Source organism: uncultured Treponema sp. (assembly GCF_934725225.1).
In the GTDB taxonomy this organism is placed as follows: domain Bacteria; phylum Spirochaetota; class Spirochaetia; order Treponematales; family Treponemataceae; genus Treponema_D.
Genome location: NZ_CAKVAM010000002.1, coordinates 230,687 through 288,357 on the forward strand (window position 1 = coordinate 230,687; position 57,671 = coordinate 288,357).

Here is a 57,671-nt window from a genome sequence, read left to right on the forward strand (position 1 = left end):
TTGAGCCGCCAGAACAAAGAAAAGCCAGCGGAAAAGACGAGACTGGAACTTTGACTTTGCGCGCTGCAAACGAAGGCAACATGATTGTCATTGATATAATTGATGACGGAACTGGAATTGAAGTTGATAAAGTCAGAGAAAAGGCGATTAAAAAAGGTCTTATAAGTCCTAATAAAATTCTTTCAAATCAAGATGCTTATAATCTTATTTTCCTTCCGGGATTTTCTACAAGCGACAAAATCAGCAGTGTTTCTGGACGCGGCGTAGGTCTTGATGTTGTAAAGACAATGGTTGAAAAACTAAAGGGAACAATTAATGTTACAAGTGAAAGGGGAAAAGGCTCAAAATTCTCGATAAGACTTCCGCTTACGCTTGCAATTATTCAGGGACTTTTGGTTCGCGTTGGAAAAGAAGTTTACTCTATTCCAGTTGCCAATGTTATTGAAAGCCAGCGTGTAAAACTTGACACAATAAATACAATTGACAACTATGAAGTTTTGAATGTCCGCAACGAAGTTATTTCGATTCTGCGGCTTGGACGACTCTTTAATATCCGCAAGACAGACAATGATGAATATTGTTTTATTGTCATTGTTGGTTCTCAGGAAAAGAAAATCGGCGTTATGGTTGACGCTCTTATTGGCGAAGAAGATGTTGTAATAAAACCTCTTCAGGATCAGTTTACTTCTTCTCCTGGAATTGCTGGCGCGACAGTTCTTGGAGACGGTTCAGTTTCTCTTATTATTGATGTGAATCAGCTTCTTGAACTTGGAGTAAAGCAGGAACTTGATGCACAGCAAGTACGTGAAGCGGAAGCTATAAAATCAGCTGCGGCAAGAGGTTAGTGTATGGCGACAATTCAAGAAAAACTTAGTGTGCTTGCAAATACAATGGACAGGGCTGAAGGCTTGTCTTCGGAACAGCTTGCAGAAGAAAAAAACAAGATTACAGTTGTAGATTTCAAAATGGTTACTTTTTCTTTGTCTGGAAAAGATTACGCCATTGACATTATGAAGGTAAAGGAAATTGCAAAAGCCGGACATTTTACTTATGTTCCGAATGCTCTTCCTTTTGTCCGCGGTGTCTACAATTTGCGCGGCGATATTATTCCGATTATTGATTTGCGCCTTTTCTTCAACAGTGAAGTTCAGGAGCATGATGACGATTACCTTGAAAATTTGCTGATTGTTTCAGTTGGCGAGCAGACATTTGGAATTGTTGTTGACGAAATTGACAAGGTTGTTGGAATTCAGAAAAGTTCCATTCAGCCGCCGCATCCTTTGTTTGGCGACATAAACATAAAGTACATTTACGGCGTTGTTGAGTCCGAAAACAATCTTTATGTTCTTTTGGACATTGACAGAATTTTTGGCCACAGAACTCCAGAAGAAGAAAAAGAGCTTGCGGAAACTGCCCAGAATCAGGCAAAATTACGGCAGGAAGCTGAACTTGCGGAAGCTGCTTCGTCTGCTGAAAAATCTGCTCCTGAAGTTGAAAAGCCTGCTGCAAAAGAAAAGAATTCTGCTCAGGATTTGAATTTCATAGCTGATTCACTTAAAAATTTCAAGAAATTCTATGTAAGCGAAATTACAAAAGACTGGACTGAAAAAAGATATGCAGAGTGGAGCAAGGAGCGCGGCGAAGAAAAAACTCAGCTTCAAAATGAAACAGATGCGGATTTGTTCTTGAATTCTTTCTATTCAAAATGCAATGGAAACTGGTGGACAGAAGAATACGCGGATGCTGTGGAAAAAGTGCTTCCTGACAACAGCGCAAAAAATATTGTTGTTTGGAATCCGGGCTGCGGAAAAGGCTACGAGTCTTATTCTTTGGCGTGCATATTAAGAAAAAAATATCCGTCTGCAAAAATCCGAATTTACGGCCATGATATTGATTTGCTTAGCGTTTCAAATGCTCCTCTTATGACGCTTTCTGATGAAGCTAGCAACAGCTGGTATCAGCCTTATACTGTTCGGACTGTAAGCGGTGAGTATGCGTTCAACAAGGACATAAAAGATTCTATAATGTTTGAATACCATGACTGCGTAAACACAAATAATCTTCCTCCTATAGATATTGTGTTTGCGAGGGATTTGCTTGCGTTCTTGCCTGATGCTTCAAGAAATACACTTTTGTCTGAATTTAGTGAAAAAACTAAAGGCAATGGCGTTATAATTGTTGGAGATAATGAAAATATTCAGATTCCAGGCTGGAACAAAGTAAATGCGCCAGAAAATATTTCAGTATATAAGAAATAGACTATAAAATATGTTTTTTTCAGGGGGTTATTAATGAGAGTAGAGTATATTAATCCATTTGTTGAAACTTCTTACCGTGTGTTAAAAGAAGTTTTGGGCGGGGCAGAAGTAAAAAGAGGCGACTTGTATTTAAAGTCAACTGCTATGCCTGTAATGGGTGTTGCGGCTCTTGTTGGTCTTGCAGGAGATGTTGAAGGCCGTGTTCTTTTTGACATGACTTTTGAAACTGCATTGAACATTGCTTCCAAGATGAATGAGGAAAAATTGCCGGCTTTTGATGACTTGGCAAAGGCTACTATCAGCGAGCTTGCAAATTTGATTACGGCGCAGTCTGTTACAAAATTGCACGACCTTGGTTTTAAATTTGACCTTACACCTCCTGCCTTGTTTGCAGGTGAAAAAATGGAAATAGCGGCATTGGGCGGAACAACAGACAATGTAGAGGCTCTTATTGTTCCTCTTATTACTGACTATGGCAAAATTGAAGTTAACGTCGCAATTCGCGAGCGCACATAATATAAGGAGTTTAGAATGAAAACAAAACAGGATTTTCCATCTATTAATGAGCGTCCGCCTGAAGGTGAAAAACTTGACGGCACAAAGTACCGCGTGCTAGTTGTAGACGATTCTATGTTTGTTGCAAAACAGCTCACTCAGATTCTTTCTAGTGATGGTTATGAAATCGTTGCTACAGCTCAGGACGGAAAAGAGGGCGTTGACAAATATAAAGAGCTTTGTCCGAATGTTGACTTGGTGACAATGGATATAACAATGCCTCGCATGGACGGAATTACAGCTCTTGAGCAGATTATTGCCTTTGACAAAAATGCTAAGGTTGTAATGGTCAGTGCGCTTGGAAAAGAAGAACTTGTAAAAAAATCTCTTCTTAGCGGCGCAAAAAACTATATCGTCAAGCCTTTGGACCGCAAAAAAGTTTTGGAACGCATAAGCGCGGCTTTAAAATAGAACTTTTAAATTTTTAGATAGAAAAGGCTTCTTTAATTTTAAAGAAGCCTTTTTGTGTTGTATTTTTTTATAAAAATGCTTTTGTTACGTTTTGGCTTCTTCTGTTTCTAGGTTCAGGCTCATTTTTTCCAGAAGATTTAAAAGCGTTTCTTTTTCTTCCGCGGAAAAATTTTTATAGCAAATTGAAAGCAGTTTGTTCGAAATTTCGCTTGTAAAGTTGTTGTATTTTTTTCCTTCAGCGGTTAGTGAAATTATTTTTTTCCGGCTGTCCTTGCTGCTTTGTTCGCATTTTACAAGTTTTTCGTCTATTAATTTTCTGATTAAAAATGTTGTGGTGCTTTTGTCTCTGTTTATTTTTTTTGCAATTTCGCCCATGGACATTTCCGCGTTTTCAGACAAAAGAAAAAGTATAAATCCGTGGGAAGAAACAAAATTATGGCTTGAAAGTATTTTGTTTGTAAATTCTGCGGTCTGCGTGTGGATTCTTGAGATAAGCGAAATTACAGAATTGACGTTGTATTCCATATTTTTTTAATTTTATCATCAGCGTTGCAAATTGTCAGCAATTATATTACTATTTTTTCCATGTTTGGATTTTTCTTTAAAAAGAATTTATGCGATGTCTGGGACAACCTTTTTTATGTTGTTGTCTGCAATTTTTTTTCACTAATTGCGCTTTTTGTTTCCTACTTGATTTTTATGTTTGCCTATAGCTCGCCTTTTTCTGGTGAAATCAGGGCTGTTTTAATTTTTGCTTCGGTTATGATTGACAGCATTTTGATTTGTTCCGTGGGATTTGCCGCTGGAAAAAATGCCGCTAAAATTGCAAATTTTGATGCTCCAAGATACAGCGAATTTTTCAAGGAATTTTTGGCTTCATTTAAAAGCGGCGCGTTGTTCGGACTTTTTGCCGGCGCATTGATTTGCATTGCGGCTGTGAGTTTGCCGTTCTATTTTAAAATGTGGAAATCAAGCGGAAGCTATGTTTGGTTTGTTTTTATGGTTTTGATATTTTGGTTTTTAGTCACAACTTTCTTTGCGCTCCAGTGGTTTTTGCCTGTAAGAAGCCTTATGAACAACGGATTTAAAAAGTGCCTCAAAAAATCATACATAATTTTCTTTGACAATATCGGATTTACATTTGCGCTTTCTTTTGTCAACTTTCTGAATCTTTTGCTCACTGTTTTTACTTTTGGGCTTTATCCGGGAATGACTGGGATCGTAATCACAAATACAAATGCGCTCAGACTTCTTCTTTATAAATACGACTGGATTGAAGTAAATCCGGGACTTTCTGCAAAGGAACGCAAGACTGTGCCTTGGAACGATTTGCTTGCTAAAGACAGGAAGCTTTTGGGACCAAGAACATTAAAAGGTTTCTTTTTTCCATGGAAAGAAAATAAAGCCTAAATTTTTACATTGTTGTTTTGCTTCTGCGAATATTGACAAAAAAGCGTAAAGATTGCAAAATAGCGAAATATATACAATGTTGAAATTTAATAAAAATAAGAGGCCATAATCTATGGAAGATGATATTCTTACAATTGAAGAAGTTGCAAAATATCTTCGTGTAAGCGAGCGTACTGTATATGACTGGGCTCAAAAAGGCGAAATTCCAAGCGGAAAAATTGGAACTGTCTGGAGATTTAAAAAATCCGAAATTGAAAAATGGGTAAACGAGCGGCTTTCTTCTGGCGGAAAGTCAAATGATTCTGAAATTGTTGTTCAGGTAAAAAATATACTTTCTCCAGAGCGGATTGTTTTTATGAATCATCAGACAAAGCATGATTCACTTGTCCGCCTTGCGCAGAATCTTGCCACAGCTCCTCAGGTAAAAGATGCAAAGGAACTTGAATCTGAAATTTTAAAGCGTGAGGAACTTATGTCAACTTCTATTGGCAGAGGTCTTGCGATTCCTCATGTGCGGCTTTCAAGTGTTACTGACCTTGTTATGTCCGTAGGAATTTCAAAATGCGATATAATTGGTTTTCAGCCTGTTGACGAAATTCCTGTAAGAATTCTTTTTATGATTGCGGCGGCGTACAATCAGCACAGCTATTATTTAAAGACACTTTCATTCTTTAGCGCAAAACTAAAGGACGCATCTTTGAGAGAGGCTCTTCTTAATTCTGAATCTCCGATGGATGCTTACAATCTTCTCATAAAATAAAACCGCATTGCTTCCTTGCGCTTAAAATGCTCATGGAAGCATTACGGGAATCCATTTTGAAAAATCGCTTTGGTTTTTGTCAATAATTCCCCAAGTTAATCCCGGTACTGTTGTTTCGCCTGTGAGATAAGTTTTGCCTTCAACTGTAAAACCGAATCCCGGGTGGGACGAAACAAGTCCTGCAACCGCGTGATGAAATTCGCTGCTTACAAAAATTATCGAGTCTATGTTCATGCTTTGAAGAATCACGGCAATCAGCATGGCTCTTGAATCGCAGTCGCTTCCACCGCCGGAAATTATAGACGGAAGTGAAGCAAAGTCGCTTGCAGTTTTTTCCCTTTCATATTTGAATCCTTGAGTCCATGATAAAATTTTTTGTGCAAAATCAGTTTCGTCCTTGCAGTCAGGCGCAAGAGTTCCGTAGATGTCAAAAGAAACTTTTTGAAGCCGCTTGCACGAATCTTTAAAAATCATTCTGTAGTAACGTTGCCATGCTTCTTTCCAAAGCGGACTGTTCATGTACATTTGAAGTACTTTGTATTCGCGCTCAATAAGATATTCTGAATTTTTGCAGTCAAGTGAATCGATTTGCGTTGAAATTTCTTTTTTGTCTATAAGAAGATTTAGCGTTTGCTCTTTGCCGGAAGTCGGATGATATAGCGATGTAAAAAGTCCCGGAGAAAAACAGCTTTCTGAGTCAATGCAAAGCGAGTCGATAAAACTTTCAATAAGAAAATTTACATTGTTGAAATTTTCCGCGCCGCACCAAGAAATTAGAACGGCAATGCTTTTGTTTTCTGGAATTACGGAAGCCGCCGCGTAGCCTTGAGATTCTGCGCCAGAAATTTTTCCTTTGAATGCCGCGATGCAAGCTTCATTGTTTCTCCATTGCGCATTTTTTGTTTCAAGAGTTTTAAGGTTGAGTTTTTGGATTGTGCTTTCCAATGCTTCTTTTGCGGAAACGAATTTTTCTTTTTTGTAAATTTTAACTATGGAATTTATCGGCGCAATTTTGCTTTGCAGAAGAAATGAATCTTCGCCTTGAGACTGAACGAGCGCAAATTCTTCCGGCAAGTCAATAAAAACTGAATTTGAAAATCCTTCAAACGAAACTCTGTGCGCAAAAATTTCTATTGAAATAAAAAAAAGAAATGCAACGGCGAAAGTTTTTTTTGCGATGCTTGTCATTTTTATAAACCTCAATTAATATGGAACTCAAAATGTTGAGCTGGTTTCAAAAGTTTTTGTTTTGAAACTCTTTGTATTTTATTTTCGGCAAATGAAAACTTTTTCTATAATTTTTGAAAATGAAGAAATTCTTCTTGTGAATAAGGAAGCTGGCGTTTCGGTTCAGGGAGGTTCTGGCATTGCGCATCCTCTTGACGCGGAACTTTCCCTTCAGCTTGGCTACAAAATTTTTCTTGTTCACCGTTTGGATAAAGAAACTTCCGGCATTCTTGCTGTTGCAAAAAATGCGCAGGCTGCTGCAAACTGGACGAACTTGATTTCAGGCGGAAAAGTAAAAAAAGAATACGTCGCGGTTTGCTTTGGAATTCCAATTGTCAACGGAAAAAAATGTTATTCTGGCGTTTTGGAAGGAACAGTTGAAGCCCACGGAAGAACTCAGACGGCAAAAACTTTTTTTAAAGTTGAATCAGTTTGGAATGTAAAAATTCCAGAAACGGACGAAGTTCTGGAACTTAGTTTTTTGAAACTCACCTTGGGAACTGGCCGTATGCATCAGATAAGAATTCAGCTTGCGAAAGCTTCTTGTCCGATTGCAGGAGACGACAAGCATGGAGATTTTAAAAAAAATAAACTTGCAAGAAAAATCGGAATAAAAAAGCTTCATCTTGCGTCTGTAAAACTTTCCTTGCCTGTTGATGGAAAAATTCAGACTTTTGAAATTCCGCTCCCAGAGCATATAAAAAATACGTTGAACTGCCAATGACAGGTTTCGTTATTGACGTATTTATTTGTTTTATGGTATTATATTATACTTATTCGTTATTATTTATAGGAGTTCCGTATGTCAGGACACAGTAAATGGTCAACCATTAAACACGCAAAAGGTATTGCTGATGCAAAACGTGGAGCGCTTTTCACAAAATTCATAAAGGAAATTTCTATCGCAGCAAAAATGGGTGGAGGAGATCCTGATTCTAACCCTCGCCTTAGAACTGCTATGCTCAAGGCAAAAGCTGCTTCTATGCCAAAAGACAATATTGAGCGCGCTATAAAGAAAGGAACTGGTGAACTTGGCGCAGTTTCTTATGAAGAGCTTGTTTACGAAGGATATGCTCCGGGCGGAGTTGCAGTTCTCGTAGATGTTCTTACAGACAACAAGAATCGTGCCGCTGCTGATGTTCGCAATATTTTCAATAAAAACGGCGGAAATCTTGGAACAACAGGTTCTACAAGCCGTATGTTTGAGCGCAAAGGCGTTATCGAATACGATGCAGAAAAAGTAAGCGAAGATGATGTTATGAGCGTTGCTGTTGAAGCTGGCGCAGAAGATGTTGTAAATGAAGATGGAGTTATCACTGTAACAACAGATCCTGCTTCATTTGACGCAGTTCTTGAAGCTCTTCAGGCTAAAGAATGGGAAACACTTTCTGCCGCTGTTTCTATGGTTCCGTTTAACTATACAGCGGTTGACGCGGAAACTGCAAAGAAAGTTCAGAAACTTTTGGACAAACTTGAAGAAAATGATGATGTTCAGAACGTTTATTCAACTGTTGAATATCCAGAAGACTTCGATCCAGAAGCTTAAGTTTTGACTTTTTAGTTTTTGTGCAGGCATTTGGCGCGGAATTTTGTTTCGTCCAAGTGTCTTGTTTTTTTTTCAGCATAATGAAAAAACGCCGGATTATAGGCATAGATCCCGGGCTTGCGCATACTGGCTTCGGGATTGTTGACTGTGAAAATTCCAGAATTTCTCTTGTGAGCTACGGAGTTATAGAAACTTCAAGCAGTGATTCGCATGAAGTCCGCTTGCTTTGCATTTACAATAAACTTCTGGCGATTTTGAATGAATTTCGTCCTACAGAAGCTGAAATGGAAACTTTGTTTTTTGCCCGCAATACGACTAGTGCGCTTGCAGTGGCGGAAGCAAAAGGCGTTGTGAGCTTGTGCCTTGTTCAGCAGGCGATTCCAATTTTTATGTATGCTCCGAATCAGATAAAATGCGCGGTAACAGGAACAAAAAGCGCGGATAAAGATACTGTTGCCCGGTATGTTCAACTTTTGTTGAATTTGAAACAGCCGCCTCGTCCAGACCATGCCGCGGACGCTCTTGCTGGAGCTATAACGCATTTTCACAGCACTTTGTCTGCATAGAATAAATTTTTGCGTTTCCTTTTTTTCCGACTGTATTTATAATTTCTATTTTTGAAAGAACCCAAAGCATAAGGTTTGCGTCGCTTCTTTTTACAAGCGGAACATTTTTCTTTAAAAGCTCAAAAAATTCTTTTGAAGTAAATGTGTCCGGAAGATTTTTTGGAAGCAGTTTTTTGTAAGATGATTTTCCGTGGAGAGTAAAAATTTTTCCTGTCTGCTCAAGTCGCTTTCCAGTTTTTTGCCAGTCTTTTTTGAACCTTCGCCTTTTGTTTTTTGACTGAGCCGGCTCTTCTGTTTTTGCGCGCTCTTCAGTTATTTCAGCTTCGATTATTTCCAGCGTGAAATTTTTTTCGAGTAGAACGGGAACGAGAGATGTTATTTCCTTGAAAACTGAATATATGTTCTTTTTTAAAGGGCTTTTTCGCCTTGTGATTTTTCCTGTGGCGGCGTCTTTTGTTTCTATGTATTTTACGGTTGCAAGCGGATAGACGATTTTTATTTTTCGCTTTTCGGATAAAAAGAATTCTGTTTTTTTGAGCAGTTTTCCAAGCGTTCCTGTCTGAATTTCTATGATTCCGCCGTCAGGACAAAGAATGTCTGCAATGTACGCGCCGACTTTTACTTCCGATTTTCCGTCGCACTGGATTCTGTAAATGGCTTTTAGCGACTTGTGAAGGCTTGTTTCGTTCAGTGTGTTTATCATTTTCTTGCAGCCTGCGGATTTTTAGCAGATATGAAAAAGATTCTCAACTATACAGTTTTAAAGTCCGTCTGAATTTTCAGCTGTAAAAATCAGTCTATCGGAGAGTTTTTGCATTGACATTACGTTTTTTTTTGATAAAATATTTAATAAGTGGGAAATAGTGGGGTAAAGTGGTGGATAGTGGCATGGAAATGCTTTTTGGCGAGTACAACAACACGCTGGATGACAAAGGAAGGATTCAGTTTCCGGCGAAGTTGCGCTCTGTTTTGCAGCAGGAAAGTCTTGTTGTAACTCAGGGGCTCGACCGCTGTCTTATGATTTTCTCCATTGATGAATGGACTTCTCTTAATAAAAAAATTGTGGACTCGGCGTCTTTGTTCAATGACCAGAAACGCCTTGTTATGCGACGTTTTATTGCGCCTGCACAAAAATTGGACTTTGATAAATCCGGCCGTCTTTCTATTCCCCAGACGCTTAGAGATTACGCGGGACTTAAAGGTGAATGTACAATTCTTGGAATCAACAAGTATATGGAGCTTTGGGATTCTGAAAAGTACAGAGCTTATCTTGAGGAAACTGAAGCTTCGTTCCTTAAGGCTGCGGAAACTATGGGCGATATTTTGATGTGAGTTTTGCCTCTCAAAAAATCAGGCTGGAAAAAAGTGGAAATTGTTCATACTCCTGTATTGCTAAATGAATGTCTCAAATTTCTTTCTCCAATGGGCGAGCCGTTTGAAAATGACGCTTTTATGATTGATTCTACTTTGGGGGAAGGCGGACATTCGTTTAATTTTTTAAAGAAATTTCCAACTTTAAAAATTCTTGGACTTGATGCTGACAGCGTTATTCAGGCTAGGGCGAAAGAACGTCTTGCAGAATTCGGGGAGCGGATGAGGTTTTATAACGGCTGGTTCAATGATTTTTACTGCAATTATTCTGAAGAAAGAAAGCCCGACTTGATTTTGTTTGATTTGGGAATCAGCGTTTTTCATTATGAAAAAAGCGGAAGAGGATTTTCGTTTCGGCATGATGAAGAGCTTGACATGAGACTGAATCCGAACACAAAAGAAAGCGCCGCCGACATCGTCAATGAAATGCCGGAAGACGAGCTTGCAAATATGATTTATCTTTATTCAGATGAAAAATATTCAAGGCGAATTGCAAGCGCGATTGTTTCCGCAAGAAAGTCTCAGAAAATTGTTTCAACAAAAGCTTTGGCTGATATAATTTTCAATGCCGTTCCTTCAAAATATAAATACGGAAATATTCATCCTGCGACAAGAACTTTTCAGGCTTTGAGAATTCTTGTCAACAGTGAGCTTAAAAGGCTGCCGCAAGCAATCCACGCTGCGTTCAATGTTCTTGCTCCGGGCGGAAAAATGGGCGTTATAACATTTCATTCGCTTGAAGACAGAATTGTAAAAAATTATTTTCGCAATCTTGGAAAGCAATGTGTTTGTCCTCCTGAATTTCCTGAATGCGTTTGCGGCGGAACTCCATGCGCGGAAATTTTAACAAGAAAACCGGTCGAGCCTTCCGAAGAAGAAATCAAAACAAATTCGCCTTCCAGAAGCGCAAAACTTCGTGTTGTTCGAAAACTTCGGGACGCAGACAAGCTTCGGCTTTATGGAGTGGAGGCTTTGTGATGAAAATAAAAAGTTTGCTGAAAAATTTTTGCCTTGTTATATTCGCTTTGGGAATTCCTGGACTTTTGATTTTAAATGGAATTCAGTCAAGTAAATACCGCGAGCTAAAAAAAGAAGTTTCGGAGCTTGAAAAAAAACAGGAAAAACTTATAGAGGAAAATAAAAAACTTATAACGGATATAAGCGTGCTTTCAAGTTCAGACAGAATTGAAACTATTGCAGAAAATGATTTGGGCATGAGAAAAGCTGAAACTGAAGAAATTGTGCGTGTGGAGATGAGAAAAAATGAACGAAAATGATTCGCTTTTGTCGCTGGAAGAAATACTTGAAGCCGTTAATGGCGTGCATGTTCTTGGAAACGGTTCGCTTTGCATAAAGTCCGTTCAGACAGACAGCCGCTTGGTTGAAAAAAATACTCTTTTTGTTCCGCTCATTGGTGAAAATCAGGACGGACATTCTTACATTCCGCAGGCGATTAAAAAAGGTGCAAGCGCAGTTTTTATCCGCATGAAAAATTTTGAAGACAACGGAAATTATTTTGTTGAGCTTCATGAAAAAAATCCTTCTGTAATTTTTATCGCTGTGGAAAATACTCTTGAAGCTTTGCAGAAAGCCGCTGCCCGTTATGTTGAAAAATTTCCGCATCTTATAAAAATCGGCGTTACAGGCTCAAGCGGAAAAACCACAACAAAAGAAATTTTAGTTTCAATACTTTCGCAAAAATACAAAGTCATTTCAAACAAAGGAAATTTAAATAGCGAGACCGGACTTCCGCTTTCCGTGTTCAACATAAGAGCCGAGCATGAGTGCGGCGTTTTTGAAATGGGCATGAACCGTGAAAATGAAATCGGAGAAATTGCTTCTGTGTTGAAGCCGCGTTTTGCTGTTGTAACAAATATTGGCACAGCGCACATTGGAATTCTTGGAAGCCGTGAAAATATTGCAAAGGAGAAGGCAAAAATTTTCAGTTACTTCGGCGGATTTGGAACTGGCGTAATTCCGGCTGACGATGATTTTTCAGATTTTCTAAAAAATGAAATTGATGGAAAAGTTGTGTTCTACGGAAACGACACTGATTCTGTAAAATACATTTGCGACTTGGGATTGAAAGGAACAAAATTCAGCATAGACGGAATTGAAACGATTTTGCCGCTTCCCGGAAAATACAACTACAAAAATGCGTTGGGTGCGATTGCTCTTGCTCAAGTGATTGGTCTTTCTTCACGGCAAATTTCAGATGGAATTTCCAGCTTAAAGCCATTGTCCGGCCGCTCTGAAATTCTTGACGGAAAAAATTTTTTTATTATGCAGGACTGCTACAATGCGAATCCTGATTCAATGGAAAAAGCGATTGAATTTGTCAGCTCTGTAAAAAAAGAAGCGAACGCAAAAAAAATTTTTGTTCTTGGCGATATGCTTGAGCTTGGCTCTGATTCAAAATCTGCGCATGAAAAAACTGGGCTTCTTGCTGCAAACTCTGACGCCGACCTTGTGATTTTTATTGGAACAGAAATGAAATCCGCTTTTGAAAAGGCAAAAAATTCTTCTGAAAAAAATATTATTTTCATTGCAGGAAATTCTCAAGATTCAATGAAGAAGGCTACTTCGGAAATTAAAAAAGTTTTGCACGGAAGTTTAAATTCAATTATATTTATAAAAGGTTCCAGAGGAATGGGACTTGAGCGGATTTCAAAAATTTTGCTTGGCGGAGACGAGTGATTATGGGAGAATACAGATTTTTTCCTGACCGTCCTGTGTCGAACTATAGAAAAAGCGATTCTGTTTTTATTGTCTGCACTTTGCTTTTGTGGGGACTTGGAATTTTTACGCTTTACGTTTGTTCTCCCGGAGTTGGCGAGCGGTTCTTCGGAAATAAAAATTATTTTTTAAATAGGCAAATTGTTTCTTCTGTTGTAGGTTTTGCCGGATTGATTTTTTTTGCAGTTGTTCCAGTAAAGAAAATCCGGAAATTTGTTTTTATGTTTGCCGTTGTCTCTTTTGTTCTTTGCATTCTTGCGTTTCTTCCTGGAATTGGAAGCGAAAGAAAAGGCGCTTCAAGATGGATTGTGATTCCGCATTTATTTTCTTTTCAGCCGTCGGAACTTGTGAAGTTCGCAATTGTGATGTATTTGGCGCACATGTTTGATGCGCATTCTTCTGAATACGAGGAAAGCTCCAAGGAATTTATTTATCCGGTTGCGGCTCTTTTACTTTTTGTTGTTGTGATTTTTTGCCAGAGAAATTTGTCCACTGGAATTTTTGTTTTTGCACTTGGCGTGGCAATGTTTATTTTGTCCGGCGCATCTTTAAAGTGGCTTATTCCGTTTTCTATTCTTGCGATTCCAGCCGCAGTGATTTTGGTTTCCATGGAAGAATACCGTTTGATGAGAATTCTTGCGTATCTTTTTCCTGAAAAATTCAGGCTTACGGCGGGCTATCAAACTTCTGCATCTGAGAGGGCGATTGGCGCAGGAGGAATTTGGGGAACTGGAATCGGCGACGGACTTGAAAAAATTTCTGCGATTCCAGAAATTCAGACTGACTATATTTTTGCAGGCTGGGCTACAATGATGGGACTTTTTGGCGTAACATCTTATTTTATTTTGCTTATAGTTTTTGCCTGCCGCGGATTTAAAATCGCTCTTAACTGCCCGGATCGTTTTGCGGCTTACGGCTCATTCGGTTGCACGCTTTGCATTTTTTGCCAGTCGGTTTTTAACTGCGCCGTTGTCTGCGGAGCTTCTCCTACAACTGGAATTCCTTTGCCGTTTTTTTCTTCAGGTGGCTCGTCCCTTATAATAACGCTTTGCATGTGCGGATTTATTATAAACGCTTCCCACTGCGATGCCGATAAAGAATCAGGGCAAACTTTGAAAAATAAATTTGATAACATTGAAACAATCGGGGGAGTTGTAGTTGAATATGAGTGATGCGGCGATTTCTGATTTTGACGAATTTTTTGGTTCTTTTGAAGCTGTAAAAACTTCTGAAAAGGCAGACCAGAAAGCAAGTGAAAAAAAATATATTGTTCTCAAAATTGTTGTTTTTGTGCTTGGATTTTTTCTTTTTGTTGAAGGAATTATCTATGCTTTTGTTCTTCCGTGTTTTGGACATCCGGCTATAATTTATTCAGGCTTGGATTCTTTTGCGCGGAAAGATATTGCTGAACGGCTTGCGCCTCTTTCAAATTCATCTTGGACAGGATTCGACACAGACCGCGCGGCTTCAATTTTGAGCAATGTTTCTTATATTGAAAGAGTTTCCGTTGACAAACGTTTTCCAGATAAAATTTTTATTTCAGTAAAAGAAAGAGTTCCTGTTGCAAAAACTATTCTTTCTGTAAATGGCGTGTCAAAGTCTGTTCAAATTGACGAAAATTGTGTACTATTCAGCATACAGTCAGATTCCATTTTGCAGGACAGTTCTGTTCCTCTTATTTCAGGACTTCCTATTGAAAATCTTCAGGAAGGAATGAGACTTCCGGCAAAGTACCGTGTGCTTATGGAGCAGATTTCAGCGATAAGAAGTTTGCCTCAGAAATATTTTGCCGCGATTTCAGAAATTCAGGTTGTGCCTAAAGAGTATGGAAACTACGAGCTTGTTCTTTATCCTACGCAGGCAAAGGTTAGAGTTCTTACCGACCGCTCTTTGACTGAAGACGCGCTGAAGTACATGATGGTTGTTCTTGACGTTGTAAATTCTATAGAACCGGATGTTGTGGAAGTCGATTTGCGATACGATTCACTTTCATACAGATGCCGTTGAGTGAGGAATATTTTGGCTCGGACGATTGTTGGTCTTGACATTGGCACTTGCTGGATCAGGACAGTTATTGCAGAAATAAATGCAAATGACGAAATTGAAATAATAGGAATTTCAAAAAGGCCGACTCAGGGAGTTAGAAACGGAATAATCGTCAATATTGATGCAACAAAAAATGTAATAAAAGAAACAATTGAAGCTGCCGAAATCAGCGCGGGAACAACAGTTGTCGAAGTTTATACTTCAATCGGCGGTTCGCAGGTTACAAGCCTTCCTTCTACTGGCGTTGTCGGCGCAGATCCTAAAGGCGGAAACCGTGAAGTTGAAATCAAAATGGAAGCAAAAAACCGTGCGTTGGATTGCGCCCAGGCTGTTTCAATTCCGCTGAATGAAATTCTTCTTCACATTCTTCCGCAGGAATATCTTGTTGACGGACGCGAATATGCGAATCCGATTGGAATAAAAGGCGTGCGTCTTGAAGTGAAAACTTTGCTTTTAAAAGTTTCAACTTCGGCCTATGCGAATATAAATGAATGTATTATGCGCGCCGAATATCAGCTTAGAAGAATCACGCTTAAAACTTTGGCGGCTGCCTATGCGACTTTGCGTGAAGACGAGCGCGACCTTGGCTCTATTCTGATTGACTTGGGCGGCGGCTCTACGGATGTAATTGTTTTGAACAAAGATGCGCCGGTTTTTACAACTTCAATTCCGGCTGGCGGAAACCGTGTTACAAATGATATTTCTGAAGTAATGGGCGTTCCTTTTTCTGTTGCTGAAGAATTGAAGATAAAGTACGGAACTTGCTGGCTTAACGAAGGTGAAGAAAATGAGGAAGTTATAATTCCTGGCGTTGGAGGACTTCCGCCTGAGCTTACAAATAAAGCTGCTTTAAGTGAAATCATAACGGCGCGTGTTGAAGAAATTCTTGTTTCTGCAAAAAAAGAAGTTGTCAGACGTTCTGGACTTACGGAACTTCGTGGAACAATTGTTCTTACTGGCGGCGGCGCTCTTATGCCTGGCATTGAAACTCTTGCGCAGGAAGTTTGGAAGACTACGGCTGTTAGAATCGGTTGTTGCGCGGATTTTGGCGGAACTGATGATTCTTACAGAAATGCAGATTTTGCAACTGCTGTGGGACTTGTTCTTGCAAATAAAAATGATGATTCTTCTGCGGCGGTTTCCCGCAAAGTTTCAAAAAAACAAAAGCCGGATTCAAAGTCCAGCTGGTTTAAAAACTTGTTAAAAAAGATAAACTGATAAACAAAATATTTTTGGATGCGCTCTGTTTTTAATGGGGATTAAGAAGCAGAATGCGCGGGTCGGGAGGAAAATATGGAATTTACAAATGTTGAAGATACGTCTTCTCAAAAAATGAATGCGCCGCTGAATGGTTCAGTTTTGCAGCCGGTTGCAAATGACGAGCCGTTGAATTTTGATGACGAGCTTGGCGATATAAATCCTACTGTTATAAAAATTATTGGCTGCGGCGGCGGTGGCTCCAGTGCGGTTCAACGCATGATTGAAGACGGAGTTTCCGGCGTTCAGTTTATTGTTTTAAATACAGACAAACAGGCTTTGCACAAATCAACTGCGCAGCTAAGAGTTCCGATTGGTCAGAAAATAACTGGCGGACTTGGCGCGGGCGGAAATCCTGCTGTTGGCGAAAATGCCGCAAAAGAAGATGCCGAGCGTATTTCAAGAATTATTTCCGGCGCAAACATGGTTATCATAACTGCCGGAATGGGCGGAGGAACTGGAACTGGTTCTGCGCCTGTTGTTGCGGAGCTTTCCCACAACGCTGGAATTCTTACGATTGCCGTTGTTACAACTCCTTTCGAATTTGAAGGAAAAGTCCGCATGGACAATGCTTTGGAAGGACTTGAAAAACTCCGGCAGAATGTAGACAGCCTGATTGTTCTTCCAAATGATTTGATTTTTAAAGCCGTTGAAAATGTTGACCACCGCATGACTTTTAGAGAGCAGTTCAAATTTGCGGACGGACTTTTGTGCGCCGGCGTAAAGGGAATTACAGAATTAATTACTCAGCCTGGCGACATAAATCTTGATTTTGCCGATGTAAGAAAAATAATGTACGGTTCAGGAGACTCAATTCTTGGCGTTGGAAAAGGCAAAGGCGAAAACAGAGTCAACGAAGCTGTTGAAGGCGCGATTGCAAATCCGCTTCTTGAAAACCGCCAGATTGACGGCGCAAGAAAAATTCTCATTAACATAACAAGCAATGGAAATTTGGATTTGGAAGAAACGCAGGATATTGTGAATTTAATCAAGCATTCGGCAAGCAAAGAGGCGGAAATAATTTTTGGACTTTCGGAAAATTCCGCAATGGAAGACGACGAAGTTTCCGTTACTGTAATTGCAACCGATTTTAGCGGCAATGACGACTTTGCGACTTCTGTTCCTTTGGAAGAAGATGAAAAGGACGATTCTGTTGCCGACTATGGCGAGTTCATCCGTGCCTTGGGCGGAAAAACTGAATCCGACTCAAAGCCAGCAAAGCCTTCAGAGCATTTTAGTTCCATAGATTTTAAGAATTCTTCAGTTGAAAATTCTGCGCCAAAAGAAAATGACGAAACTTCATTTGCTCCGGCGGAATCTCTTGGCGAGCGTGAAACTGTTTCGCTTGTTGAAAATCAGCTTGAAGAAAAAAATTCTACAGAAGAAAAAAGACCGTTTTCCGGGCACAAACTTCCGGCGGGAATAAAAATTGATCCGAATGACATAAATCAGCCGGCAATTTATAGAAAACGCCTGAACGGACTTTCGCGCTCCATAGATTTGACGCAGCTTTAATTTATGGAAAAAAAATCTCTGCTTCAGGAATTTTACAGTGAGCTTCTTTTTGTGGAAAATCACGGAAAACTGACGGCGGAAACTTATTTGATTTGCGTTCAGGAATTTCTTGATTATCTGGAAAAAAATGAAACGCCGCTTGAAAAAGTTACGGTTCAGACTTTGCTTTATTATGCGGCTTTTAGAAAAACTTCCGGAAGAAAAGAAATTACGCTTGCAAAAGATTTGTCCGCGCTTAGGATTTTTGGTTCGTTTTTAGTCCGAAAAAAAATTTGGATTGAAAATTTTGCGCATGAAATTGGAAAGCCAAAAGTTTCAAGAGCCTTGCCAAAAGTTTTGGAAGTTGAGCAGGTTGACAGTCTTTTGGCTTCAATTGACGTGAAAAAGCCGCTTGGAATAAGAGACCGCGCGTTGTACGAAGTAATTTACAGCTGCGGACTTCGGATAAGCGAGGCTTGTTCACTTTTGATTGCAAATGTCCATTTTGACGAAAATCTGATTCTTGTCCGCGGAAAAGGCAGCAAGGAGCGTCTTGTTCCGTTTGGCGAGGATGCGTCGTTTTGGCTAAAAAAATGGATTTTTGAAATTCGCCCCGGATTTGTTGGAAGTAGAATTATTCCTGAAGTTTTTGTAAATTCTAAAGGAAATCCTATTTCAAGAAAAGGAATTTGGAAAAATTTCAAGGCAATGGGAAAGAAAACTGGAATTGAAGCGAAGGTTCACACTTTGCGCCATTCCTTTGCAACTCATTTGCTTTCTGGCGGAGCGGATTTAAGATCTGTGCAGGAACTTTTGGGACATTCGGATTTGTCCACAACGCAGATTTATACGCACATAGACGATTCAAGGCTTGAAGAAAGCCACAGGGATTTTTTTCCCGGTCATAAAACTGAATAAAACAACGGAGGATTTGTATGAAAAAAATTATCAAAGTTTCGTTTGCTCTTTTGATTTCTTTTGCGGCGATTTCTTGTTCTCCTTCTTATAATTCTGTAAAACGGATGCAGCGAATTGAGGAAGGCGTTTCAAATCCTACGACAAAAGAAGAACTTGAGGAAGCTATAAAAAAATACGATGCACGCGCAATGGATTTGGCTTTAACAGAAGGTCAGATTGGAATTTGGTATAAAATTCTTGGAACGCGTTATATCGACCAGCAGATGTACGGAAAGGCCTTGGAATGTTTCCAGAAGGCTTTATCTTATTATCCGGACAATGCGAATCTTTATTATTACGTAGGAAGCTGCGCGGGCCACATGGCGAATGCGAGCCTTGATTTTGACGCGAAAGGAACTTCTTCAGATGAAGCGATAAAAAAAATGAATTATCTTCGGCTTGCGGAAAGTTCATATCTTCAGGCACTGAAAATCGATCCGAATTATTACCGTGTTTTGTATGGTCTTGGAATTCTTTACGTTTTTGAATTCGGACAGGGCGACAAGGCGATTCCTTATCTTGAAAAATTTCTTTCTGTTCAAACCAGAGATACAAATGCAATGTTTGCTCTTGCAGGCGCGTATTATTTAACGTATCAGTTTGACAAGGCGATTGAACTTTACGACAAAATTATCGAGCTTAAGCCAAATGCTGAAAAAGTTCAGGCTGCGCAGGAAAACAAAAAGAAGTGCCTTGAGCTTCAGTATAAATAAAATTTGCATTTTATAACAAATTTTTATATCTTTTTCTTGTGAATATTTTAGACATTGCAATTTCATCAATAACATTCCTTTCTGCCAAAGAAAAAATTCTTTTAAAGAAAAATATTGACAGCATGGATAATCTTGCGTTACTGTCTATAGAAGAGCTTTCTACTATTATAGGCAGAAGTTTGGGAAGAGCGGTTTGGAATGGAAAAGCGTGCAGGGCTTTAGCTGAAAAAAGTTTTAGCCTTGCAGAATCAAAAGGAATAAATTCCGTTTTTTATTATGAAGCGGAATTTCCTGCCATGCTTAGGACTATTCCAGATCCTCCTTACGCATTTTTTTACCGCGGAACTTTAGAAGCTTTAAAAAAGCCTTGTGTTTCTGTTGTGGGAACACGACGCATTTGTGAAAAAAGTGCGCGTGCGGCTTTTAGCTTTGCAAAGGAAGCTGCTTTTTGTGGGCAGACTGTTATTTCCGGGCTTGCAAATGGAATTGACAGTTTTGCTCATAAAGGCGCTCTTTCAAGCGGAATTTTGCAGTCAACTGCGGCGATTCTTCCGTGCGGAATCGATACTGTTGTTCCGTATGGAAACAGAAACCTTGCCCAGCAGATTGTAAAAAACGGCGGATTTATTGCAAGCGAGTATGTTCCCGGAATTCCTGCTGAGCCTTGGAGATTTGTTCAGCGGAACAGGCTTGTGGCGGCATTGTCTTCATGCACTGTCGTTGTTCATGCTCCTGCTGGAAGCGGCGCTCTTATCACTGCTGATTTCGCCCTTGATTACAACCGCGATGTTGTTTTTCATTCGGCTGGATTCTGCGGCGAGGCTGAAAAAAATAGGCGCGGCGGAAAGAAAAATGTCCGTACTTCTGAAAAATTTATTGAGGAAGGAGCTCCAGTTATAGAAAACTATGCGGATTTTGTCGCGGTCAGAAAAAATGCTCCGGGATTTAAAGTCTGTAAAAATAAAGGACAGCTTGAATTTTTAGATTCTTGCTGACAGGTGGATTATGGCTGAAAAAACTGCTAAGAAAACATCGAAAAAAGAGACAAAAAAGAACACTCTGATTATTGTTGAGTCTCCTGCGAAAGCAAAGACAATTGAGCATTATCTTGGAACTGGCTACACGGTAAAGGCTTCTATGGGACATCTTATCGATTTGCCCAAAAGCCGCATCGCAATCGATGTAAACAATAATTTTCAGCCGGAATATATAACTGTCCGCGGGCGCGCAAAGCTTCTAAAGGAACTGCAAAAAGACGCAAAGAATTCTTCTGGCGTTTTGCTTGCATCGGATAATGACCGCGAAGGTGAAGCGATTGCTTGGCATTTGAATAATGCGCTCAAGGAAAAAACAGCTGCTCCTATACAGCGCATTGTTTTTAATGAAATCACTCCTGTTGCGATAAAGGAATCTGTAAAAAATCCGCGTGAAATAGACGAGGCAAAAGTAAACGCGCAAAAAGCCCGCCGTGTTCTTGACAGGCTCGTTGGCTACAATTTGAGTCCGCTTCTTTGGAAAAAAGTAAAAAACGGACTTAGCGCCGGCCGTGTTCAGTCTGTTGCGTTGCGCCTTATTTGCGAGCGTGAAAAAGAAGTTGAAGATTTTATTCCTGAAGAATATTGGTCCCTTGATGCGGATTTTGCGAAGGGAAAAAATAAATTTACGGCTCAGCTTGTCCAGTACAAAGGAACAAAACCTGAACTGAAAAATGAAAACGCTGTGAATGACATTATAAAAGAAATTCAAAACAGTGAATGCAAAGTTTTAGACATAAAGGAAACTGAAAAAACTGTCCGCCCTAAGCCGCCTTTTACAACTTCAAAACTTCAGCAGGCAGCGGCAAACAGGCTCAGCTTTACTTCAAGAAAAACAATGCAGATTGCCCAGCGTCTTTATGAAGGCGTGCAGATTGGAAACACTCGCGTTGGTCTTATTACCTATATGCGTACCGATTCTGTCCGTATAAGCCAGACTGCTATAAATGATGTAAGAGACTGGATTGGAAAAAATTTCCCAGAGGATCTTCCTGCTGAAAAAATTGAATATGCGGTTGGAAAAAGCGCACAGGATGCTCACGAAGCGATTCGTCCGACTTATGTAAAGTATACTCCAGACAGTGTAAAGGAATATTTGACTCGTGAAGAACTTCGTTTGTACTCGATTATTTGGGAACGCTTTGTTTCAAGCCAGATGAACAATGCAAAGTCAAAAACAACCAGCGTTGATATTCAGGCTGGAGATGCTTTGTTCCGTGTGAGCGCAAGCAAGCTAAGCCACAAAGGTTTTTATAATGTCATAAAGACGCTTTCTTCAAAGGAAGATGTAACAGGAAGCCTTCCTTCGCTTAAGATTGGCGAAATTCTTTCAAGCGGAAAATTTTATCCTGAGCAGCATTTTACTCAAGGCCCGGCTCGTTACACTGACGCTTCAATGGTAAAAACTTTGGAGGAAAAAGGAATCGGCCGCCCGTCAACTTATGCGCCTATAATTTCAGTTTTGCTTGACCGCTATTATGTTACGCGAAATAACAAGCAACTTGTTCCCACAATGCTCGGAAAAATTATCTGCAAAATTCTTGTGGAATCATTCCCTGATGTCATAAATGAGCAGTTTACTTCGGAAGTTGAAAATGATCTTGACAAGGTTGAGCAGAATGAGCTTGTCTGGAACAATATGATTGCGGATTTCTTCGGGCCGTTTAAAAATCGCGTTGAGGAAGTCATGGAAAATCAGGAAAGCTTAAAAGGAACTCTTGACGAGCCTACTGATGAAATCTGCGAAAAGTGCGGAAAGCCAATGGTGAAAAAACTTGGACGCTTCGGATATTTTCTTGCTTGCTCTGGATTTCCTGAGTGCCACAACACAAAAAGTGTTCCGCTTGCAAAATGTCCACGCAAAGGCTGTGATGGACATATTGTCGCAAGAAAAACAAAAGGCCGCGGAAAAGAATTCTACGGATGCACAAATTATCCTGAATGCACATTTATTTCGCATTTTAAGCCGATTGACGTTTACTGCCCTAAGTGCGGCTGGTTTCTCGTTGAAAAATACGACAAGAAAAACGGCTCGTATAAAAGCTGCATAAATCCTGACTGCGATTATCTCCATTCAGCGGATGAAGCTGTTGCTGCTGAAGCTGCCGGAGAATTTGCAAAGGCGAACAAGGCTGATAAAGAGTCAAAAGAATCCAAAAATGCCTGAAACTCTCTGTGAATGTTCCGAAGAATTTTTGGTTTACCTTGGAAGTGTGCGCGGACTGTCTGAAAATACAGTTTTGTCTTACCGGCAGGATTTGACTCATTTTTGCGAATTCTTTGGAAACGATAAGTCGCCGGAAGAACTTACGCTGGAAGATTTGCGGCTTTTTGTTGGTGATTTGAGCCGCAGAAAATATTCAGTGGCTTCTATAAATAGAATTATTTCCGCAGTCAGAGGATTGTTTGCATATTTAAAGAAATTTGGTTATATTTCTAAAAACGTTTCCTACGAGCTAAAGTGTCTTCGTCAGCCAAAAACACTTCCGCGCTTTATGTCTCAGACTGAAATTGACAGTGTTTGCCGTCAGCCTGAAAAGAAAGAACTTTTGTGGGCATCAAGGGACAAGGCGATTTTTGAAATGATGTATTCTTCTGGATGCCGTGTGAGCGAGCTTGCTTCCTTGAAGTTTCAGGATTTTACAAGTGATTTTAGAAGCGCGGTTGTTACAGGAAAAGGAAAAAAAGACCGCCGCGTTTATTTTGAGCAGGACGCAAGAAATTCCCTTATGCTTTATTTGAAGGAACGAAAGGCAAGGTTTCCGCAGGCTGAAAAAGGTTGTGCTTGTGAAGTAAGCAGAATTTTTTTAAGCCAAAAAGGAACTGCGCTTTCAGCCCACGGAATTTGGTATATTGTGAGCCGCTACACAGGAATTGAAGGGACCGGAAGCCATGTTTCGCCTCATGCTTTTAGGCACACTTTTGCTACGGGAATGCTTAATTCCGGCGCAGACATAAGAATTGTGCAGGAGCTTCTTGGACATTCCAGCATAAGCACGACCCAGCGTTATACTCATGTAACTTTGGAACGTTTAAAAAAAGTATACAGCCAGGCGTTTCCGCATTCAGGAAAAAAAGACTGAAATAAAAACTGCCTGCTAAGGAGAATAAAATTATGGAAAATGAAAATAAAATCCGCAGCACCACGGTAATTGCTGTAAGGAGAAACGGAAAAGTTGCCATGGCTGGAGACGGTCAGGTTACTATGGGAAACACAGTGATGAAGGGCAATGCGAAAAAAGTTCGACGCATTTATGATGGCAAGGTTCTTACAGGATTTGCCGGAGCAACCGCAGACGCTTTTACGCTTTTTGATAAATTCGAGGAAAAACTCAAGACATTTAACGGCGACCTTACTCGTGCCGCTGTTGAGCTTGCAAAACTTTGGCGCACAGAACGTTCAATGAGCAAACTTGAGGCTCTTTTGCTTGTGGCTGATTCAAATAAAATTCTTTTGATTTCAGGAAGCGGAGACGTTATTGAGCCAGAAAACGATATTCTTGCGATTGGTTCTGGAGGAAATTACGCTTATGCGGCGGCGATGGCTTATATGGAATCTTCACAGCTTTCCGCAAAAGAAATCGCCCATAAGTCGCTTGCAATCGCAGGGCAAATTTGCATTTATACTAACAGCAACGTTGTAGTTGAGGAGCTTTAATATGACTGAAGAAATAAAGGCGCAGCCGGATTCAAAAGGAATTCCAGACGGACTTACTCCGGCGCAGATTGTTGAAAAACTTGACAATTACATAATCGGGCAGCAGAAGGCAAAACGTTTTGTCGCAGTTGCTTTGCGAAACCGTCAGCGCAGAATAAAGCTTCCAGAGGAAATCCGGGACGAAGTTGCGCCGAAGAACATTTTGATGATGGGACCAACTGGAGTCGGAAAAACTGAAATTGCCCGCCGCCTTGCAAAACTTTGCGGAGCACCGTTCTTGAAAGTGGAAGCCACAAAATATACTGAAGTTGGCTACGTGGGCCGTGATGTTGAAAGCATGGTTCGCGATCTTATGGCGGTTGGCTATAACATGGTAAAGGCTGAAATGCAGGAAAAACTGCGTGAAAAATGTATTCCCATTGTGGAAGATCAGTTGCTTGATTTGCTTTTGCCTGGAAGTTCTGGCAAGAAAAAACGCAAGGATTCCTCTCCAAAAAGAGATGTCCATGTTCTTGGAAATATATTCGGCGAGTCAAGCCCGATTCAAGGAAGTTTGATTCAAGTTGATATTCCAAAAGAAGCTCCTGTTCAGGAAGAGCCGCAGGAAGAAATCGAAGAAGAAACTTCAACTCGCGAAGACATTGCTTCCACACGTGAAAAATTCAGGACAATGCTCCGTGAAGGCAAGCTTGAAGACCGCGTTGTGGAAATAACAGTTCATCGTCAGCCTTCGTTCAGCATGAATATGATGGGAGCAAGCAATCCAGAAGACCTTGAGGAAAGCATAAACGGACTTCAGGAGCTTCTTTCAGGCGGAAGATCAAAAAGGCGCAATGTGACTGTTCGGGAAGCACGGCAGATTCTCATGGCAGACACTCTTGAGCGGAACACGGACAGCGACAAGGCGGCTGATGAGGCAAAAAAAAGAGTTGAGCAAAGCGGAATTATTTTTATAGATGAAATTGACAAGATTGCAACTCACGGCGGTGAAGGCGACCGGCAGGCAGTCAGCAGGGAAGGAGTTCAGCGGGACATTCTTCCTATTGTTGAGGGAAGCGATGTGAATACAAAATGGGGCGTGGTAAACACAACTCATATTTTGTTTATCGGAGCTGGAGCGTTCAGCGTGTCTGCACCGAGCGATCTTATCCCGGAACTTCAAGGTAGATTTCCTCTTCGCGTTGAATTGGAGCCGCTCAAAAAAGAAGATTTCAAGCGCATACTTACCGAGCCAAAAAACGCCCTTGTAAAGCAGTACGAAGCTCTTCTTGCCACTGAAGGCGTAACTTTAAAGTTTGCGGATGAAGCTATCGACCGCATGAGTTTTATAGCGGAAGATGTAAATTCCCACAGTGAAAATATAGGCGCGCGCAGGCTTCACACTATAATGGAAACTGTTCTTGAAGAATTGAGTTTTGACGCTGACCGCCATGCAGGTGAAACAATAACAATTGACAGCAAATATGTTGATGAAAAAATGAATGGCGTAATTCAAAACCAGAATTTGGAGCGTTATATACTCTAGTTGTTTTTACATTCTGAAGCAAACAAAAAGGACTTGGAACTGTTTTGCAGAACCAAGTCCTTAATTTTTTAGATGGAATTTTGCTTAGGAATTTCTTCCGCAGCAGTTTTTGTATTTTTTTCCGCTTCCGCATGGGCATGGATCGTTTCTGCCTACTTTTGGAACGGATCTAGTTACTGTTACGCTTTGTCCTTGCCTTCCGCTTTTCATTGCTGAATTTTGGGCTGCCTGCTGCGCGCTTCTTGCCATTGACTGTGCTTCCTGATGCTGCGCGTTCATTTGACGAGGCTGCTGCTGGCGTGGAGGCTGAGAGCCGACTTGAACTTTCACCTTGAAAACTCTGCTTGTTACAGAATCTCTTATGCTGTTGAGCATTTCATCAAACTGATTGAATCCGTCAATTTTATATTCTGTGAGCGGATTTTTGCTTCCGTAAGAACGCAAGTGAACGGCTTCTCTTAATCCGTCAAGGAATTCAAGCTGGTCAAGCCATTTTTTGTCAATCATCTGAATGTACTGGTAGCGGATAAACATATTCAGGCTTTGTTTTCCGGCAAGCATTTCCTTTTGAGTCAAGTCATTCTGAAGCGCCGCGTCAACTCCTTCTTCTGTAAGTTGATCATAAGAAAGCTGCTGGCCGAATGTGTTGTAGATTTTGTCCGCAAGTGCGCTTTGTGATGGATTTCTTTCGTGCTTGAACTCTTCGAAAATTTCAGAGACAGTTTCTTTTGCATTGTTCATAACTCTGCCGCTCAAGTCTTCGTCCACAAGAATTTCATCACGCTGGTCGTAAATAAATTTTCTCTGCTGATTCAAAACGTCGTCGTAGTCAAGAAGATTTTTTCTTATTTCAAAGTTTCTTTCTTCTACTTTTTTCTGGGCTTTTTCAATTGAGCGGTTAAGCATCGGGTGATTTATCGGTTCGCCCGGCTGCATTCCGATTCTGCTCATAATGGCTTTCATCTTTTCGCCGCCAAACAGCCTCATAAGATCATCGTCCATTGAAATGTAGAATTTGCTTCTTCCCGGATCTCCCTGACGACCAGAACGTCCGCGAAGCTGATTGTCAATACGGCGGCTTTCATGGCGTTCAGAACCGATTACGTAAAGTCCGCCAAGATTTTTTACTTCCTCGTAGTCTTTTTTCCACTGTTCTTTTTCAATTTTAAGAGCTTCGTCAAACTGCTCCTGAGAAGCTTCTGTTCCGACCTTTTTTCTTGCTCTAGTTTCAGGACTTCCGCCGAGCTTAATATCTGTACCGCGGCCCGCCATGTTTGTTGCGACAGTTACAGCTCCTTTTGCTCCGGCTTCAGCTATAATCAAAGCTTCGCGCGCGTGGTTTTTGGCGTTGAGAACTTCGTGGCGGATTCCTTTTCTTGTAAGAATTGCCGAAAGATGCTCTGATTTTTCTACGGAAACTGTTCCGATTAAAACTGGCTGACCCTTTTTGTGCGCTTCTTCAACTTCTTTTGAAATCGCAATCCATTTGTCGCTTTCGTTCAAGTAAACTTCATCGTCCTCGTCAATGCGGGCAACCGGCTTGTTTGTCGGAATAACAACAACATCGAGATTGTAAATTTTATCAAATTCAACTGCTTCTGTTGCGGCTGTTCCTGTCATTCCAGAAAGCTTGTCATACATTCTGAAGAAATTCTGGAACGTGATTGTCGCAAGAGTTCTGTTGCGCTGGGCAATTTTCAAATGCTCCTTTGCTTCTATTGCCTGATGAAGTCCGTCGCCGTATCGTCTTCCTTCAAGAATGCGTCCTGTAAATTCGTCAACAATCTGAACTTGTCCGTCTTTTACAACGTAATCAACATCAGGATGATAAAGCGTGTGCGCCCTCAATGCCTGCGTGAAATAATGCACGAATTCAAAATTCTGCTCGTCAAAAACAGTTGTTCCCGGCTCAATGAGATTGTGGGCAAGAAGAATGTCGTTGATTTTGTTCATTCCCTTGTCTGTAAATGAAACTCGCTTGCTTTTTTCGTCCAGCTTGTAGTCGCCTTCGAGAGCTGCGCGCTGTTCTGGAGTCATTTCAACTTCGTCCGGATAGTCGTTTGTCTTTGGATCTTTTTTGACTTCCGTGAACATTCCAATGTATTTGTCAACTTCATGGAATTTGAAAGTGTCGTCTTCGCCTTGTCCTGAAATGATGAGCGGAGTTCTTGCTTCATCGATAAGAATTGAGTCGATTTCGTCCACAATACAGAAGTTGAATCCGCGCTGAACTTTGCGGGAAGCGTCAATCTGCATATTGTCGCGCAAATAGTCAAATCCGAACTCGTTGTTTGTTCCGTAAGTCAAGTCGCAGTTGTAAGCGGCTTTTCTTGCGTCGTTGTCCATGTTGCTCAAAATGCAGCCTACGCTTTGACCAAGGAATCTGTAAATGCGTCCCATCCACTGGCTGTCGCGCTCTGCAAGGTAATCGTTTACAGTAACGATGTGAACACCTTTTCCGCTAAGAGAATTCAAGTAGGCAGCGCAAACGCACATGAGGGTTTTTCCTTCGCCTGTCTTCATTTCTGTTATTCTGCCTGAATGAAGCACAAGAGAACCCATAAGCTGGCATGGATAAGCGCGCTCTCCAAGAACCCTTTTTGCCGCTTCTCTTGCCAATGCGAATGCGTCCACAAGAATATCATCGAGAGTCTCGCCCTTTGCAAGACGCTCTTTTAGAATTTTTGTCTGTTCAGGAAACTGCTCGTCAGAAAATGCCTGTGCCCAGCTTTCTCTAGCTTCAATCTGCGCAACAACAGGCTTAAGTGCTTTTACAGCGCGGTCATTTGCCGAACCGAAAATAAGTGTTAATAATTTGTCAAACATAATGCAGTAAATATATAAAATTTTCTATATATTTGCAACTTTCTGAAACTTTTGCTGTCTAAGACTATAGTGATTTGAAGTTCATTTTCTGCGGAAGTATTTCGCTTGAAATGAATGACATTTTGTGTTAAAATGTCAGAAAAACTTTTAACCACACTGTTTTTAAGAGGAATATATGGCACTTTATCATGATTTTTTAGTTGAAGACAGAGAGTTTACTTCCTACGAGGACTTGAAGGCGCATTGCCGCTTAAAGGCTCCAGAAAATTTCAATTTTGCCTATGACATTGTAGACCGCTACACTGTTACAGAGCCGGGAAAAAGAGCCCTTGTGTGGTGCGATGACGAAGGTGAAGAGCATACTTGGACATTCGAGCAGATTTCAGCTGATTCAAAGCGGACTGCATATTTTCTTGCTTCACAGGGAATAAAAAAAGGCGATGCCGTTATGATGATTTTGCGCCGCCGCTACGAATGGTGGTGGGTAATGATGGCTCTTCATAGAATCGGGGCAATCGCAGTTCCGGCTACAGACCAGCTTCTTCAAAAAGACATCGAGTACCGCACAAACGCCGCTGAAATCAAGATGATTATTTCTTACGACAATCCGGCGGTTCAGGCTGAAATTGAAAAGGCTCTTCCAAATTCCCCGACTGTAAAAAAACTTGTTACTGTAGGACCTTCACGTGAAGGCTGGATTGACTTCCATGCTGAAGTTGACAAGTGCGTTCCAGAATTTCCGCGCCCGGTAGGAGATGCCGCCGTCCACAGCGATGACCCGATGCTTCTTTACTTTACGTCAGGAACTTCAGGCTATCCAAAAATGGTTCTGCACAATTACCTTTATCCAATCGGACATCTTATAACTGCAAAATATTGGCACGGCGTTCAGGACAACGGACTTCACCTTGCTGTTTCTGAAACTGGCTGGGGAAAAGCTGTCTGGGGCAAACTCTACGGACAGTGGATCTGCGGAAGCGCGGTTTTCGTTTATGATATGCACAGCTTCAAGCCGGACAAGATGCTCCAGAAAATCGCAAAGTACGGAATTACAACTTTCTGCGCGCCTCCAACTGTTTACCGCTATCTTATCAGGCAGGATCTTTCAAAGTACGACATCAGCAGCGTAGTGCGTTTTGCGACCGCGGGAGAAGCTCTTAATGGCGAAGTTTACAACAAGTTTATCGAGCAGACAGGAAAGAAAATTTACGAAGGCTACGGTCAGACTGAATCCACGATTATCTGCGGAAACTTCCTTGACGCTGTGGTTCGCCCAGGCTCAATGGGACGTCCGTCTCCTGTTTATGATGTTTCTGTTGTAAATGCCAGCGGAAAACCAGTTCCTGCAGGAGAAGTTGGCGAGCTTGTAATCCACTTGGACAAAGGACATCCGTTTGGACTTCTTTCTGGATACTACCGCGATGTTGCCCTTACCGCGAATGCTTTTGACGGAGGCGTTTACCACACTGGAGACACTGTCTACATGGACGAAGACGGCTACGTTTGGTTTGTTGGAAGAAAGGACGACATCATCAAGTCTTCTGGATTCAGAATCAGTCCGTTTGAAGTTGAGTCTGTTCTTCAGCAGCATCCGGCTGTAATGGAATGCGCTGTTACTGGCGTTCCAGATGAAAAACGAGGTCAGGCTGTAAAGGCTACAATCGTTCTTTCACCGGGATATGAAGCTTCCGAAGAGCTTGAGCATGAGCTTTTTGACTTTGTAAAGCACGAAACTGCGCTTTTCAAGTGTCCTAGAATAATTGAGTTTGTGCATGAGCTTCCAAAGACAATCAGCGGAAAAATCCGCCGTGTAGAAATCCGCGAAAAGGATGCCGGTGTGGACGTAGACAAGGTTAAGCAGGAATTCTAAGCCGGACAAAAAATTATAAAACTGCCGTCATTTTAGCGCAAAATGCTAATCTGGCGGCTTTTTTTGTTCCAGCGGATTTTCAGTAGAATGCCGAGCGTTGTTTTTAAAGAAGACTTACGGGATCGGTGTCTGTTTCTATGTAGACGTCTTTCGGCGGCTTGAATCCCCACACGAGTTTTTTCGCCATTTCCTGAAGCGGGCGGATTTGCTTTGCGCGCAGAAGAATCTGATGGCGGTGGCTTCCGTTTACCATTTCAAGCGGACATTCGGCAGGACCTAGAATATCAACTCCCTGCGGACGGCACTTGCACAGTATGTTGTACGCGCTTTGGGCTGCATTCTGGGCTGCGTCTGGTTTCTGCGAGCGGAACACAAGGCGCAAAAGCCGTGAATAAGGCGGAAAGTTTAGAATTTGGCGCGCTTCAAGCTCATTCTTGTAGAATTCTTCTGTAAGTCCTTTTACAGCATAGTTTATTGCGTCGCGGTCCGGACTGTAGCTTTGCACGATAACTTTTCCGCCGGGAAAAAATCTTCCTGCTCTGCCTGCGACTTGCGTTATAAGAGCAAATGTCTTTTCCTGCGCACGAAAATCTGGCAAATGAAGAGCTGTGTCTGCAAGAACAACTCCTGCAAGCTTTAAATTCGGAAAATTCAGGCCTTTTGCGACCATCTGCGTTCCAAGGAGAATGTCGTATTCGCCTTTTCTGAATGAATCAAGTTTTTCCTGCAATTCTCCCTTGTGGTGAAGCGAATCTGTGTCTATGCGCACGACTTTTGCGTTGGGAAATTTCGCCTTTACTTCTGCCTCGATGTATTCTGTTCCGAATCCTGAATATCCTATGTCAAGCGAGCCGCATTTTGGGCATTGCTGTGGCGGCGGAAGTGAATATCCGCAGTAGTGGCATCTCAGGCGGTTTTCGCTTTTGTGGTATGTCATTGAAACCGAGCAGTTTTTGCACTTTAATTCATATCCGCAGCTTGAGCATCTGAAAAAATGCGTGAATCCCCGGCGGTTCAGGAAAAGAATCGTTTGTTTTTTTTCTGAAAGTGCTGACTGGATTTCATTTTGAAGCGGCTTTGAAATGCAGTTTTCCTTGTCGGCTTCAAGGCTTAGGTTTACGCAGCTGATTTGCGGTTTTTCGCCTCCTGCAAGTCTTTTTGTGAGCGTGTGCCGGATGATTGTTCCGTTTTGCATTGAGTGCCAGGATTCAACCGAAGGAGTCGCGCTTCCCATTACAAGCGGAATGGAATTTTTTTTGCACCTAAGCATTGCAATCTGTCTTGCGTGGTATCGCGGGGATGAACCTGACTTGTATGATGAGTCGTGCTCCTCGTCAATTATTATAAGCCCCAGCTGTGGAATTGGAGCAAAAACTGCGCTTCTTGCTCCTACGACAATCCGTGCTTCCCTGCTTAAAATCCGCTTCCATTCTCCGAGACGCTGGCTTGGCGTGAGCGCGGAATGAAGAACTGCAACTGTGCTTCCGAATCTTTTTTGAACGGCTTTTACAACTTGCGGCGTAAGTCCGATTTCCGGCACAAGATAAATTACGCCTTTGCCTGATTCCATGATTTTTTCCGCCGCGCTTAAAAAGACTTCTGTTTTTCCGCTTCCTGTTGTTCCGTAAAGATAGTGGAATTTTTCAGTTGAAGAAAGAATTCCGTTCACCGCATTTTTCTGTTCTTCGCTTAGTTCTTTTTTTTCAAATCCAGATTCATCTTCCGAAAAAGAAAGTCCCGGAATTTCAGTTTCGCGCTTGCCTGAAGGAATCATTGCAAACACGCATTCCCCGATTGAAGCAATGTAGTAGCCGCTCATAAATTCTGCAAGCTCCAAAAGTTCTTTTGTTAAAAGCGGAGTCTGATCTATGTAGCGTATTGCCGTGCGGATTTTTTCTTCTGGAACGGCGCAGTTTTGTGGCAAAGTTTTGTGGACGGCGGCAACAAAGCCAGAAGTTTTTCTGTTTCCAAATTTCACTTCCACGCGCAGTCCAAACGGATTTCCAATGTCTTGTGTGCCTTCTGGAATTCTGTAGGTAAAAGTTTGGTTCAGCGGAACGTTAAGGATTACATCGATGTATGTTGAATTCGGGGCGGATGAATCATTCTGCATAGAATTTTTCCGCGTAGTTTGGGATTTCTTTTAAGATGCGGGATTTAAAAACTTTTAAATCTTCCCAGGCAGGACGCTTGAGGCTTTCGTTTCTTAAAAGCGCGCTTGGATGGTAAGTTGCAAGCAATGGTATTTTTGTTTCGCCAAGGCTGTATTCAAGCCATTTTCCGCGGAGAGAATTTATTCCTTGCTGTGTGTCCAGAAGATTCTGAACTGCCGTGCGTCCCATCGCAAGAATGTACTTCGGCTTTAAAATGTGAATTTGCGCCTGAAGATAGCCTGAGCAGGCGTGGGCTTCGTCCGGCATTGGCGTTCTGTTCATTGGCGGACGGCATTTTACGATGTTTGCAATGAAGCAGTTTGTTGTGCGCCCAAGTGAAATCGCCGCAAGCATTTTGTCAAGAAGCTGACCGGCTTTTCCAACAAAAGGCCGACCTGTTTTGTCTTCATCTTCGCCCGGACCTTCGCCAATTACCATTACATAAGGATTTTCAACGCCTTCGCCCGGAACTGTGTTTGTTCTTGCCTTGCATAGAACGCAGTTTTTACACAAAGCGATTTTTGCCGCGATTGATTCAAGTGTTGCACCTTGAGATGGAATTTTTTCCGCTGAATTTTGTTCTGCATGAATTTGCGGAGTCTGCGGCTGAACTTGCTCTTGCGCTTTTATTTCTTCATGTTCTTCTGGAATTTCTATGTCGTCTTCAAATGCTGGAGTTTCCTTAAAATCTGGCGACGGATAGCCGTAGCTCCAGGAAGAGGCTGTTTTTAGAAAATTGTAGACTTTGCTTTTTTCTTCCGCCGTCACTTGCTTTCCCTTTCTTTGCAGATGTCGATTGCTTTTTGGTAGCATTCAATGAGCTTTGGCGTAAGAGAAGAAATTTTCCATTTGTTTCCCCATTCCAAGGCCTGCTCTGATTTTTCCTTGTGAAGAGATTCGTTCTGCAAAAGCTCCAGCGTTTTCTGTGAAAATTCTTCCACGTCATCTTTTACCATAAAGCCGCCGTTGTCTCCCTGCATAACGTCTACAGTTCCCATTTCTCCGATTGCGACAACCGGCAGCGCGGAAAGCATCGCTTCAACTGTAACAAGCCCCTGCGTTTCCGTTTTGCTTGGAAAAGTAAAGACAGAAGCAAGCTTGTAAAAGTAAATCAAATCGTTTCCGTCGATATATCCAGTGAAGAAAACTGATTTTTCAAGTCCGCGTGATTTTGCCGATTCTTTCAGCTCGTTCAAGAATGGTCCGCCGCCCACAAACAAAAGCGCGGTGTCCTGCCGGGATTCCTGAACTTTTTCAAGAACATCAAAAAGGAACGGAAGATTTTTTTCCTTTACAATTCGTCCCACAAAAAGAAGAATTTTTCTTTCCTTTAATTCCGGGAATTTCTTAAAAAGCGTCGCGTAAACTGCCTCTGATTTTTTTTCGTCATATTCAAGCTTGCTGTCCGGGATTCCAGTCGGAAGAATGTTCACCTGACGTTTTATTCCGTATCTGTCAACGACTTCGGCAATCCGTTTTGTCGGAGCGATAATCACGTCGGCTCGTTTCAAGTAAAAGCGCACGACTTCCATTCCGATTTTTTTCAGGCCGCTCGCAGGAACAAAGCTTATGTAGTTTGCAAGGTAGTCTTCCCAAAGCGTGTGGAAAGTGAACACAAAAGGAACGTGGCGGTGGCGGCAGTAAATCGCACCGAAATATCCGACCGTCCATTCTGAATTTATGTGGATTACGTCAGGCTGAAATTCGTCCATGAATTTTTTTACGAGATGCCATTTGTCCAGCCGCATCATTCTGTCTTCTTTTGAAAACGCAATCGCGGCGGACGGAATTCTTAAAATTTTAAACGGCGACTTTTCGTCATTTGATTTTTCGTCAAAGAAAGAGCTTTTCTGCTGTTCTTCTGTATATTCAAGGCAGACAACACAGACTTCGTGTCCGAGCCTGCAAAGTCCTTCCGCAAAAGACTGAACGGAAACTGTAACTCCATTTATGCGCGGAAAATATGCGTCCGTAAACATCGCGATTTTCATATTCTGACGATTTTATCCTATACTTGTACTTTCTGCAAGAATCAAGTAAAATTGTCTTCTATGAAAAATTTAAGTTCATTTAAAAAATTCTTTTGGATTATTTTGCTTTCCGTGCCGTTTTTTTCTTTTGCGCGCGGAAAAAATGAACTTGTAAAAAGCGGACACTGGATTTATGACGCTCTTGCCGCCGTTGCAATGGAACAGGGCAGGCTTGATTTTACCGACCGTTCGCCTTTGAGTGTTGGAGAAATTCTTTTTTTTCTTGACGAAGCCGAATACAGTTCTTTGAGTTCCGCCGGAAAAATTCAATATGACAGAATAAAAAATTATTGCTCACAGGAATCTTTTCAGTTTGGGCCGGATTTAATAAAACTTGGCTTTGAACTTGAACTCAATTTGGAAGGCTATTACAAGCAGAACGACGATTTGGAATGGAACTACGGACGCTACGACAAAGGCGACTTTCTTTATGTTCCTGTAAAAATTGAAGGCGCAGATTATTTTACAATGATGTTTGAAGGAAAACTTGCGCTGAATAAAAACACAAAAGAGGACAACGACAATTTTTTGAGCGTTCCTCTTTCCGCAGATGAAATCGACATAAATTTTCCGGACACAGGATATTTCAGCACAAGCCATAATTTTACAGAAAACGCGGCTTTGACTTTTCAGATTGGAAGAGGAGCTTCTGATTTTACTCGCTCGTTGACCGGAAGCATTGCGCAAAGCAGATATTTCACTGGCTCCAGCTATTTGGAACTTGGATTTTACACACCGAATTTCAGATATTCCATGAACGTGAATCAGTTCAACGTGGACAAATATCTTTACTCGCACGAAATCAATTTCCGTTTTTTTAAGAAACTTCAGTTTACAGCAAGGGAATCTTTGCTTGTTTTTGCGCCGATGGAACTTCGCTATTTGAATCCTTGGACAATTTACCATGGATTTGCAGCTTGGCGCGACTATGGAAGCAACGAAAGCAACACTTGCGATTATTTTGCCTTAAAGCTTGCCTACACGCCTGTAAAATTATTGAGATTGTACGGCGAATTTGCAATGACGCAGTTTCAGACTGCCTACGAAACTTCAAACTTTAAAGACGACACAACGCCGAACGGACTTGCTTTTCAGGGCGGAATTGAATCTTTTGTTCCTTTTAGCGACGGATATTTTCACTTTTGGCTTGAAGGAACTTACACAGACGCTTATATGTACATAAAGGAAAGTCCTGACTGGAGCATGGTTCGCAACTACCGCGAAAATCTTGGCGACACAAAATATGTTTTTTATGAATGGCTTGGAACTCCTTTTGGACCGGACACAATTTCTGGCAAGCTGAGCATTCAATATGAAAAGCCTGCAAAATGGTCTTTGGGCGCGTCTTATCTTTTAAAGGCTTGCGGAAAAAATTCCGGTACAAAGATTTTCAAGAATATTGACTGGCACGAAGGAAATGAATACGTAATCGATGACAGCGATGAAGGCGAAGCAAACCGCAGAAACTGGATTTTCCCGGATTCAGATTCTCAAGGAAGCGACGAGGCAAAAAAACGCCAGAAACTTTCTACGCCGTCAGGAACTAACGAATATGTGAATGTTGTTTCTTTGCGCGGAACTTTCAGCCCTAAGGAAAATATAACTTTTGTGCTTCAGCCGTCATATACGTTTATTATAAATTATGGCAATGAAAGCGGCAGAAATGAAAACGGATTTGAAGTTGCTTTTGCTGCAAATATAAAAATTTTGTAATCAATTGAAGGAAATATTAATGAAGTTAAGAAAACTTTTTGTTGCCGCTGTTTTTGTTTTTGCTGGAGCTTTTTGTTTTTCTCAAGTTTCCGTTGACCCGTCGGATGAATTTTATAAATACGCTTTAATTTGGGAAAACCGCGGGCTTGTTTCAAATGTGCCTCCAATCCGTCCTTATCCGCTTGCAAACGTAAAGTCAATTCTTCAGGAAGTAATTGAAAATGGCTGCGAAAAAGACAAGGAAATTGCAACTGAAATTTATGAGCGTGTAGTCGGCAAGCCTTACCACATAACTTTTGAAACTGATTTTTTCATTAAGCGCGAAATGGAAGAAAAGGACGAAAAGCAGTCTTACAGCACTTCAAAAATGCTTGCGCTTTATCCTGCAATAAAAGGCGACTTGGGATTTAAAGATGATTTTGTTTCGATTGGATATGGCGCGGGATTTGCAATTTCAAATGCGACCGACACAGACTTTATGCCGCAGTATTCAAATTCTTTCCACGATTCTATTTTTGATGCCACGGAAGTCGGCCCGATTGAAATGTTCCTTGACGTGAACAGCATTATTGCGCTTGGCTACAAAAATCTTTTTGTTCAGGGCGGAATTTACAGAAGCGGATATTCAGCATTTATAAATGAAGGACTTTCGCTTAACGACACAAGCTATCATTCAGGAAATCTTTCGCTCACATATTTGCACGACAAGCTTTCTTATGTTCAGGAACTTTCCATGATTGGCGCAACTTCATCTTATGACGGCGACCTTTCAACTTTAGCTCCAGATAAAATAATGGCGTTCCATGCGGTTGGCTACGAGCCTTTTGATTTTTTGAAAGTTTCATTTTATGAAAGCGCAGTCTACGGAAACCGCCTTGACCTTTCTTATATTTTGCCAGTTCCTTACATGGTTGCACAGGGAATCGGAGGAGCGAGCGACAATCTTGCGATGGGACTTTTAATCGACGTAAAGCCTGCACCCGGAGTTTTGTGGGAAACTGACGTTATGTGCGATGACTTTCCGGCGGAAGATTTCTTTAAATTGAATTTCGACTCAAAGTACAGACTTGCTGTAAAAACCGGACTTATCTACACTCCGGCAAATTCATTTCTTGACCGATTGGATTTTAACTACACTTTTGTGCTTCCGTACACTTACAGCCACTGGCAGTATGACAGCGACAGCTTGGCTTCAATTTCTTCTTCAACAATAAATTACCAGAACTGCACGAATGCCGGCGTTTTGATTGGCTCGCAGTATGAACCTAACTCGGACGCTGTAAAATTTTCCATTGACTTAAAGCCTTTTAAGCAGCTCACTTTGTCAATGGGAACAACTTATTCGCGCCATGGAAATGTCTGCGAAACTTTGGACACAGAAGAAGCCATGATTTATCTTTGCGCTGACAAAGATGTTTATTCCACAGATGGCTCGGTTTACACTCATTCAATGTTCGCCGCAAACGATTCAAATTCCGGCAACCACGTTTCTTCTGCCTGGGATTCCATGAACTGGCTGAACCAAAAGCACGTTCAGTTTACGCTCCAGTCTTCGTTGAATGTAAAGTATGATTTTAAGCCTACAAAAAAAGGAACACGCGTTTCGCTGAATGCTGGATGCACATTTGAATACATTCACAATTATGGCGTTGGAAACCAGATGTTTCCGGGCGGAAACGACGACATAATTCCGGTTTATGAAAACGATGATGGAACTGGCGACATCATTGGATTCAAAACATCAAACGACGGAGAAAAATTCGATTTAGATTCAGCTGAAGCAGAAGCGATTGTGGAAAAGTTTAAAGATGACTGGGCTTCTCAGCTTACAAACAAACTGAATCTTTTCTTTAACTTTGGCGTAACAATAAGATTTTAACGGCTTGAAAAATGAAAACTGAAATCGACACAAATTTTTATACAGAAACTTATCTTGGAAAACTCGGCGAGCTTACACTTAAAGGCGGAAATATCCGTGTGTTTGAAAAGCAGCTTTTGTGCAATATCCGGCTTGCTTTGGAAACTGTAGAGGCAAAAGTAAAACTTCTTTCGGGGCGGCTTTACGTTTACTGCACAAAAAATTCTTGCGATGCAGTTGAATATGCGCTTGACCATTTGATTGGAATTACCGGCTGGGCAAAAGTTCAGGCTGTTGAAAAAAATCTTGAAGCTATAAAAATTGCTGTTAGAAAAGAAGGAGAACTTGCAAAGTCAAACGGAGCAAAGACTTTTAAAATTGAAGCGCGCCGTGAAGACAAAGATTTTCCGCTTAATTCTTATGAGATTGCCACAGAAGTCGCCGGAGTTCTTTTTGATGACGGAACTCTTGACGTTGATGTTCACAAGCCGGACGTTGCCATTAATATTGAAGTGCGCGAAAAATGCTATGTTTACTGCGCCCAGAAAAAAACTTGCCGCGGTCTTCCAGTCGGAGTGAGCGGAAAAGGTCTTTTGCTTCTTTCAGGCGGAATTGACAGTCCTGTTGCGGGTTACAGAATGATGCGTCGCGGAATGAAAGTTGAATGCGTTTATTTTCATTCTTATCCATACACTTCAGATGAAGCCCAGCAAAAAGTTCAGGACCTTGCAAAGATTATCGCGCAATACGGAAACGACACTCATCTTAACGTGATTTCGTTTACAGAAGTTCAGATGAAAATAAAGCAGAAAGCGCCGGAAGCCTACTCAACATTGATGCTCCGCCTTTGCATGATGAAAGCCGCTAATTTGCTTGCCGAGCGGATTAACTGCGACTGCATAATAACAGGCGAAAGTTTGGGGCAGGTTGCAAGCCAGACAATTGAAAATCTTGCAGTTACAGAAAGCTTTGCAGAAAAGCCTTTAGTCCGTCCGCTGATTGGCTTGGACAAAGAGGAAATCATGGACACGGCGAATTTCATTGGAACTTACGAAACTTCAATTCTTCCGTATGAAGACTGCTGTGTTTTGTTCAGCCCCAAGCATCCTGTTTTGCGCGCCACTATAGAAGAAGCAAAAAAAATTTACGATTCCATGGAAATTGATTCTCTTATTCAAAAATCTTTTGATGAGCGTCAAATTTTCCGATACTCAATAAGAGACGTTATCGGGGAAAAATGGGCTTTAAAAGAAAACTTCTAACATTTGCTTTTTTACTTTTCTCACTGAAAATTTTTTCTCAGGAAGAAATTCCGCAGCTTTTAAAAGGTGTGTGGAAAAATTCCAGCCGGTATTTTGTCTTTGATTCAGGCTATGTTTCTGATGACGGCGGCGCAATTCCCCAAGCTGTACTTAGAACTTTCTATACTTGGTACGATGACCGCGCGGCAGAAAGCAGCCTTTATTCAGAGAAAAATCCGCGGAACGTAAACAACACAACTTCAAAAAATCCGGCGCAGGAAATCAGCATAAAATATGTTCCGCTTACGGATGAACTTTTTTTGCAGTCAGACGGAAAGGGCGTTTTGCAAGATGACGGCGGATTTCTTTATGCAAACGGAATTGCGTCCGGCGCCTGGAATCTTGAAATAAAATATCCGAATAGAAAAGAAATTTACAATGTTCCAGTTGCAATAATCGGCGATAAGCTTTTTCTGAAATTCGTCATAAGACAAAGCGGTGAAGAAGGACTTTCCGGGTTTTGGAAAGATTCTGGAAACGCTTCTGGAATTTTAATAAGTCCGCCTGTTTCAAGCAAGGAACTTTTGTCTTATTTTGCCACGGATTCAGCAGTTTACCAAATCCGCTACTGGAAAACCGACATGGAATACGACAGTTCCGCACAGGCTTTTTTTTCCGACGCAGGAAGTGAATATTCTGTTCCAAAGCATCTTGTTGTCGCCGGGCAGATTTTTTCTTGCGTTACAGGGCGCAGAACCAAAATCCGCAGTGTAAAAAAAGTTTCCTCATTTCCGGCTGACTGCACTTTTAATTCAGTTTTAAAAATAAAATCTTCAAACGACTTAAATGGAATTCAAATTCCGAATGAAACTGTTTTTTCAACAATCTGCGCATTTGGCGAGCCTTATTTGACGCTTGAAAATGGAAAATCCCTTGAAGAAATTCTTGCTGAAAATCTGAAAAAAAATCCTCCGTCTCCTCAGCCGCTTTTTCCTCCGCACGGAATTCTTGACTTTGACTGGAGCATAATCGAAGACCCTCCAAAAGACTGGAACCGCCGCGTCCTTGACCTCGGAAAATAAAGATATTAAGAAATATCGCAGTATCATTTTATTTACAGTCATTATGTCATTCTCGTGCTTGACATGGGAATCTCTCAAAAAAAATATTAGACGGGGGGGGGTAACTGTAAAAAAAATTGACAAATGAAAATTTTGTTATATAATTTAAACCAAGTGTATTGTTAAGAGCCTCTACCAGAGGTTTTTGTTTTTTAAGGAGGACTTTATTATTATGGGAGAAAACACTTCGTCAAACACCGAAAAACGCAAGAGCCTTGTGTTCCGGCTTGTTCTTTTTGTAGGACTTTCAATTATATTTTTTAACGCCCTGCAGATTATTGTAACAGGAGAAATTACAAAAAAATCCCAGCTTGCTGATTCGGCAAACGACTACGGAGTTGTGGCAAAGGCGTATTCGCAGGTAATTTCAGAAAAGGTTGACGCCTATTTCTACGCTATGAATTTCTATGTGAATTCGGATATGGCCCTAGAAGGAACTTTTGACCAAATGCGCCAATGGCTTGTCTCTCAAGAAGACCACCGCATAAAAGAGTTCGACTACATAATGCTTGCAGGTTCTGATGGAATTGCCTATACAGACACTGGAAAACGCATCGATATTTCCGACCGTCCGTATTTTAAGGCGATAATGCAGGATGGAAAAACAAAATTCATCGATGATCCAGTGGTTTCAAGAACAACTGGGCAGTCTGTAATTCACGTAACACGCGCGATTGTACGCAACGGAAAGAATATCGGTCTTATTTCGGGCGTAATGCAGTCAAAAAATTTAGGCGAAATCATCAGCAATATAAAAGTTGGAAACACAGGATATGCGTTTGTTCTTGCCGACGACGGAACTGTCATTTCTCACCCGAACAGAGACTGGATAAACAAGCGCAACTTCCTTACAGGCTATTCGGAAGGACACGAGGATATGGGAGAACTTGCCAAGCGAATGGTCAGCCGCGAAACAGGACACGCCTGGCTAAAAGGAATTTATGATGAGCTGGAATTTATCAGTTTCACGCCGGTAGAAGGCACTTCATGGTCAATGGCAGTTTCGATTCAGCAGAAAGAAATTTATTCTACAATTTCTTCAATGATGGGGAAGATGGCTTTGCTTTCTCTTATAAGCGCGATTCTTCTTGTAAGCATAGCAGGCTTCCTTATGTACCGGGCAATCAAGCCTTTGAACACTCTTGACTCGGCAATAACAAAAATTGCTTCCGGCAACGCAGACCTTACACAAAGAATCGACATAAATTCCAACAACGAAATCGGCTTTGTTGTAAAAGGATTCAATAAATTTGTAGGCAAATTGCAGGAAATTATTTCTGATGTAAAAACTTCTAAAAACGACCTTTCTAGCGCCGGTGAAGTTCTTGAAGAAAGCACGCATAATACTTCAAGCGCAATCACGCAGATTCTTGCGAACATCGACAGTGTAAGAAATCAGATTGTAAGCCAAAGCTCAAGCGTTGAAGAAACAGCCGGAGCTGTAAACGAAATCGCTTCAAATATTTCTTCACTTGAAAGAATGATTGAAAACCAGACCGCGGGTGTAAGCCAGGCTTCCGCCGCCGTTGAGCAGATGATTGGAAACATTTCTTCTGTAAATCAGTCTGTTGACAAAATGGCTTCTTCATTCAGCGAGCTTCAGTCTGACGCGCAGAACGGTTTCTCTAAGCAGCAAATCGTAAACGAGCAGATAGAAAAAATTGAAAAGCAGTCCGCAATGCTTCAGGAAGCAAACGCCGCTATTTCTTCAATTGCAAGCCAGACAAACCTTCTTGCCATGAACGCCGCAATTGAAGCCGCCCACGCAGGCGAAGCCGGAAAAGGATTCAGCGTTGTTGCAGACGAAATCCGTAAGCTTTCTGAAACTTCTACTTCTCAGTCAAAGACAATCGGCGACCAGCTTAACAATATCCGCGAGTCTATCGATGAAGTTGTTGCTTCTTCCGCGGAATCAAGCTTGGCATTTGAAAGTGTTTCAAAGAAAATCAAGGACACAGACCAACTTGTTGTTCAGATTAAGTCGGCGATGGAAGAGCAGACAGAAGGCTCTAAGCAGATAAACGAAGCTCTTCATTCCATGAACGACAGTTCTTCCGAAGTTCGCAACGCATCTTCTGAAATGTCCGCCGGAAATCAGGCGATTCTTGAGGAAGTAAAGCGGCTTCAGGATGCCACAATGGTTATGAAGGAAAGCATGGACGAAATGGCGATTGGTGCAAAGAAGATAAACGAAACTGGAGCGGCCTTGAGCGAGATTTCTTCAAAGGTAAAAGGTTCTATTTCGAATATCGCTGACCAGATTGACCGTTTTAGAGTCTGATAAAAAAAATTATCGTAAAACATAATTTTATTATTAAAATACGATAAAAATTTATTGACAAACTATTAAAGCTCCTGTAGGATTATTCTATAGGAGCTTTTTTTATGTCCAGAAAAAATTTTAATATGCTTGCAAAGGTCGTTTCAAAGTTTTTTGAAATTGTTTTCTTTGTGTGTTCTATTCTAATGGTAGTTGCCGCAATCCTTTCTTTTGCGCGTCCCCAACTTCTTGTGCCTTTTCTTCTTGCCAACATTGACAATGGCACAATTGCCACAAACGGTTTTCAGATTATGATTGTTGCTCCAAATGGAGAGCCTATTTTGGGCGCGGTCAGAATTTTTACGTTCGCCGGAATCTTTACAATGCTTTGCATGACAATGATTTTCAGAAACATTTATCTGATAATCAAAACTTGCGAAGGGCACACTTGGTTCAGCAAGGGCAAAACTCCGTTTCAAAAGGACGTTGTAAGAATGGTCCGGGAAATCGGAATTTTCAGCATAATGATTCCTATGACTGGACTTGTGCTTAGCCTTGTTGCCCGTCTTGCTCTTGGCGCGGATTTTTGCGAGACCAGCGTTCAGATTGTTGGAATCGCCATGGGAATTGCGATGATTTGTTTTTCGCGCATTTTTGCCTACGGAATAAAACTTGAAGAAGAAGTCGAAGGGCTTATCTAAGGACGGAGTATTATGGGAAATATTGTGTTGCATCTTGACCGCGTAATGGTTGAGCGCAAGATTTCATTGAATGAGCTTGCTGAAAAAGTCGGAATTACAAACGTTAACCTTTCCAAGATAAAAAACAACAGAGTAACGGCAGTGCGTTTTTCCACACTTGAAGCCTTGTGCCGCATACTTCATTGCCAGCCCGGAGACATTTTAAAATACGAGGAATAGAAAAAATGGCATTCAGGGGATTATCCGGTCAAGCCGGATAATGACGCTATCGCAAAATTCCCTGCTTGCTTTTTGATTTTGTGTCATTCCCGTGCTTGACACGGGAATCCATTTAAAAATTACAATAGATTGATAACCAAGTTTGCTATGCAAACATTGCCATACTTGTCATAGAACAATCTCTAAAAGTACGCGTTAAATGAAACCGTGAACTCGTGCCAATGCTCGCCCCAGTCCATGTTGAAAGAGTAGCCGCCTTTGAGCGAAATGTTCTGGGCAAGATTTAAACCTTCGTTTACGCTTGCCTGAATTCTTAAATGGTCTTTGTCAAACGGAGACTGAAGCGCGCTTGCCGCAATCTTATTCTTCCAGATTCCTGCCGTTGTGATAAATCCAAGCTCCGCGCCAAGAAGCGGATCAGCATAAAGATGGTCGCGCTCGTATTTCGGAGAAAAATAAAGGTCGAATCCTGCAAGAAAATACGGCTGAATCCAAGAAGCCGGCTTTATGCTTGTTCCGAACATCGATTTTAGCCTGAAAGCCAAATCTTCTTCCTTTTCCTCGTTCGGGTTCGAGTCAACCCCCATTACAATGTTTATCGCTCTATTAAAAAAGTACAAATCAGAAACCGGTAGAGAGATTACCGAGGCAATCAGTGCTTTCTTTAAGTAGAAGTCGGTTTCCTGCGGATGCACTCTTAAATCAATTTCGCCGAACACAAGTTCAGAGTTTGAAGCGTATCCTGCCGGGCTTTCAAGCTGCTCGTGGGCTGTAAGACGGAATTCTAAGCCAGTGTACGCGCCTTCTATATCTTTTCCGCCGTGAATGGCAATCTTTTTAGAGCCGTGCGCTTTTTCTGGATGAGGAGGTTCTGTTATTTTTGTGCTGGATTCTATCTTGCCGAGTTTTCTACGCTCCGAAAGAACTGCAACAAAACGAGGTCTATATTCATCCGATGAAATTTTTCCGCTATTTAAAAGTGAAGTAAGATAATCAGATGCTTGCTCCCAAATTTCCGCCTGTTTTTCCTTTGGCAAATCGCTGAACGGAAAATCCTGTGTTGTCTTTTTTCCGCGGCAAACATCTTTTACATATTTATTCTGCTTGTGTGTAAGCTGTGTTTTTTGGAATTCTAGCTTTGAGTACACGGAAGGTCTGTATTCAGCCTTGTCTGTAAGTCCCATTTCGCAGATGGTTTTTACAGTTTCGATTGGCTCTACAACGCCGCTTAGAACGTTTGTAATATTCGTTTCTGGTTTTGCCGCCTCAACAAGAAACAGCAGGTTGTACGAGCAGTTTTCGCTTACAAAGAAATAGTTTGAGTATATTCCAGAAAGGTCAAAAACATGGCGCAGCATTCTTTCTTTTTCTTCTTCTGAAAAATTCAGGCGGTATTCCCACATATCGCGCATGTCCATGTTGGCATATTCCTTGATTTTTTCATAGTAAGGTCCAAATGCAAAATATCCGCGGAATCCACCTACAAGACCAAGAAATGCATATACTACACCGCCGCTTACATTTGTTACAGCTCCATAGTTTATGGAATTGGCAAGAAGGCGTGACTGTCCTTTTGATTCTACAAGAAGAAATGTGTGTCCGAATACTGAAGCTGGATTTTTAAGAAAGCCTGCCGGAAATATAAGGTAAACATCTCCGGGATTTACTTTTTGCACAACTGCCTGATAATACGCGTCGCCGTCGTAAGGAAAATCTTCTTTTGAAAGATTCAGCTCGTCGCAAATCCATTTGAATCTGCCTGGGAAACGCTCTATTGCGTGCCGCTCGTCTTTGCCCGGGGCAGGCGAGAAAAACGCTTTTATCGTGGCTTCAAGCTCCGCCTTTGGATTTGTCTTGCCTTTTTTTGCGCAAAAAAACATCGGGTCATCCACAAGGCTTTTATTTCTGTGAAAAAGAGAAGGCTTGTAATGCAAAAGTGTTTTCCAGTAAGGTGCTTTGTAAAGCTCCAAAGAAAATGCCTTGTCTACAACTTCCTGCGCTTTTTTTTCGTAGCCGGGAGCTGGATCGGTTGGAGCAAGCTTTGAAATTGCTTCTAGTTTTCCTGAAAAGTCTACAGCGTCCGCAGTGTTTTTTGCGGGGCTGTCTTCATCTGCAAATACTGGCAGGAAAAATGAAGCTGCAAGTAAAAACAAACAGGGTACGACTTTGCGGCCGTACCCTGTTCTTTTAGACGAAATGTCCAACTTAGCCAACAAGTGAGTAAATCTTTCCGCTTACTTCAGCTGCAGATACGTCTGAAGAAGAGAAAATGTTGTCAAAGTTTGCCTGAAGAGCAGCTTTGAAAGCTACGCTGTCAGAAACGTTGAGCATTGCAGAGAGTGTGTCAACATATTCGCCTTCGCCCATAGCGATGTCTGTTGCAAGTGCATCCATGTTGTCTGTGATGAACTTGTCTGTCTCTTCCATTCCGAGGAGTCCGCCATCGTATCCAGATGTTCCGAATGTAATAGCGAATCCCTGTGAGAAACAGAATCCGTTTGTTGTAGCAGCAAGCAAGTCCATAGCAGGTCCGCTCTGGTTACCAAGAATAACATAACCAAGACCAGGTCCAACTTTTGTTGCAAATGCGCTAGAAGCAAGTGCCAATGATACAACAGCTACTGCAGCAGCCAATTTACCCTTAAACATAAGAGCCTCCAAAGTTTTTCAGAAAAACAGAGCCATGAAGCTTTTGTTTCTCCTTTTAGTTTTATAAATGATAAAGCAACAATTTCAAAAAGTCAAGAAAATGAACAATTATTGCCTAAAATTAACAAAAAACTTAAATTTCACTATTTTGGAAACTCGTTTTTGACTTTTGGAAGCTCTTTTTCCCAGATTTCCGCCATGAACTTGTAGCCGTCTTCGTTCGGGTGGATTCCGTCTTGGCACATAAGCTCCTTGTCTTTTTTGGACTCAAGAAACGCAAGCCTCATGTCCACAATCTGAACATTGTTTTGAAAACTGTATTTTACAAGATGCGCATTGTACGTTTCGTGATTCTGGTACAGCGTCATAATGTCAGAGTTTACAAACTCCTTTACTTTTTGCTCGTCGTATCCGCGGCAAATATGCAAAAGCCATCTGTCTGGAACAAGAGGCGGCATTGTCATAATGAGCGGCGTTGTTCCGTTTTGTCGGCAAGTGCTTACCATTGTGTCTATTGTTGCAATGAATTCATCTATGCCAACACGCGGATTTGTGTTTTCCCCGGAGCATATTTGCGCCCAGTCATAGTCGCAGTCGTTTCCGCCGGATTCTATTATTGCAAGGTCGCCAAGCGCATTCCGCTCAACATCGCGCAAAAAACGTTTGTAGCTTTTGGTGATTATGTTTCCGAATACGCTCTGGTTGTTCAGCTTGAATCCTAATTTTGCGGCTGCAAGTGAAAGGCTGTCATTCTTTGTTATGTCAAAAAGGTGTCCGCTTCCTGTTCCTGTAACCGCGCCCTTTAAAATTGAATCTCCATATACAGAGACTGTGTTAATTCCGTTTTCCATGCCTTGTTAGACACATTCCGCGCCGTTAAGTTTCAAAAAATCGCATTGAAACTTAATAATCCTTGTGATAAGATAGGAAAATAAAAAGAGGTTACGGTTTATGCTGATTTCAACAAGAGGGCGTTATGCGCTTCGTGTTATAATAGAGCTTTGTTCGCACGGAAAAGGCGAGTTTGTTCCATTAAATATCATTGCTGAAAATCAGGATGTGTCGCTAAAATACCTTGAAAGCATTGTGGCTCTTTTGGTTAAGGCGGGCTTTGTTGAAGGCTTGCGCGGAAAAAAAGGCGGCTACAGACTTACAAAAGACGCTGACGAATATTCCGTTGGAGAAATCCTAAAGCTCACGGAAGGAACTTTAGCCCCTGTAACCTGCCTTGAAGAAAATGCGGAAGCTTGTCCTCGTTCTGCTGAATGCAAGACGCTCCCCATGTGGGAAAAACTAGACACTATAATTTCAAACTATCTATACAGCGTAAAAATTTCCGACCTTCTAAAGCCTGAAAGTGTAAGCGACTGGGTAATATAAGCAGATTTTATTAATCTTTGCGTACAAAAATATTATCCTAATCGTCCATTAGCAGAATATTTTGCGTACAAAAAGATTCTACTGAGCGTACAAAATCAAAATGTTCTGCGTACAAAAGTAAAATGCTGAGCGTAGAAAAAGATAATTCTGACCGTACAAAAATAAAATGCTGGGCGTACAATACCAAAATGTTTTGCGTACAAAAAGATTCTACTGAGCGTCTAAGAATAAAATATGTCTAGGTAAGGCACCGTTTTTGTCATTCTCTGACTTAATCGGGGACTCTCCTTTAGAGGTTGTCGTATCAAGTACGACAATGACATTGCAACAGATTCCTGTGTCGGGGAACAGGAATGACATAGAAATATATAAAAATAATAATAAATCACAAAACCCTATTGACTTGATAGGAAATAAAAGCTAGTATAACCGCATAAAACCTATATTTTAAGTAGGAATATAAACTATCAGGAGGCCGGATATGGCAGACATTAAGGAAAGCGTAGTAGAACTGATTGGAAACACACCGATTCTAAAGCTCAACAATTACTCAAAGGCTAGCGGCATTGAAAACGCAACCTTGCTTGCAAAACTGGAATATCTGAATCCGGCCGGAAGCGTAAAAGACAGAATCGCGCTTGCAATGATTGAAGATGCAGAAAAAAAAGGCATTTTAAAGCCCGGAGCTTCTATAATTGAACCTACTTCTGGAAACACAGGAATCGGACTTGCTGCTGTTGCCGCTGCAAAAGGCTACAAAGCAATTTTGACTCTACCAGAGACAATGAGCGTTGAACGCCGCAATCTTTTAAAGGCTTACGGTGCGGAGCTTGTTCTTACAGAAGGCGCAAAAGGAATGAAAGGCGCGATTGCAAAGGCGGAAGAGCTTCAAAAGTCAATTCCCGGCTCTGTTATTCTCGGTCAGTTTGTAAATCCGGCTAACCCTAAAGCCCACCGCGAAACTACAGGTCCTGAAATCTGGAGTCAGACAGACGGAAAAGTTGACATTTTTGTTGCTGGCGTAGGCACTGGCGGAACAGTTTCCGGCGTAGGAGAGTTCTTAAAGTCAAAGAATCCGGCTGTAAAAGTTGTTGCCGTTGAGCCTGCTTCAAGCCCGGTTCTTTCAAAAGGAACTGCCGGCTCTCATAAAATTCAGGGAATCGGCGCAGGATTTGTTCCAGAAACGCTCGACACAAAGATTTACGATGAAATTATTGCCATAGAAAATGACGATGCTTTTGCTGAAGGAAAGGCTTTTGCGCGTTCAGAAGGAATTCTTGTTGGAATTTCAAGTGGAGCGGCTTTAAAGGCTGCAAAAATTCTTGCCCAGCGTCCAGAAAACAAAGGAAAAGTTATTGTGGCTCTTCTTCCAGACTCTGGAGACCGCTACCTTTCAACTCCGTTGTTTGCAGACTAATCTAAAAGTTTTACTATAGGGATGTCTAATAAGTTCTGAATAAGATTATCGGGTCAAGCCCGATAATGACATAAAGATACTTTTTGGATATTCCTTATTTTTTTTCATTGCCATTGTCATATTTTTCTCTTTTATTATCAAACTTTTATTTGTCATTACTGTTATCTAACTTTTTCTGTCATTATCCAGCTTGATTGGGTAATCTCCTTTTCAATTTTGCGTTTTGTTGCTCAATCTGTTGGTTATATCTTGCATTATATTGTAACAAGTGATATATATGCTTCTGATTATCGTATCAAGTCCGATAATGACGTAAAATGGAGAAAATTATGAACAAACAGTTTTACAAAGATTCGCTTAAAATGCTGCTTCCGGTTATCCTTCAAAATATATTTGCCGCGATGATGAGTTCCGTGGATGTTATCATGCTGAACAGTGTAGGGCAGGACGCTATTGCGGCAGGCTCGCTTGCAACCCAATATTCAGGACTTGTCTTTATGTTTTATTCCGGCATAAGTTCCGGCTCTATTCTTCTTGCGGCTCAGTATTTTGGAAAAAAGGATTTTAAGGCTCTTGAGGCAATTGAAGGAATTGCGCTTAAATGTTCTCTTGCAGTTGCCATTGCTTTTTCTGTTGGAGCGTCCTTGTTCCCGGAAAAACTTATGCGTGTTTATACGCCAGACTCGGTTTTGATTGCGGAAGGCTCGGAATATCTTCGCATAATCTGGGTGTTTTATCTTTTGTGGGCGGTTTCTAACGTTTATTTTTCCATGCTTAGGAGCGCGGGTCGTGTTTCGATTGCGACTTTCTTTAACGGCGTGGGATTTTTCCTGAACATCATTCTTAATGCGGTTTTTATCTTCGGATTTTTCGGAATTGAAAAAATGGGAATCCGCGGAGTTGCTCTCGCCACTTGCATTTCTCAGGCTGTTTGCGTTGCAGGCTGCTTTATTGTTTCAGCTAGAAGCAAGGACATAAAGCTTAAGTTTTCCTATATGTTTATAAGAAGTCGCTCTCTTGCCAAGGATTTTTTCAAGATGTCTTTGCCTGCTTTGCTGAATGATGTTTCCTGGGGAGCCGCGTTTTCTGTATACGTTGCGATTATGGGACGGCTTGGCTCTGATGTTGTTGCGGCGAATTCAATTGTGTGCGTTGTGCGTAATTTTGCCACTGTGTTCTGCTATGCGGTTGCTGCGGTCGGCGGAATTATTGTTGGAAACTTGATTGGCGCGGACAAGATTGACGAGGCGGAAAAAGGCGCAAAGGAATTTCTTAAGATTACGGTTATCGCAGGCGTTTTAGGCGGACTTTTGGTGTTCGCTTCAATTCCGTTTGTTCTAAAGTACGCTTCGCTTTCAACTTTGGCAATGCACTATTTAAAGCAGATGCTTTTTATAAATGTCTACTATATTATGGGAACTGCTGTTAATACAACGCTCATTGCAGGAATTTTCCGTGCGGGCGGATGCACAAAATTCGGTCTTATCTGCGACACAATTGATATGTGGGGCTACGGAGTTGTTGCCGGAATTCTTACAGCTTTTGTGTTCAAGCTTCCTGTTGTCTGGGTTTACTTTTTTATGTGCCTGGACGAATTTGTAAAATGGCCTTGGGTGTTCTCATTCTATAAAAGCAAGAAGTGGCTAAAGAACATTACAAGAGCCGAATATTAGGTCGAATATTGAGTTTTATATTTTACTGTCATTATCGGGCTTGACCCGATAATCTGTTGAAATACAGTAGATTGCCGTGTCAAGCACGGCAATGACAAACTTGTTAGCACTGGAATGACAGTTAAGAAAATGTTTTTATCAAAACTCAAAATTGAGTCTATTAACTTTGGTTTCATTTTTTGCAGGCATTTTCATTTGTCTGCTTTTCTTCTATAATAATACACTATGAACGCATTCAACGATGACAAAATTGTAATTCAAGGTGCGCGCGAGCATAACTTAAAGAATATCAGTGTTGAAATTCCGCGCAATAAACTTGTTGCCATAAGCGGACTTTCTGGCAGCGGAAAATCATCACTTGCATTTGACACTCTTTTTGCTGAAGGTCAGCGCAGATATATGGAAAGCCTTTCTTCTTATGCAAGGCAGTTTCTTGGAAGAATGGACAAGCCGGATGTAGATTTGATTACGGGGCTTTCTCCTGCGATTTCAATTGAGCAAAAGACAACTCACAAAAATCCGCGTTCAACTGTGGGAACTGTAACTGAAATTTACGATTATTACCGGCTTTTGTATGCAAGAATCGGAAAAGCCCACTGTCCGAATTGCGGCAGGGAAATCAAGGAGCAGTCGGTTGACCAGATTATAGAAACAATTCTTTCTTGGTCGCAGGGAACTAAGCTTACAATTCTTTCTCCTGTTATCCGCGGAAAAAAAGGCGAGCATCAGAAAGTGATTGACGACGCAAAAAAATCCGGCTTTGCGCGCGCCAGAATTGACGGTCTTATGGTGGAGCTTGAGGATTCCATAAAACTTGACAAGCAGAAAAAGCACACAATTGAAATCGTTGTTGACCGCATAGTTTTAAAGCCTGAAATTAGAAAGCGTCTTGCCGATTCAGTTGAAACCGCGCTTCAAAGTTCAAACGGCGTTATAATTGTTTTGCGCCGCGTTAATAAAACCGACGAAGCTTATGAAACTGTTGTGCATGAACTTTCTGCAAAAGGAAAATCAGTTGATTCCGCCGCGGATTTTATAGAAGAGGAAGTTTTCTTTTCGCAGAAAAATGCTTGCCCGGACTGCGGAATTTCCATTCCAGAGCTTCAGCCTAGAATGTTCTCTTTTAACAATCCGTTTGGAGCCTGCCCGGACTGCACTGGTCTTGGCGAAAAAATGGAATACGACAAAAATTTGATTGCGCCGGATTCTTCCCTTTCATTCAATGAGTACGGAATTCAGGCTTACAACCCGGAAAGTTCCTGGAACCATGCGATGTTCGAGGCTGTTGCAAATGAAGCGGGCTTTACTCTTGAAACTCCGCTCAAAGACCTTACAAAAAAACAAAGTGATTTTTTGTGGAACGGAGATGCGCAGAAAAACATAAAGTGGGTTTACAAAAAGCAAAGCGGCGAGGGAACAAGTTCTTACAACCGTCCGTGGCTTGGAATCTTTGGTGATTTGCGCCGCCGCTACAATGAAGCTTGGGGAGAAAACGCAAGGGAATCTCTTGAAAAATTCATGTCGCATAAAGAGTGCGCATCCTGCCACGGAAAACGTCTTCGCCCGGAATCTCTTGGCGTTACTGTCGGCGGAAAAAATATCTGGGACTTGACCGAATTTTCTGTTACAGAAACCATAGACTTCTTTGAAAAATTAGAGCTTTCGGAAACAGAAAAAAAGATTTCCGCGCAAATTTTAAAGGAAATAAAATCGCGTCTTTCGTTCTTGAAAAATGTTGGGCTTGAATATCTTACGCTTCAACGTTCGGCTGCAACTTTAAGCGGAGGCGAGGCGCAGCGCATAAGGCTTTCAACTCAGATTGGCTCTGGGCTTACCGGGGTTATGTATATTTTGGACGAGCCTTCAATCGGCTTGCACCAGCGGGACAATCAGCGGCTCATTGATTCTCTTTTATATCTTAGAAATCTTGGCAACACGGTAATTGTTGTTGAGCATGACGAGCAAACTTTGCTTACCGCGGATTATCTTGTTGACATTGGACCGGGTGCTGGCGTTCACGGCGGAAAAATCATGGCGGCAGGAACTCCGCAGGAAGTTATGAAAATTCCAGAAAGCCTCACAGGTCAGTATCTTGCTGGAAAAATCAGAATGGAAATTCCAAAGCAAAGAAGAACTGGAAACGGAAACTTTATAAAAATTCAAAATGTTACAGAGCACAACTTGAAAAATGTGAGTGTTGAAATTCCGCTTGGAACTTTTACTTGCATAACTGGAGTTTCTGGCAGCGGAAAATCAACTTTGCTGAATGATGTTTTGTTTCCTGCAATCAGCAATAAAATTATGAAAAGCGAGCTTCCTGTTGGTTCTTACAAAAAAATTTCAGGCTTGGAAAATATCGACAAAGTAATCAGCATAGACCAAAGCCCGATTGGAAGAACTCCGCGGAGCAATCCTGTAACTTACATCGGCGTGTTCGACAAAATCCGCGAGCTTTACGCAAGCATTCCAGAAGCAAAGGCAAAAGGCTACAAGAGCGGACGTTTTTCTTTCAATGTAAAAGGCGGAAGATGCGAGGCTTGCCAAGGCGCCGGAACTTTGACAATCGAAATGAATTTTCTTCCTGACGTTTTTATTCCATGCGATGTCTGCCACGGAAAAAGATTCAATCAGGAAACTTTGGACATTCTTTACAAGGGAAAATCCATAAGCGATGTTCTTGACATGACAATTGAAGAAGCCGCTGATTTCTTTGCTGGAATTCCGCATATTGCAAGAAAACTTGAAACTTTAAAAAGCGTGGGGCTTGGATATATTCAGCTTGGGCAAAACGCACTTACTTTGAGCGGAGGTGAAGCTCAGCGTGTAAAGCTTGCATCTGAACTTTCGCGCCCTTCAACTGGAAAAACTTTGTACATTTTGGATGAGCCGACCACGGGACTTCACTTTGTTGACATAAAGCAGCTTATGAGCGTTATTCAAAAACTTGTTGACAAAGGAAATTCTGTTGTGATGATTGAGCATAATCTTGACGTTATTTGCCAGGCGGATTATTTGATTGACCTTGGTCCTGAAGGCGGAAGCGGAGGCGGTTCTGTTATTGCGACGGGAACTCCAGAAGAAGTTGCAAAGTCAAAAGAAAGCTACACAGGAAAATATGTTTCCCAGCTTCTTGAACGTGAAAAAGAAAGAGACAGGCTTTTGTAAAAAATGTTTTTTTGTCTTTCATCTTTCGGAAAAAGATTTGCTCTTTTTTTGCTTGCTTTGTTTTTTTTGCTGAAGCCTGCGTTTTCTCAAAGCGAAGTTACAGTTGTAACAATCATAAGCGCAAACTATTCAGAATACAAAAAAAATGAAAATACAAGCGAAGATGAAATTCACCTTTCTGGAAACGTAAGGCTTTCTGTTGAAAAAGAAAAATCAAAGACAGAAATAAAAGCTGACGATGTAACTTTTAATCGTTCAACACAAATGCTTTATGCAAAAGGAAATGTGCGCATTTTAAAATCCGGCGCAAGCGGAGACGAGCAGGATATTTCTGCTTCAACCGTTTTATTGAACACAAGCACTTTGGAAGGTGTTTTTGACAACGGAAGAATTTTCAATGCAGGAAACGGCTCTTTAAATCTTCCGTCCGGCTCAACGATGATTGTCGCTTCTGAAATTTTCGGCAGGGATTCTTCCGGCTCTGTTGCATTTAAAAATGCCGCCCTTACTTTTTGCGATGACGAAGATCCTCATTGGAAAGTGAAGGCTTCAAGAATTTGGCTTCTTCCCGGCGGCGAGTTTGCGTTTTTGAATGCGGTTGTCTACGTTGGAAAATTTCCGGTTTTGTATCTTCCGGCTTTTTATTATCCAAAGGACGAGCTTTTGTTTAACCCAGCGTTTGGATATGACGAACGGTTCGGCTATTATTTTCAGACTACAACTTATTTGCTTGGAAGAAAACCTTTGCAAGAAGCCGACACTTCTTCTGATGACAATCTTGCGGCAGGAATTTTCAACTTTATGCGTCCTTCAACTTTAAAGGAGCAAAAGAGGGAAGGACTTGTTCTGCACAATTTGGATGAAGATTTTAAAGGAGACGCTTCAAGCTATTTAAAGTTCATGGCGGACTACTATGCGAATATGGGATTTGCCACTGGACTTTCTGGAGTTTACAAGCCGTCTTCTTCGGACTACATTTCTTCAATTGAAGCCGGAGCGCAGCTTGCGTTTACAAATACAGTTTTTTATTCAGGCGGAAAATATACTCCTTATTCTTCAGCTGGAAAAATTGAAAAAGACAAGTCTAATTTTCTTGGAGTTGAAGCTCCGTTTCGTTATAGCGGCAAGTTAAGCGCTTCCATAAAAAAGCCGTTTTCATTGAGCCTTTCCATGCCGGTTTATAGTGATCCGTTTTTTACGGAAGATTTTGAAAAAAGGTCTGAATATCTTGACTGGATAAATTTTCTTTTGGGCCAGACAAAAACTGATGACAACGACACGGAAGATACTTCTTCGCAGACTTCTTCATTTGAATGGACAGCAAACGCTTCTTATTCTGTTCCGCTGCCTGATTTTGTAAAGCCGTTTATTTCAACTTTGTCCATTACAAATTTGTCGGCGGATATTTCATTTAATTCAAAGTCCAGAACTGATTCTGATTTTTCTTCTGCCGCAACTGACTGGCGCACTTACAGCCCGGAGCGTTCGTTTTTTTATCCGTCGCAAGTTGTTCCTTTTAAAATCGCGGCAAAAATCGAAGGAACTATTTTTAAATATCCGTTTGAAAAAAATTACGAGAAATTTGATTCGCCATCTTTTCCAATCGAACTTGAAATTCCAGAAGACTTAAAAAGTCCAAAGCAAAAAGAAAAAGAAACCGATTCAGAAAATTCAGAAACAAAAGATGAGGCGCAAAAAAAATCCGAGAAAGAAAAAGATGCGCTTGCATTTTCTATACAGGAACTTGCGCCAAAACCAAAAGAAAATATTGTTGATGTAAAGGGAGTTGAATACAAACTTGGCTACTCGATAGTTCCGCAGTTTACATCTCAAGTCAACTACAATTCTTCCGAGTTGCTTGAGCCTTCTGATTTTAAATGGGGAAATTTTTATTCAACTTATTATCAGATAAAAGTTCCTGCTACAATTTCAAGCGAGCTGGGATTTAGAAATCCGTTCGTGTATTCAAAAAATGATTTTACTTTCAATCCTGTTTACCAAAGCCACCCGAACCTTGACGGCTACACTTCCGAGTCTTCAAAAAATTCTGTAAAGCTTTCGGATTACAAAGCTAAAAAAATGGATTTGGTAAATGACAATAATTTTTCTATAAAGCCGTTTGCTTATTCTGATGTGTTCAAGGATTCTAGCATTGCTTGGAAATCTTCTATAAAACTTATAAAGACAGAATTTATTGGAGATGCAGAAAAACCTGAATGGGAATACGCAGTTATGAAACTCACCGATGAAGAAACTGTAACTTCCCATACCGTGAGCGCAAAACTTGCCGCAAAAGAAACCGATGATTTTTCGCAGTCGCTCACATTGACTTCAAATCTTCCGCCGCAGCTTGACGAGTACACTTTCAACGCCGCGTTTTCTTTTCCTTATGCGAGCCTTTCCGCGGAAGTCGGAATAAAGCAGGAAAATGAAGACACCGATAATTTTGTTTGGAATCCTTTTAAGCAGTCCGCCACGCTGAAATTTTTCAACGGAAAACTTTTGTTTTCAGAATCATTCAATTATGAAATGGAAGAAAAACGTTCGGACTCAATGAAGCTTTCTTTTTCTTGGAAGGATTTTCAGCTGTCGTACATAATGCAGTACACGACTTGCTACGATTTTGATTCAAGCGAAGGCTGGGTTGCAAAAGAAGACAAGAATTTTGTTCCTTACACTTTGAGCCTTGCGTATTCAACTTCCGGGAAAACTTTCAGGTACTGGAAAAATCGGATTACTTGGGCGCCTTCTCTTACAGCCGGAATTGTCTATGACTGCGTGCGTCCTACAAACAGCTATTTTAGATTTGTTCCGTCTTTGACTTTTAAAATCCATGACGCGTTTGAACTTTCATTCAGCGCGGAAACTCAAAACAATGTTATTTTCAGATATTTCCAGAGATTCACAAAATACGACAATGTTATTTCCGGCGAAGAAAATATGTTTGCTGATTTGTGGAATTCTTTTGCTTTCTGGGGCGACGGTCAGTTTTACGATTCAAGCCAGCTTAACAGGCGTTCTTCTGGATTCAAGCTCAAGACTTTAAAAGTCAGCATTACAAGGAATCTGCACGACTGGGACATGACAGGCTCAATTTCGTTCAAGCCTCGCCTTGTTACAAACGGAAGCGGCGCAAAAACTTATGACTATCATCCGTATATAACTTTTGCAATTTCCTGGCATCCGATGCCTAGTTTTAAGACTGAACTTATTGACGAATATGGAGAATGGCAATTACAATAGAAGAAACTGAAAATAAAGCGGAGGCGAAAAATGTCAGAAGAAATCAATGAAGAAAAAAAAGCGGAAGAAAATTCTTCTGGTAAAAAGTTGTTTGCAAAAACTCTAAAGCAGTATCTTGACAAAGGAGTTGAAGCTTCTAAGAAAGGTTTGAAAACTGCTGGTTCTGCAATAAGCGAATTTGGCGACAAGTCCGTTAACAAAATTGATATTGTTCAGCTGAAAAACCGTCTTGAAAAAAAATATCAGGAGCTTGGACAGGCTGTTGCGGATCAGCTTGCGGAAGACGGAATTTCAATTTCAAAAGATTCTCTCGTTGTTTCTGAAAAACTTTCTTCAATAAATGAGCTTAAAGAAAAAATCCACGAAAAAGAAGAGGCCTTGAAAAAGTACGAAAAATAAAAGGAATGCCATTATTAATCCCATGCTGTCATTATCGGGCTTGACCCGGTAATCCCTATGAAACAAGACAATGAATTTGCAGGGGAATGGCGATGAAAATTTTTCATGCAGTAAATTTGTGGCAACGGATTTTGTTTTGTGATAGAATATCTGCATGAAAAATTTTTCGTTGATTATAAAACTGAATTTAATTTGTGCGGCAATTTTTTCTGTTCTATGTCTTTATATG

At 41.2% G+C, this 57,671-nt stretch carries 49 protein-coding genes (2 of these 49 running past the window's edge); 39 read left to right on the top strand and 10 right to left on the bottom strand.

Annotation, left to right across the window (positions count from 1 at the left end):
- The 4 genes in view from Q0H92_RS03910 to Q0H92_RS03925 are tightly spaced (at most 33 nt apart) and all read left to right on the top strand, a layout consistent with a single transcriptional unit that may run on beyond the window.
- Positions 1 to 845 carry the final stretch of a chemotaxis protein CheA gene (locus tag Q0H92_RS03910; RefSeq protein ID WP_296012179.1) on the top strand. Its footprint begins 1,585 nt before the window's first position, so the window shows 845 of its 2,430 coding nt (coding positions 1,586–2,430); its start codon lies off the left edge, out of view; its stop codon occupies positions 843 to 845.
- 3 nt (positions 846 to 848) lie between these two features.
- Positions 849 to 2,258 (top strand): CheR family methyltransferase, encoded by a 1,410-nt coding sequence (locus tag Q0H92_RS03915; RefSeq protein ID WP_296012181.1) that lies wholly within the window; start codon positions 849 to 851, stop codon positions 2,256 to 2,258.
- A 33-nt stretch (positions 2,259 to 2,291) separates the two neighbouring features.
- Positions 2,292 to 2,774, top strand: coding sequence for a chemotaxis protein CheX (locus tag Q0H92_RS03920; RefSeq protein ID WP_013701792.1), 483 nt, complete (start codon positions 2,292 to 2,294; stop codon positions 2,772 to 2,774).
- Between the two features lie 15 nt (positions 2,775 to 2,789).
- On the top strand, positions 2,790 to 3,224 hold the full coding sequence (locus tag Q0H92_RS03925) for a response regulator (RefSeq protein WP_013701791.1): 435 nt from the start codon (positions 2,790 to 2,792) through the stop codon (positions 3,222 to 3,224).
- Between the two features lie 84 nt (positions 3,225 to 3,308).
- Here Q0H92_RS03925 and Q0H92_RS03930 read toward each other — a convergent pair whose 3' ends face one another.
- On the bottom strand, positions 3,309 to 3,749 hold the full coding sequence (locus Q0H92_RS03930) for a MarR family transcriptional regulator (RefSeq protein WP_296012183.1): 441 nt from the start codon (positions 3,747 to 3,749) through the stop codon (positions 3,309 to 3,311).
- 60 nt (positions 3,750 to 3,809) lie between these two features.
- Between Q0H92_RS03930 and Q0H92_RS03935 the strand changes: the two genes are divergently transcribed.
- Positions 3,810 to 4,634, top strand: coding sequence for a hypothetical protein (locus Q0H92_RS03935; protein WP_296012185.1), 825 nt, complete (start codon positions 3,810 to 3,812; stop codon positions 4,632 to 4,634).
- 112 nt (positions 4,635 to 4,746) lie between these two features.
- Positions 4,747 to 5,394: a PTS sugar transporter subunit IIA gene (locus Q0H92_RS03940; protein WP_296012186.1), complete on the top strand. Its 648-nt coding sequence runs from the start codon at positions 4,747 to 4,749 to the stop codon at positions 5,392 to 5,394.
- A 30-nt stretch (positions 5,395 to 5,424) separates the two neighbouring features.
- Here the strand turns inward: Q0H92_RS03940 and Q0H92_RS03945 are convergent, their stop codons facing one another.
- The gene (locus tag Q0H92_RS03945) at positions 5,425 to 6,582 is read right to left on the bottom strand and encodes a hypothetical protein (RefSeq protein ID WP_296012187.1); all 1,158 of its coding nucleotides are present in this window, start codon (positions 6,580 to 6,582) and stop codon (positions 5,425 to 5,427) included.
- Between the two features lie 91 nt (positions 6,583 to 6,673).
- On the opposite strand from Q0H92_RS03945, the gene Q0H92_RS03950 reads away from it, so the two are divergent.
- From Q0H92_RS03950 to ruvC, 3 genes are all read left to right on the top strand, one after another.
- Positions 6,674 to 7,345, top strand: coding sequence for a pseudouridine synthase (locus Q0H92_RS03950; RefSeq protein ID WP_296012189.1), 672 nt, complete (start codon positions 6,674 to 6,676; stop codon positions 7,343 to 7,345).
- A 78-nt stretch (positions 7,346 to 7,423) separates the two neighbouring features.
- Positions 7,424 to 8,167, top strand: coding sequence for a YebC/PmpR family DNA-binding transcriptional regulator (locus Q0H92_RS03955; protein ID WP_288567500.1), 744 nt, complete (start codon positions 7,424 to 7,426; stop codon positions 8,165 to 8,167).
- An 80-nt stretch (positions 8,168 to 8,247) separates the two neighbouring features.
- A complete protein-coding gene (gene ruvC, locus Q0H92_RS03960) occupies positions 8,248 to 8,733 on the top strand; it encodes a crossover junction endodeoxyribonuclease RuvC (protein ID WP_296012190.1) in 486 nt (161 codons plus the stop codon).
- Here ruvC and Q0H92_RS03965 read toward each other — a convergent pair.
- Positions 8,699 to 9,436, bottom strand: coding sequence for a hypothetical protein (locus tag Q0H92_RS03965; RefSeq protein WP_296012193.1), 738 nt, complete (start codon positions 9,434 to 9,436; stop codon positions 8,699 to 8,701). The two genes, ruvC and Q0H92_RS03965, sit on opposite strands and share 35 nt — an antisense overlap.
- Before the next feature lie 185 nt (positions 9,437 to 9,621).
- On the opposite strand from Q0H92_RS03965, the gene mraZ reads away from it, so the two are divergent.
- From mraZ to hslU, 15 genes are all read left to right on the top strand, one after another.
- Entirely contained in the window at positions 9,622 to 10,065 is a 444-nt protein-coding gene (mraZ, locus tag Q0H92_RS03970; RefSeq protein WP_288567497.1) for a division/cell wall cluster transcriptional repressor MraZ, read from the top strand.
- Positions 10,066 to 10,098: 33 nt separating this feature from the next.
- Positions 10,099 to 11,082, top strand: coding sequence for a 16S rRNA (cytosine(1402)-N(4))-methyltransferase RsmH (gene rsmH, locus Q0H92_RS03975; RefSeq protein WP_296012195.1), 984 nt, complete (start codon positions 10,099 to 10,101; stop codon positions 11,080 to 11,082).
- Entirely contained in the window at positions 11,082 to 11,381 is a 300-nt protein-coding gene (gene ftsL / locus Q0H92_RS03980; protein WP_295797196.1) for a cell division protein FtsL, read from the top strand. The genes rsmH and ftsL overlap by 1 nt, the downstream gene beginning before the upstream one ends.
- Positions 11,368 to 12,801: a UDP-N-acetylmuramoyl-tripeptide--D-alanyl-D-alanine ligase gene (gene murF, locus Q0H92_RS03985; RefSeq protein WP_296012197.1), complete on the top strand. Its 1,434-nt coding sequence runs from the start codon at positions 11,368 to 11,370 to the stop codon at positions 12,799 to 12,801. Before ftsL ends, murF begins: the two co-directional genes overlap by 14 nt.
- 2 nt (positions 12,802 to 12,803) lie before the next feature.
- The gene (locus tag Q0H92_RS03990; protein ID WP_296012199.1) at positions 12,804 to 14,012 is read left to right on the top strand and encodes a putative peptidoglycan glycosyltransferase FtsW; all 1,209 of its coding nucleotides are present in this window, start codon (positions 12,804 to 12,806) and stop codon (positions 14,010 to 14,012) included.
- The gene (locus Q0H92_RS03995) at positions 14,005 to 14,847 is read left to right on the top strand and encodes an FtsQ-type POTRA domain-containing protein (RefSeq protein WP_296012201.1); all 843 of its coding nucleotides are present in this window, start codon (positions 14,005 to 14,007) and stop codon (positions 14,845 to 14,847) included. Before Q0H92_RS03990 ends, Q0H92_RS03995 begins: the two co-directional genes overlap by 8 nt.
- A gap of 12 nt (positions 14,848 to 14,859) precedes the next feature.
- Complete coding sequence (ftsA, locus tag Q0H92_RS04000; RefSeq protein WP_296012204.1) at positions 14,860 to 16,104, top strand: cell division protein FtsA; 1,245 nt, start codon at positions 14,860 to 14,862, stop codon at positions 16,102 to 16,104.
- Positions 16,105 to 16,179: 75 nt separating this feature from the next.
- Entirely contained in the window at positions 16,180 to 17,658 is a 1,479-nt protein-coding gene (gene ftsZ, locus Q0H92_RS04005; RefSeq protein WP_296012206.1) for a cell division protein FtsZ, read from the top strand.
- 3 nt (positions 17,659 to 17,661) lie between these two features.
- Complete coding sequence (locus tag Q0H92_RS04010; protein WP_296012208.1) at positions 17,662 to 18,555, top strand: tyrosine-type recombinase/integrase; 894 nt, start codon at positions 17,662 to 17,664, stop codon at positions 18,553 to 18,555.
- Positions 18,556 to 18,572: 17 nt separating this feature from the next.
- Positions 18,573 to 19,307, top strand: coding sequence for a tetratricopeptide repeat protein (locus Q0H92_RS04015; RefSeq protein WP_296012209.1), 735 nt, complete (start codon positions 18,573 to 18,575; stop codon positions 19,305 to 19,307).
- 38 nt (positions 19,308 to 19,345) lie between these two features.
- Positions 19,346 to 20,302 (top strand): DNA-processing protein DprA, encoded by a 957-nt coding sequence (locus Q0H92_RS04020; RefSeq protein ID WP_296012212.1) that lies wholly within the window; start codon positions 19,346 to 19,348, stop codon positions 20,300 to 20,302.
- Positions 20,303 to 20,312: 10 nt separating this feature from the next.
- On the top strand, positions 20,313 to 22,508 hold the full coding sequence (gene topA / locus Q0H92_RS04025) for a type I DNA topoisomerase (protein ID WP_296012214.1): 2,196 nt from the start codon (positions 20,313 to 20,315) through the stop codon (positions 22,506 to 22,508).
- On the top strand, positions 22,501 to 23,424 hold the full coding sequence (locus Q0H92_RS04030) for a tyrosine-type recombinase/integrase (RefSeq protein ID WP_296012216.1): 924 nt from the start codon (positions 22,501 to 22,503) through the stop codon (positions 23,422 to 23,424). Before topA ends, Q0H92_RS04030 begins: the two co-directional genes overlap by 8 nt.
- Before the next feature lie 32 nt (positions 23,425 to 23,456).
- Complete coding sequence (hslV, locus tag Q0H92_RS04035) at positions 23,457 to 23,999, top strand: ATP-dependent protease subunit HslV (RefSeq protein WP_296012218.1); 543 nt, start codon at positions 23,457 to 23,459, stop codon at positions 23,997 to 23,999.
- A 1-nt stretch (position 24,000) separates the two neighbouring features.
- Complete coding sequence (gene hslU, locus Q0H92_RS04040) at positions 24,001 to 25,524, top strand: ATP-dependent protease ATPase subunit HslU (RefSeq protein WP_296012220.1); 1,524 nt, start codon at positions 24,001 to 24,003, stop codon at positions 25,522 to 25,524.
- 84 nt (positions 25,525 to 25,608) lie between these two features.
- Here the strand turns inward: hslU and secA are convergent, their stop codons facing one another.
- Positions 25,609 to 28,350, bottom strand: coding sequence for a preprotein translocase subunit SecA (gene secA, locus Q0H92_RS04045; RefSeq protein WP_296012221.1), 2,742 nt, complete (start codon positions 28,348 to 28,350; stop codon positions 25,609 to 25,611).
- A gap of 175 nt (positions 28,351 to 28,525) precedes the next feature.
- On the opposite strand from secA, the gene Q0H92_RS04050 reads away from it, so the two are divergent.
- Complete coding sequence (locus Q0H92_RS04050; protein WP_296012223.1) at positions 28,526 to 30,220, top strand: AMP-binding protein; 1,695 nt, start codon at positions 28,526 to 28,528, stop codon at positions 30,218 to 30,220.
- Between the two features lie 103 nt (positions 30,221 to 30,323).
- On the opposite strand, the gene priA is transcribed toward Q0H92_RS04050, so the two are convergent.
- From priA to Q0H92_RS04065, 3 genes are read right to left on the bottom strand one after another with little or no spacing between them, the layout of a single operon-like run.
- Positions 30,324 to 32,333: a primosomal protein N' gene (gene priA / locus Q0H92_RS04055; protein ID WP_296012224.1), complete on the bottom strand. Its 2,010-nt coding sequence runs from the start codon at positions 32,331 to 32,333 to the stop codon at positions 30,324 to 30,326.
- The gene (locus Q0H92_RS04060; RefSeq protein WP_296012226.1) at positions 32,323 to 33,141 is read right to left on the bottom strand and encodes a uracil-DNA glycosylase; all 819 of its coding nucleotides are present in this window, start codon (positions 33,139 to 33,141) and stop codon (positions 32,323 to 32,325) included. Before Q0H92_RS04060 ends, priA begins: the two co-directional genes overlap by 11 nt.
- A complete protein-coding gene (locus Q0H92_RS04065) occupies positions 33,138 to 34,364 on the bottom strand; it encodes a glycosyltransferase (RefSeq protein WP_296012228.1) in 1,227 nt (408 codons plus the stop codon). The genes Q0H92_RS04060 and Q0H92_RS04065 overlap by 4 nt, the downstream gene beginning before the upstream one ends.
- A gap of 60 nt (positions 34,365 to 34,424) precedes the next feature.
- Between Q0H92_RS04065 and Q0H92_RS04070 the strand changes: the two genes are divergently transcribed.
- The 7 genes from Q0H92_RS04070 to Q0H92_RS04100 all read left to right on the top strand — a co-directional run bounded on the left by Q0H92_RS04070 (position 34,425) and on the right by Q0H92_RS04100 (position 43,516).
- A complete protein-coding gene (locus Q0H92_RS04070; protein WP_296012230.1) occupies positions 34,425 to 36,116 on the top strand; it encodes a hypothetical protein in 1,692 nt (563 codons plus the stop codon).
- 19 nt (positions 36,117 to 36,135) lie between these two features.
- Entirely contained in the window at positions 36,136 to 37,995 is a 1,860-nt protein-coding gene (locus tag Q0H92_RS04075; RefSeq protein ID WP_296012232.1) for a hypothetical protein, read from the top strand.
- An 11-nt stretch (positions 37,996 to 38,006) separates the two neighbouring features.
- Positions 38,007 to 39,236: a tRNA uracil 4-sulfurtransferase ThiI gene (thiI, locus tag Q0H92_RS04080; RefSeq protein WP_296012235.1), complete on the top strand. Its 1,230-nt coding sequence runs from the start codon at positions 38,007 to 38,009 to the stop codon at positions 39,234 to 39,236.
- Positions 39,212 to 40,297, top strand: coding sequence for a hypothetical protein (locus Q0H92_RS04085; protein ID WP_296012238.1), 1,086 nt, complete (start codon positions 39,212 to 39,214; stop codon positions 40,295 to 40,297). The genes thiI and Q0H92_RS04085 overlap by 25 nt, the downstream gene beginning before the upstream one ends.
- A 211-nt stretch (positions 40,298 to 40,508) precedes the next feature.
- Positions 40,509 to 42,617, top strand: a complete 2,109-nt coding sequence (locus Q0H92_RS04090) for a methyl-accepting chemotaxis protein (protein ID WP_296012240.1) — start codon at positions 40,509 to 40,511, stop codon at positions 42,615 to 42,617.
- A gap of 104 nt (positions 42,618 to 42,721) precedes the next feature.
- On the top strand, positions 42,722 to 43,297 hold the full coding sequence (locus Q0H92_RS04095; protein ID WP_296012242.1) for a hypothetical protein: 576 nt from the start codon (positions 42,722 to 42,724) through the stop codon (positions 43,295 to 43,297).
- A gap of 12 nt (positions 43,298 to 43,309) precedes the next feature.
- Entirely contained in the window at positions 43,310 to 43,516 is a 207-nt protein-coding gene (locus Q0H92_RS04100) for a helix-turn-helix transcriptional regulator (protein ID WP_296012244.1), read from the top strand.
- Positions 43,517 to 43,698: 182 nt separating this feature from the next.
- On the opposite strand, the gene Q0H92_RS04105 is transcribed toward Q0H92_RS04100, so the two are convergent.
- The 3 genes from Q0H92_RS04105 to Q0H92_RS04115 all read right to left on the bottom strand — a co-directional run bounded on the left by Q0H92_RS04105 (position 43,699) and on the right by Q0H92_RS04115 (position 47,016).
- Positions 43,699 to 45,669 carry a DUF4105 domain-containing protein gene (locus Q0H92_RS04105; RefSeq protein ID WP_296012245.1) on the bottom strand — a complete coding sequence of 657 codons (1,971 nt, stop codon included), beginning with the start codon at positions 45,667 to 45,669 and terminating at the stop codon, positions 43,699 to 43,701.
- Between the two features lie 52 nt (positions 45,670 to 45,721).
- Positions 45,722 to 46,165, bottom strand: coding sequence for a DUF3015 family protein (locus tag Q0H92_RS04110; RefSeq protein ID WP_296012247.1), 444 nt, complete (start codon positions 46,163 to 46,165; stop codon positions 45,722 to 45,724).
- Between the two features lie 143 nt (positions 46,166 to 46,308).
- Complete coding sequence (locus Q0H92_RS04115) at positions 46,309 to 47,016, bottom strand: SGNH/GDSL hydrolase family protein (protein WP_296012248.1); 708 nt, start codon at positions 47,014 to 47,016, stop codon at positions 46,309 to 46,311.
- Between the two features lie 100 nt (positions 47,017 to 47,116).
- On the opposite strand from Q0H92_RS04115, the gene Q0H92_RS04120 reads away from it, so the two are divergent.
- From Q0H92_RS04120 to lepB, 7 genes are all read left to right on the top strand, one after another.
- Positions 47,117 to 47,545: an Rrf2 family transcriptional regulator gene (locus tag Q0H92_RS04120; RefSeq protein ID WP_296012250.1), complete on the top strand. Its 429-nt coding sequence runs from the start codon at positions 47,117 to 47,119 to the stop codon at positions 47,543 to 47,545.
- Positions 47,546 to 48,026: 481 nt separating this feature from the next.
- Positions 48,027 to 48,962: a cysteine synthase A gene (gene cysK, locus Q0H92_RS04125; protein ID WP_296012252.1), complete on the top strand. Its 936-nt coding sequence runs from the start codon at positions 48,027 to 48,029 to the stop codon at positions 48,960 to 48,962.
- A 329-nt stretch (positions 48,963 to 49,291) separates the two neighbouring features.
- Complete coding sequence (locus tag Q0H92_RS04130) at positions 49,292 to 50,635, top strand: MATE family efflux transporter (protein WP_296012254.1); 1,344 nt, start codon at positions 49,292 to 49,294, stop codon at positions 50,633 to 50,635.
- Positions 50,636 to 50,860: 225 nt separating this feature from the next.
- Complete coding sequence (gene uvrA / locus Q0H92_RS04135) at positions 50,861 to 53,800, top strand: excinuclease ABC subunit UvrA (protein WP_296012256.1); 2,940 nt, start codon at positions 50,861 to 50,863, stop codon at positions 53,798 to 53,800.
- 3 nt (positions 53,801 to 53,803) lie between these two features.
- The gene (locus tag Q0H92_RS04140) at positions 53,804 to 57,043 is read left to right on the top strand and encodes a hypothetical protein (protein ID WP_296012258.1); all 3,240 of its coding nucleotides are present in this window, start codon (positions 53,804 to 53,806) and stop codon (positions 57,041 to 57,043) included.
- Positions 57,044 to 57,073: 30 nt separating this feature from the next.
- Positions 57,074 to 57,442: a hypothetical protein gene (locus tag Q0H92_RS04145; protein ID WP_296012260.1), complete on the top strand. Its 369-nt coding sequence runs from the start codon at positions 57,074 to 57,076 to the stop codon at positions 57,440 to 57,442.
- A 154-nt stretch (positions 57,443 to 57,596) separates the two neighbouring features.
- A protein-coding gene (gene lepB / locus Q0H92_RS04150; protein WP_296012262.1) for a signal peptidase I crosses the window boundary here: on the top strand, positions 57,597 to 57,671 show its beginning. 1,686 nt of this gene lie beyond the right edge of the window; only the first 75 of its 1,761 coding nucleotides appear in the window; it begins with the start codon at positions 57,597 to 57,599; the stop codon falls past the right edge of the window.

What these genes read in the sequence shown, in the direction of transcription:
- Q0H92_RS03915 (WP_296012181.1), top strand. Translation starts at nt 849, where the DNA reads ATGGCGACAATTCAAGAAAAACTTAGTGTGCTTGCAAATACAATGGAC.
- Q0H92_RS03920 (WP_013701792.1), top strand. Translation starts at nt 2,292, where the DNA reads ATGAGAGTAGAGTATATTAATCCATTTGTTGAAACTTCTTACCGTGTG.
- Q0H92_RS03925 (WP_013701791.1), top strand. Translation starts at nt 2,790, where the DNA reads ATGAAAACAAAACAGGATTTTCCATCTATTAATGAGCGTCCGCCTGAA.
- Q0H92_RS03930 (WP_296012183.1), bottom strand. Translation starts at nt 3,749, where the DNA reads ATGGAATACAACGTCAATTCTGTAATTTCGCTTATCTCAAGAATCCAC.
- Q0H92_RS03935 (WP_296012185.1), top strand. Translation starts at nt 3,810, where the DNA reads ATGTTTGGATTTTTCTTTAAAAAGAATTTATGCGATGTCTGGGACAAC.
- Q0H92_RS03940 (WP_296012186.1), top strand. Translation starts at nt 4,747, where the DNA reads ATGGAAGATGATATTCTTACAATTGAAGAAGTTGCAAAATATCTTCGT.
- Q0H92_RS03945 (WP_296012187.1), bottom strand. Translation starts at nt 6,582, where the DNA reads ATGACAAGCATCGCAAAAAAAACTTTCGCCGTTGCATTTCTTTTTTTT.
- Q0H92_RS03950 (WP_296012189.1), top strand. Translation starts at nt 6,674, where the DNA reads ATGAAAACTTTTTCTATAATTTTTGAAAATGAAGAAATTCTTCTTGTG.
- Q0H92_RS03955 (WP_288567500.1), top strand. Translation starts at nt 7,424, where the DNA reads ATGTCAGGACACAGTAAATGGTCAACCATTAAACACGCAAAAGGTATT.
- ruvC (WP_296012190.1), top strand. Translation starts at nt 8,248, where the DNA reads ATGAAAAAACGCCGGATTATAGGCATAGATCCCGGGCTTGCGCATACT.
- Q0H92_RS03965 (WP_296012193.1), bottom strand. Translation starts at nt 9,436, where the DNA reads ATGATAAACACACTGAACGAAACAAGCCTTCACAAGTCGCTAAAAGCC.
- mraZ (WP_288567497.1), top strand. Translation starts at nt 9,622, where the DNA reads ATGGAAATGCTTTTTGGCGAGTACAACAACACGCTGGATGACAAAGGA.
- ftsL (WP_295797196.1), top strand. Translation starts at nt 11,082, where the DNA reads ATGAAAATAAAAAGTTTGCTGAAAAATTTTTGCCTTGTTATATTCGCT.
- murF (WP_296012197.1), top strand. Translation starts at nt 11,368, where the DNA reads ATGAACGAAAATGATTCGCTTTTGTCGCTGGAAGAAATACTTGAAGCC.
- Q0H92_RS03990 (WP_296012199.1), top strand. Translation starts at nt 12,804, where the DNA reads ATGGGAGAATACAGATTTTTTCCTGACCGTCCTGTGTCGAACTATAGA.
- Q0H92_RS03995 (WP_296012201.1), top strand. Translation starts at nt 14,005, where the DNA reads ATGAGTGATGCGGCGATTTCTGATTTTGACGAATTTTTTGGTTCTTTT.
- ftsZ (WP_296012206.1), top strand. Translation starts at nt 16,180, where the DNA reads ATGGAATTTACAAATGTTGAAGATACGTCTTCTCAAAAAATGAATGCG.
- Q0H92_RS04010 (WP_296012208.1), top strand. Translation starts at nt 17,662, where the DNA reads ATGGAAAAAAAATCTCTGCTTCAGGAATTTTACAGTGAGCTTCTTTTT.
- Q0H92_RS04015 (WP_296012209.1), top strand. Translation starts at nt 18,573, where the DNA reads ATGAAAAAAATTATCAAAGTTTCGTTTGCTCTTTTGATTTCTTTTGCG.
- topA (WP_296012214.1), top strand. Translation starts at nt 20,313, where the DNA reads ATGGCTGAAAAAACTGCTAAGAAAACATCGAAAAAAGAGACAAAAAAG.
- Q0H92_RS04030 (WP_296012216.1), top strand. Translation starts at nt 22,501, where the DNA reads ATGCCTGAAACTCTCTGTGAATGTTCCGAAGAATTTTTGGTTTACCTT.
- hslV (WP_296012218.1), top strand. Translation starts at nt 23,457, where the DNA reads ATGGAAAATGAAAATAAAATCCGCAGCACCACGGTAATTGCTGTAAGG.
- hslU (WP_296012220.1), top strand. Translation starts at nt 24,001, where the DNA reads ATGACTGAAGAAATAAAGGCGCAGCCGGATTCAAAAGGAATTCCAGAC.
- secA (WP_296012221.1), bottom strand. Translation starts at nt 28,350, where the DNA reads ATGTTTGACAAATTATTAACACTTATTTTCGGTTCGGCAAATGACCGC.
- Q0H92_RS04050 (WP_296012223.1), top strand. Translation starts at nt 28,526, where the DNA reads ATGGCACTTTATCATGATTTTTTAGTTGAAGACAGAGAGTTTACTTCC.
- priA (WP_296012224.1), bottom strand. Translation starts at nt 32,333, where the DNA reads ATGCAGAATGATTCATCCGCCCCGAATTCAACATACATCGATGTAATC.
- Q0H92_RS04065 (WP_296012228.1), bottom strand. Translation starts at nt 34,364, where the DNA reads ATGAAAATCGCGATGTTTACGGACGCATATTTTCCGCGCATAAATGGA.
- Q0H92_RS04070 (WP_296012230.1), top strand. Translation starts at nt 34,425, where the DNA reads ATGAAAAATTTAAGTTCATTTAAAAAATTCTTTTGGATTATTTTGCTT.
- Q0H92_RS04075 (WP_296012232.1), top strand. Translation starts at nt 36,136, where the DNA reads ATGAAGTTAAGAAAACTTTTTGTTGCCGCTGTTTTTGTTTTTGCTGGA.
- thiI (WP_296012235.1), top strand. Translation starts at nt 38,007, where the DNA reads ATGAAAACTGAAATCGACACAAATTTTTATACAGAAACTTATCTTGGA.
- Q0H92_RS04085 (WP_296012238.1), top strand. Translation starts at nt 39,212, where the DNA reads ATGGGCTTTAAAAGAAAACTTCTAACATTTGCTTTTTTACTTTTCTCA.
- Q0H92_RS04090 (WP_296012240.1), top strand. Translation starts at nt 40,509, where the DNA reads ATGGGAGAAAACACTTCGTCAAACACCGAAAAACGCAAGAGCCTTGTG.
- Q0H92_RS04095 (WP_296012242.1), top strand. Translation starts at nt 42,722, where the DNA reads ATGTCCAGAAAAAATTTTAATATGCTTGCAAAGGTCGTTTCAAAGTTT.
- Q0H92_RS04100 (WP_296012244.1), top strand. Translation starts at nt 43,310, where the DNA reads ATGGGAAATATTGTGTTGCATCTTGACCGCGTAATGGTTGAGCGCAAG.
- Q0H92_RS04110 (WP_296012247.1), bottom strand. Translation starts at nt 46,165, where the DNA reads ATGTTTAAGGGTAAATTGGCTGCTGCAGTAGCTGTTGTATCATTGGCA.
- Q0H92_RS04115 (WP_296012248.1), bottom strand. Translation starts at nt 47,016, where the DNA reads ATGGAAAACGGAATTAACACAGTCTCTGTATATGGAGATTCAATTTTA.
- Q0H92_RS04120 (WP_296012250.1), top strand. Translation starts at nt 47,117, where the DNA reads ATGCTGATTTCAACAAGAGGGCGTTATGCGCTTCGTGTTATAATAGAG.
- cysK (WP_296012252.1), top strand. Translation starts at nt 48,027, where the DNA reads ATGGCAGACATTAAGGAAAGCGTAGTAGAACTGATTGGAAACACACCG.
- Q0H92_RS04130 (WP_296012254.1), top strand. Translation starts at nt 49,292, where the DNA reads ATGAACAAACAGTTTTACAAAGATTCGCTTAAAATGCTGCTTCCGGTT.
- uvrA (WP_296012256.1), top strand. Translation starts at nt 50,861, where the DNA reads ATGAACGCATTCAACGATGACAAAATTGTAATTCAAGGTGCGCGCGAG.
- Q0H92_RS04140 (WP_296012258.1), top strand. Translation starts at nt 53,804, where the DNA reads ATGTTTTTTTGTCTTTCATCTTTCGGAAAAAGATTTGCTCTTTTTTTG.
- Q0H92_RS04145 (WP_296012260.1), top strand. Translation starts at nt 57,074, where the DNA reads ATGTCAGAAGAAATCAATGAAGAAAAAAAAGCGGAAGAAAATTCTTCT.